Annotated in this window: 63 protein-coding genes and 1 pseudogene (2 of these 64 running past the window's edge); 37 read left to right on the forward strand and 27 right to left on the reverse strand. The window is 72.3% G+C overall.

What is annotated here, in order from left to right:
* The 4 genes in view from rpsN to ACQPYA_RS03240 are tightly spaced (at most 49 nt apart) and all read right to left on the reverse strand, a layout consistent with a single transcriptional unit that may run on beyond the window.
* Positions 1-120 carry the 5' end (the start) of a 30S ribosomal protein S14 gene (gene rpsN / locus ACQPYA_RS03225; RefSeq protein WP_433531139.1) on the reverse strand. Its footprint begins 186 nt before the window's first position, so only the first 120 of its 306 coding nucleotides appear in the window; its start codon is at positions 118-120; its stop codon lies off the left edge, out of view.
* Between the two features lies 1 nt (position 121).
* On the reverse strand, positions 122-289 hold the full coding sequence (rpmG, locus tag ACQPYA_RS03230) for a 50S ribosomal protein L33 (RefSeq protein ID WP_433531140.1): 168 nt from the start codon (positions 287-289) through the stop codon (positions 122-124).
* Positions 289-525, reverse strand: a complete 237-nt coding sequence (rpmB, locus tag ACQPYA_RS03235; RefSeq protein ID WP_433533370.1) for a 50S ribosomal protein L28 — start codon at positions 523-525, stop codon at positions 289-291. The genes rpmG and rpmB overlap by 1 nt, the downstream gene beginning before the upstream one ends.
* 49 nt (positions 526-574) lie before the next feature.
* Positions 575-727, reverse strand: a complete 153-nt coding sequence (locus ACQPYA_RS03240; RefSeq protein WP_433531141.1) for a hypothetical protein — start codon at positions 725-727, stop codon at positions 575-577.
* A gap of 93 nt (positions 728-820) precedes the next feature.
* On the opposite strand from ACQPYA_RS03240, the gene ACQPYA_RS03245 reads away from it, so the two are divergent.
* The 4 genes from ACQPYA_RS03245 (at position 821) to ACQPYA_RS03260 (ending at position 8769) form a co-directional block, all read left to right on the forward strand.
* Entirely contained in the window at positions 821-2179 is a 1359-nt protein-coding gene (locus ACQPYA_RS03245; protein ID WP_433531142.1) for a CobW family GTP-binding protein, read from the forward strand.
* Positions 2176-2439 carry a type B 50S ribosomal protein L31 gene (locus tag ACQPYA_RS03250; protein ID WP_433531143.1) on the forward strand — a complete coding sequence of 88 codons (264 nt, stop codon included), beginning with the start codon at positions 2176-2178 and terminating at the stop codon, positions 2437-2439. Before ACQPYA_RS03245 ends, ACQPYA_RS03250 begins: the two co-directional genes overlap by 4 nt.
* Positions 2440-2740: 301 nt before the next feature.
* Complete coding sequence (locus ACQPYA_RS03255) at positions 2741-5767, forward strand: hypothetical protein (RefSeq protein WP_433531144.1); 3027 nt, start codon at positions 2741-2743, stop codon at positions 5765-5767.
* 161 nt (positions 5768-5928) lie between these two features.
* The gene (locus ACQPYA_RS03260; RefSeq protein ID WP_433531145.1) at positions 5929-8769 is read left to right on the forward strand and encodes a BTAD domain-containing putative transcriptional regulator; all 2841 of its coding nucleotides are present in this window, start codon (positions 5929-5931) and stop codon (positions 8767-8769) included.
* 192 nt (positions 8770-8961) lie between these two features.
* On the opposite strand, the gene ACQPYA_RS03265 is transcribed toward ACQPYA_RS03260, so the two are convergent.
* On the reverse strand, positions 8962-9810 hold the full coding sequence (locus ACQPYA_RS03265) for an SDR family oxidoreductase (protein ID WP_433531146.1): 849 nt from the start codon (positions 9808-9810) through the stop codon (positions 8962-8964).
* A gap of 107 nt (positions 9811-9917) precedes the next feature.
* Here ACQPYA_RS03265 and ACQPYA_RS03270 point away from each other — a divergent pair, with 107 nt between their 5' ends.
* Positions 9918-10295: a winged helix-turn-helix transcriptional regulator gene (locus ACQPYA_RS03270; RefSeq protein ID WP_433531147.1), complete on the forward strand. Its 378-nt coding sequence runs from the start codon at positions 9918-9920 to the stop codon at positions 10293-10295.
* Positions 10296-10329: 34 nt separating this feature from the next.
* Here ACQPYA_RS03270 and ACQPYA_RS03275 read toward each other — a convergent pair whose 3' ends face one another.
* Together ACQPYA_RS03275 and ACQPYA_RS03280 are read right to left on the reverse strand one after the other, a co-directional pair.
* Positions 10330-10911, reverse strand: a complete 582-nt coding sequence (locus tag ACQPYA_RS03275; RefSeq protein ID WP_433531148.1) for a ClpP family protease — start codon at positions 10909-10911, stop codon at positions 10330-10332.
* A 179-nt stretch (positions 10912-11090) separates the two neighbouring features.
* Positions 11091-11684 (reverse strand): annotated as a pseudogene (locus ACQPYA_RS03280) (helix-turn-helix domain-containing protein); the annotation flags it as partial.
* A gap of 216 nt (positions 11685-11900) precedes the next feature.
* Here ACQPYA_RS03280 and ACQPYA_RS03285 point away from each other — a divergent pair.
* Complete coding sequence (locus ACQPYA_RS03285) at positions 11901-12914, forward strand: potassium channel family protein (protein ID WP_433531149.1); 1014 nt, start codon at positions 11901-11903, stop codon at positions 12912-12914.
* 3 nt (positions 12915-12917) lie between these two features.
* On the opposite strand, the gene ACQPYA_RS03290 is transcribed toward ACQPYA_RS03285, so the two are convergent.
* A complete protein-coding gene (locus ACQPYA_RS03290; protein ID WP_433531150.1) occupies positions 12918-13400 on the reverse strand; it encodes a MarR family winged helix-turn-helix transcriptional regulator in 483 nt (160 codons plus the stop codon).
* Between the two features lie 83 nt (positions 13401-13483).
* Here ACQPYA_RS03290 and ACQPYA_RS03295 point away from each other — a divergent pair, with 83 nt between their 5' ends.
* Positions 13484-14125, forward strand: a complete 642-nt coding sequence (locus ACQPYA_RS03295) for an FMN-dependent NADH-azoreductase (RefSeq protein ID WP_433531151.1) — start codon at positions 13484-13486, stop codon at positions 14123-14125.
* Between the two features lie 90 nt (positions 14126-14215).
* Here the strand turns inward: ACQPYA_RS03295 and ACQPYA_RS03300 are convergent, their stop codons facing one another.
* Complete coding sequence (locus ACQPYA_RS03300) at positions 14216-15250, reverse strand: 2-oxoacid:ferredoxin oxidoreductase subunit beta (protein WP_433531152.1); 1035 nt, start codon at positions 15248-15250, stop codon at positions 14216-14218.
* Positions 15243-17090, reverse strand: a complete 1848-nt coding sequence (locus tag ACQPYA_RS03305) for a 2-oxoacid:acceptor oxidoreductase subunit alpha (protein WP_433531153.1) — start codon at positions 17088-17090, stop codon at positions 15243-15245. The genes ACQPYA_RS03300 and ACQPYA_RS03305 overlap by 8 nt, the downstream gene beginning before the upstream one ends.
* A gap of 334 nt (positions 17091-17424) precedes the next feature.
* Here ACQPYA_RS03305 and ACQPYA_RS03310 point away from each other — a divergent pair, with 334 nt between their 5' ends.
* A complete protein-coding gene (locus tag ACQPYA_RS03310) occupies positions 17425-17802 on the forward strand; it encodes an NADH-quinone oxidoreductase subunit A (protein WP_433531154.1) in 378 nt (125 codons plus the stop codon).
* 19 nt (positions 17803-17821) lie between these two features.
* On the opposite strand, the gene folP is transcribed toward ACQPYA_RS03310, so the two are convergent.
* Positions 17822-18691 carry a dihydropteroate synthase gene (gene folP, locus ACQPYA_RS03315; protein ID WP_433531155.1) on the reverse strand — a complete coding sequence of 290 codons (870 nt, stop codon included), beginning with the start codon at positions 18689-18691 and terminating at the stop codon, positions 17822-17824.
* A gap of 144 nt (positions 18692-18835) precedes the next feature.
* Between folP and ACQPYA_RS03320 the strand changes: the two genes are divergently transcribed.
* From ACQPYA_RS03320 to ACQPYA_RS03335, 4 genes are read left to right on the forward strand one after another with little or no spacing between them, the layout of a single operon-like run.
* Entirely contained in the window at positions 18836-19432 is a 597-nt protein-coding gene (locus ACQPYA_RS03320) for a DivIVA domain-containing protein (RefSeq protein WP_433531156.1), read from the forward strand.
* Positions 19429-19926, forward strand: coding sequence for an SRPBCC family protein (locus tag ACQPYA_RS03325; protein ID WP_433531157.1), 498 nt, complete (start codon positions 19429-19431; stop codon positions 19924-19926). The genes ACQPYA_RS03320 and ACQPYA_RS03325 overlap by 4 nt, the downstream gene beginning before the upstream one ends.
* 34 nt (positions 19927-19960) lie before the next feature.
* Entirely contained in the window at positions 19961-20551 is a 591-nt protein-coding gene (locus ACQPYA_RS03330; protein WP_433531158.1) for a DNA-3-methyladenine glycosylase I, read from the forward strand.
* Positions 20552-20555: 4 nt separating this feature from the next.
* Positions 20556-21182, forward strand: coding sequence for a hypothetical protein (locus tag ACQPYA_RS03335; protein ID WP_433531159.1), 627 nt, complete (start codon positions 20556-20558; stop codon positions 21180-21182).
* A gap of 21 nt (positions 21183-21203) precedes the next feature.
* Here ACQPYA_RS03335 and ACQPYA_RS03340 read toward each other — a convergent pair whose 3' ends face one another.
* Both ACQPYA_RS03340 and ACQPYA_RS03345 read right to left on the reverse strand, forming a co-directional pair.
* Positions 21204-21989, reverse strand: a complete 786-nt coding sequence (locus ACQPYA_RS03340; RefSeq protein WP_433531160.1) for an enoyl-CoA hydratase-related protein — start codon at positions 21987-21989, stop codon at positions 21204-21206.
* Positions 21986-22810 (reverse strand): PaaX family transcriptional regulator, encoded by an 825-nt coding sequence (locus ACQPYA_RS03345; protein WP_433531161.1) that lies wholly within the window; start codon positions 22808-22810, stop codon positions 21986-21988. Before ACQPYA_RS03345 ends, ACQPYA_RS03340 begins: the two co-directional genes overlap by 4 nt.
* 191 nt (positions 22811-23001) lie before the next feature.
* Between ACQPYA_RS03345 and ACQPYA_RS03350 the strand changes: the two genes are divergently transcribed.
* Positions 23002-23169: a DUF3117 domain-containing protein gene (locus ACQPYA_RS03350; RefSeq protein ID WP_013283866.1), complete on the forward strand. Its 168-nt coding sequence runs from the start codon at positions 23002-23004 to the stop codon at positions 23167-23169.
* Between the two features lie 194 nt (positions 23170-23363).
* Positions 23364-24830 (forward strand): leucyl aminopeptidase family protein, encoded by a 1467-nt coding sequence (locus ACQPYA_RS03355; protein ID WP_433531162.1) that lies wholly within the window; start codon positions 23364-23366, stop codon positions 24828-24830.
* A 16-nt stretch (positions 24831-24846) separates the two neighbouring features.
* On the opposite strand, the gene ACQPYA_RS03360 is transcribed toward ACQPYA_RS03355, so the two are convergent.
* Entirely contained in the window at positions 24847-25419 is a 573-nt protein-coding gene (locus tag ACQPYA_RS03360; protein WP_433533371.1) for an O-methyltransferase, read from the reverse strand.
* A 297-nt stretch (positions 25420-25716) separates the two neighbouring features.
* Between ACQPYA_RS03360 and ACQPYA_RS03365 the strand changes: the two genes are divergently transcribed.
* Both ACQPYA_RS03365 and ACQPYA_RS03370 read left to right on the forward strand, forming a co-directional pair.
* A complete protein-coding gene (locus tag ACQPYA_RS03365; protein WP_433531163.1) occupies positions 25717-27039 on the forward strand; it encodes a S1C family serine protease in 1323 nt (440 codons plus the stop codon).
* Between the two features lie 67 nt (positions 27040-27106).
* Positions 27107-27523, forward strand: a complete 417-nt coding sequence (locus tag ACQPYA_RS03370; protein ID WP_433531164.1) for a preprotein translocase subunit TatB — start codon at positions 27107-27109, stop codon at positions 27521-27523.
* A 50-nt stretch (positions 27524-27573) separates the two neighbouring features.
* On the opposite strand, the gene ACQPYA_RS03375 is transcribed toward ACQPYA_RS03370, so the two are convergent.
* Genes ACQPYA_RS03375 through ACQPYA_RS03385 form a run of 3 tightly spaced genes read right to left on the reverse strand, consistent with a single transcriptional unit; the run spans position 27574 to position 30623 of the window.
* Positions 27574-28722, reverse strand: a complete 1149-nt coding sequence (locus ACQPYA_RS03375) for an Mrp/NBP35 family ATP-binding protein (RefSeq protein WP_433531165.1) — start codon at positions 28720-28722, stop codon at positions 27574-27576.
* A 10-nt stretch (positions 28723-28732) separates the two neighbouring features.
* Entirely contained in the window at positions 28733-29323 is a 591-nt protein-coding gene (locus tag ACQPYA_RS03380) for a DUF1003 domain-containing protein (RefSeq protein WP_433531166.1), read from the reverse strand.
* Positions 29316-30623, reverse strand: a complete 1308-nt coding sequence (locus ACQPYA_RS03385) for a magnesium transporter MgtE N-terminal domain-containing protein (protein WP_433531167.1) — start codon at positions 30621-30623, stop codon at positions 29316-29318. The genes ACQPYA_RS03380 and ACQPYA_RS03385 overlap by 8 nt, the downstream gene beginning before the upstream one ends.
* An 81-nt stretch (positions 30624-30704) precedes the next feature.
* Here ACQPYA_RS03385 and ACQPYA_RS03390 point away from each other — a divergent pair, with 81 nt between their 5' ends.
* Together ACQPYA_RS03390 and ACQPYA_RS03395 are read left to right on the forward strand one after the other, a co-directional pair.
* A complete protein-coding gene (locus tag ACQPYA_RS03390) occupies positions 30705-31574 on the forward strand; it encodes a PhzF family phenazine biosynthesis protein (protein WP_433531168.1) in 870 nt (289 codons plus the stop codon).
* Between the two features lie 42 nt (positions 31575-31616).
* Complete coding sequence (locus ACQPYA_RS03395) at positions 31617-32129, forward strand: hypothetical protein (protein ID WP_433531169.1); 513 nt, start codon at positions 31617-31619, stop codon at positions 32127-32129.
* Positions 32130-32153: 24 nt separating this feature from the next.
* Here the strand turns inward: ACQPYA_RS03395 and ACQPYA_RS03400 are convergent, their stop codons facing one another.
* Positions 32154-32864, reverse strand: coding sequence for an HAD family hydrolase (locus tag ACQPYA_RS03400; RefSeq protein WP_433531170.1), 711 nt, complete (start codon positions 32862-32864; stop codon positions 32154-32156).
* Positions 32865-32970: 106 nt separating this feature from the next.
* Between ACQPYA_RS03400 and ACQPYA_RS03405 the strand changes: the two genes are divergently transcribed.
* Positions 32971-33933: a DMT family transporter gene (locus ACQPYA_RS03405; RefSeq protein WP_433531171.1), complete on the forward strand. Its 963-nt coding sequence runs from the start codon at positions 32971-32973 to the stop codon at positions 33931-33933.
* 2 nt (positions 33934-33935) lie between these two features.
* Here ACQPYA_RS03405 and ACQPYA_RS03410 read toward each other — a convergent pair whose 3' ends face one another.
* On the reverse strand, positions 33936-34760 hold the full coding sequence (locus ACQPYA_RS03410; RefSeq protein WP_433531172.1) for an SDR family NAD(P)-dependent oxidoreductase: 825 nt from the start codon (positions 34758-34760) through the stop codon (positions 33936-33938).
* A gap of 134 nt (positions 34761-34894) precedes the next feature.
* On the opposite strand from ACQPYA_RS03410, the gene ACQPYA_RS03415 reads away from it, so the two are divergent.
* Entirely contained in the window at positions 34895-35851 is a 957-nt protein-coding gene (locus tag ACQPYA_RS03415) for an HpcH/HpaI aldolase/citrate lyase family protein (RefSeq protein ID WP_433531173.1), read from the forward strand.
* Positions 35852-35907: 56 nt separating this feature from the next.
* Here the strand turns inward: ACQPYA_RS03415 and ACQPYA_RS03420 are convergent, their stop codons facing one another.
* Complete coding sequence (locus tag ACQPYA_RS03420; RefSeq protein ID WP_433531174.1) at positions 35908-36432, reverse strand: DUF4190 domain-containing protein; 525 nt, start codon at positions 36430-36432, stop codon at positions 35908-35910.
* A 122-nt stretch (positions 36433-36554) separates the two neighbouring features.
* Here ACQPYA_RS03420 and ACQPYA_RS03425 point away from each other — a divergent pair, with 122 nt between their 5' ends.
* On the forward strand, positions 36555-37460 hold the full coding sequence (locus ACQPYA_RS03425; protein ID WP_433531175.1) for an SDR family NAD(P)-dependent oxidoreductase: 906 nt from the start codon (positions 36555-36557) through the stop codon (positions 37458-37460).
* Between the two features lie 13 nt (positions 37461-37473).
* On the opposite strand, the gene ACQPYA_RS03430 is transcribed toward ACQPYA_RS03425, so the two are convergent.
* Positions 37474-37974 carry a DUF4190 domain-containing protein gene (locus tag ACQPYA_RS03430; RefSeq protein WP_433531176.1) on the reverse strand — a complete coding sequence of 167 codons (501 nt, stop codon included), beginning with the start codon at positions 37972-37974 and terminating at the stop codon, positions 37474-37476.
* 205 nt (positions 37975-38179) lie between these two features.
* Here ACQPYA_RS03430 and ACQPYA_RS03435 point away from each other — a divergent pair, with 205 nt between their 5' ends.
* Complete coding sequence (locus tag ACQPYA_RS03435) at positions 38180-39376, forward strand: acyl-CoA dehydrogenase family protein (RefSeq protein WP_433531177.1); 1197 nt, start codon at positions 38180-38182, stop codon at positions 39374-39376.
* Between the two features lie 88 nt (positions 39377-39464).
* Here the strand turns inward: ACQPYA_RS03435 and ACQPYA_RS03440 are convergent, their stop codons facing one another.
* The gene (locus ACQPYA_RS03440; protein WP_433531178.1) at positions 39465-39872 is read right to left on the reverse strand and encodes a CoA-binding protein; all 408 of its coding nucleotides are present in this window, start codon (positions 39870-39872) and stop codon (positions 39465-39467) included.
* A gap of 113 nt (positions 39873-39985) precedes the next feature.
* Complete coding sequence (locus tag ACQPYA_RS03445; RefSeq protein WP_433531179.1) at positions 39986-41029, reverse strand: Rv2578c family radical SAM protein; 1044 nt, start codon at positions 41027-41029, stop codon at positions 39986-39988.
* A 77-nt stretch (positions 41030-41106) separates the two neighbouring features.
* On the opposite strand from ACQPYA_RS03445, the gene ACQPYA_RS03450 reads away from it, so the two are divergent.
* The gene (locus tag ACQPYA_RS03450) at positions 41107-41502 is read left to right on the forward strand and encodes a thiol-disulfide oxidoreductase DCC family protein (RefSeq protein ID WP_433531180.1); all 396 of its coding nucleotides are present in this window, start codon (positions 41107-41109) and stop codon (positions 41500-41502) included.
* A gap of 78 nt (positions 41503-41580) precedes the next feature.
* On the opposite strand, the gene trxA is transcribed toward ACQPYA_RS03450, so the two are convergent.
* Positions 41581-41943 (reverse strand): thioredoxin, encoded by a 363-nt coding sequence (trxA, locus tag ACQPYA_RS03455; RefSeq protein WP_433531181.1) that lies wholly within the window; start codon positions 41941-41943, stop codon positions 41581-41583.
* Positions 41944-42553: 610 nt separating this feature from the next.
* Here trxA and ACQPYA_RS03460 point away from each other — a divergent pair.
* The 11 genes from ACQPYA_RS03460 (at position 42554) to ACQPYA_RS03510 (ending at position 51227) form a co-directional block, all read left to right on the forward strand.
* Positions 42554-43069, forward strand: a complete 516-nt coding sequence (locus ACQPYA_RS03460) for a MaoC family dehydratase (RefSeq protein ID WP_433531182.1) — start codon at positions 42554-42556, stop codon at positions 43067-43069.
* Positions 43070-43317: 248 nt separating this feature from the next.
* Positions 43318-43800 (forward strand): hypothetical protein, encoded by a 483-nt coding sequence (locus ACQPYA_RS03465; RefSeq protein WP_433531183.1) that lies wholly within the window; start codon positions 43318-43320, stop codon positions 43798-43800.
* Positions 43801-43994: 194 nt separating this feature from the next.
* Positions 43995-44618, forward strand: a complete 624-nt coding sequence (locus ACQPYA_RS03470; protein ID WP_433531184.1) for a TrmH family RNA methyltransferase — start codon at positions 43995-43997, stop codon at positions 44616-44618.
* A gap of 76 nt (positions 44619-44694) precedes the next feature.
* Entirely contained in the window at positions 44695-45411 is a 717-nt protein-coding gene (locus ACQPYA_RS03475) for a DUF6758 family protein (protein WP_433531185.1), read from the forward strand.
* Positions 45412-45527: 116 nt separating this feature from the next.
* On the forward strand, positions 45528-45686 hold the full coding sequence (locus tag ACQPYA_RS03480; RefSeq protein ID WP_007455302.1) for a hypothetical protein: 159 nt from the start codon (positions 45528-45530) through the stop codon (positions 45684-45686).
* Between the two features lie 6 nt (positions 45687-45692).
* On the forward strand, positions 45693-46580 hold the full coding sequence (locus ACQPYA_RS03485; protein ID WP_433531186.1) for a PH domain-containing protein: 888 nt from the start codon (positions 45693-45695) through the stop codon (positions 46578-46580).
* 103 nt (positions 46581-46683) lie between these two features.
* Positions 46684-47442 carry a SigE family RNA polymerase sigma factor gene (locus tag ACQPYA_RS03490; protein ID WP_433531187.1) on the forward strand — a complete coding sequence of 253 codons (759 nt, stop codon included), beginning with the start codon at positions 46684-46686 and terminating at the stop codon, positions 47440-47442.
* Positions 47443-47492: 50 nt separating this feature from the next.
* Positions 47493-48707, forward strand: coding sequence for a hypothetical protein (locus tag ACQPYA_RS03495; RefSeq protein WP_433531188.1), 1215 nt, complete (start codon positions 47493-47495; stop codon positions 48705-48707).
* 24 nt (positions 48708-48731) lie between these two features.
* The gene (locus ACQPYA_RS03500; protein ID WP_433531189.1) at positions 48732-49592 is read left to right on the forward strand and encodes a PHP domain-containing protein; all 861 of its coding nucleotides are present in this window, start codon (positions 48732-48734) and stop codon (positions 49590-49592) included.
* 40 nt (positions 49593-49632) lie between these two features.
* Positions 49633-50247 (forward strand): MarC family protein, encoded by a 615-nt coding sequence (locus ACQPYA_RS03505; RefSeq protein ID WP_433531190.1) that lies wholly within the window; start codon positions 49633-49635, stop codon positions 50245-50247.
* 44 nt (positions 50248-50291) lie between these two features.
* Positions 50292-51227, forward strand: coding sequence for a RecB family exonuclease (locus ACQPYA_RS03510; RefSeq protein WP_433531191.1), 936 nt, complete (start codon positions 50292-50294; stop codon positions 51225-51227).
* Here ACQPYA_RS03510 and ACQPYA_RS03515 read toward each other — a convergent pair.
* Together ACQPYA_RS03515 and ACQPYA_RS03520 are read right to left on the reverse strand one after the other, a co-directional pair.
* Positions 51199-52074 (reverse strand): oxygenase MpaB family protein, encoded by an 876-nt coding sequence (locus ACQPYA_RS03515; RefSeq protein ID WP_433531192.1) that lies wholly within the window; start codon positions 52072-52074, stop codon positions 51199-51201. The genes ACQPYA_RS03510 and ACQPYA_RS03515 overlap by 29 nt on opposite strands.
* A gap of 69 nt (positions 52075-52143) precedes the next feature.
* Positions 52144-52572: a Fur family transcriptional regulator gene (locus ACQPYA_RS03520; protein ID WP_433531193.1), complete on the reverse strand. Its 429-nt coding sequence runs from the start codon at positions 52570-52572 to the stop codon at positions 52144-52146.
* A gap of 197 nt (positions 52573-52769) precedes the next feature.
* Between ACQPYA_RS03520 and ACQPYA_RS03525 the strand changes: the two genes are divergently transcribed.
* Positions 52770-53255 carry a DUF2231 domain-containing protein gene (locus tag ACQPYA_RS03525; RefSeq protein WP_433531194.1) on the forward strand — a complete coding sequence of 162 codons (486 nt, stop codon included), beginning with the start codon at positions 52770-52772 and terminating at the stop codon, positions 53253-53255.
* A gap of 44 nt (positions 53256-53299) precedes the next feature.
* Here ACQPYA_RS03525 and ACQPYA_RS03530 read toward each other — a convergent pair whose 3' ends face one another.
* A complete protein-coding gene (locus ACQPYA_RS03530; RefSeq protein WP_433531195.1) occupies positions 53300-53722 on the reverse strand; it encodes a hypothetical protein in 423 nt (140 codons plus the stop codon).
* 501 nt (positions 53723-54223) lie between these two features.
* Between ACQPYA_RS03530 and ACQPYA_RS03535 the strand changes: the two genes are divergently transcribed.
* The gene (locus tag ACQPYA_RS03535) at positions 54224-54397 is read left to right on the forward strand and encodes a hypothetical protein (protein ID WP_433531196.1); all 174 of its coding nucleotides are present in this window, start codon (positions 54224-54226) and stop codon (positions 54395-54397) included.
* A 61-nt stretch (positions 54398-54458) separates the two neighbouring features.
* Positions 54459-54562, forward strand: partial view of a hypothetical protein gene (locus tag ACQPYA_RS03540; RefSeq protein WP_433533727.1) — the 5' portion only. It continues 103 nt past the right edge of the window; 104 of the gene's 207 nt are visible here — the first part of the coding sequence; it begins with the start codon at positions 54459-54461; the stop codon falls past the right edge of the window.

A 54562-nucleotide genomic window follows, 5' to 3' on the forward strand; every position in this document is an offset into this window, starting at 1 on the left:
TTCTGCCGGTTCGGTGTCCGGGTGGGCGATGGTGCGCTTCAGGTCGGCGCGGCGTTCGGCGTGCCGGGCGACGAGTTCGGTCCGGCGGGCCTGTCGGTTGCTCAGGCTCTTTCGTGCCATGTCAGCGTGCCTCCCGGAACTCGACGTGCCGGCGGGCGATCGGGTCGTACTTGCGCAACGTCAGGCGGTCGGGGTCGTTGCGGCGGTTCTTGCGGGTCACGTACGTGTAGCCGGTGCCGGCGGTGCTGCGTAGGCGGATGATCGGACGAATGTCGGTCTGCCGGGCCATCAGATTTTCACTCCCTTGGTGCGCAGTTCGGCGACGACCTGCTCGATGCCCTTGCGGTCCACGGTCTTGAGGGCCTTGGCCGTCAGTGTCAGGCGGATCCACCGGCGCTCCGAGGGCAGCCAGTAGCGGTGGCTCTGCAGGTTCGGGTTCCACCGGCGACGGGTGCGCCGGTGGGAGTGGGACACGGCGTTGCCGAAGCTCGGCTTCGCGCCGGTGACGTCACAGCGTCGGGACACGGTCAACTCCTCCAGGGATGCGGCCAATCGATAACGAGAACCGTTTTCTTTATACCTGAGTCGGGTCAGGGTGGCCCGCGTGGGTCGCCGCCGCGCCCCGGCCGTACCCGAACCCGGGCGGTCGGCCGCCGCCGTCGTCGGCGGTCACCGCGTCGTCGGCGGGCAGCGGGCAGGCGGCGGCCAGCGGGCAGGCGGCGGGCACCGTGCCGGCAGCGGGCGTGCGCCCCGCTCTACCCCTTCCGTAATCACCTGCCTATAATGACAACCGTTTTCATTTAGTGTGGAGAGGACTGTGATGTCGACGTCATCTGTCGCTTCGGCCGGCCATGCCGCCGTGGAGCGGGACTCCCGCCCGTCGTTGACCGTGCTCAGCGGCTTCTGGCCCGCGGCGACATACGCCATCGCCCGCACCCTGCTCGCCGCGGACCCGGGGCTGCTGCTGGTCCGGCACGACCTTGCCGACGTGTGCAACGGCAGCGTGCACCGGGTGGTGCGCGACCGCGACGGCGTGCTGGAGGACGTGCGGATCTTCCTCGCCCATGGCTGCGTCTCCTGCACCCTGCGCGAGGACGTCCTGCCCACCCTCGCCCGACTGGTCCGCACCCGTCCCGGTCGCGACATCGTGCTGATGTTGCCCGAGGTGGTCGAGCCCGAAGCGGTCGCCGCCGCGTGCGCCCACTGCCCCGTCGACGGCGTACCGATCACCGAACTGCTGCACGTCGACTCGTACGTCACCGTGGTCGACGCCGAGCATCTGCTCGACGGGCTGGCCAGCACCGACGACCTGAAGACCCTCGGCATCCAGGCCGCCGACAACGACGAGCGGGCCCTCGCCGACGTCGTCGTCCGGCAGATCGAGTACGCCGACACTCTCGTCCTGTGGGGACAGTCTGCCGAGGGCGCCTACGACACCGACCGCCTGGCGGTCCTGCTCAACCGCATCACACCCTGGGCGACCCAGGTACGCGTCGACGGCGACCTCGTCGACGCGAACCTGCTGACCCGCCAACTGCGCGACACGCGCCGGTACCGCCCGGAGACCCCGGGCGTCCTCGTCCGAGGGCTGGAGGGGCATCTGGTCGGCGTGCACGAGCCCCAACCGGACTGCGGGATCGTCTCGGCGGTCTTCCGCGCCCGTCGCCCGTTCCACCCGCAACGGCTGCATGACGTCCTCGAAGACCTCAACGCCGAGGTCATCCGCTCCCGCGGTCACCTCTGGTTGTCCAGCCAGCCGGAAACCGTCGTCGCCTGGGACTTCGCCGGCGGCGGTCTCGCCATGGGAAGCCTCGGCCGCTGGCTCGCCGCCCTGTCCGACCGGCACTGGGACGAGGTGTCCGACCACCGCCGGCTCGCCGCCGCCATGGACTGGGACCCCTACTACGGCGACCGCCACCAGCACCTGGTCTTCATCGGCCTCGACCTCGACCCGGCCAGCCTGCACCGCACCCTGACCGCCTGCCTGCTCACCGACGCCGAACTCGCCGACGGCGAACAGGCATGGCGCGGCCACCCCGACCCGTTCGCCGACTGCTTCCCGCTTGCCGCCCTGGACACCGAAATCGTCCGAGACGACCAATCCACCGGAGACGACCAAATCACCCGAGACGATCAGACCACCGGAGACGACGAACCCAGTCAAGGAGAATCCGTATGAAGCCCGGCATCCACCCCACCTACCGGCCCGTCGTCTACCGCGACCGCGCCGCCGACTTCGCCTTCCTCACCCGCTCCACCGCCACCAGTGAGCAGACCGTCCGGTGGACCGACGGCAACACCTACCCGGTCATCGACGTCCAGATCTCCTCGGCCAGTCACCCCTTCTGGACCGGCCGGCAGCGCCTGCTCGACACCGAGGGCCGGGTCGAGAAGTTCCACGCCAAGTACGCCCGGCACCGGCGTCCGCAGGCATCCTGACCACGCCGCGCATCGGGTGAGCGGCGCACGCCGCAGCGGGGCGGGGTCAGGTGGGCCCGCGACGGTCGCTCCGCCGGACCCCCAGCCCCGTTCCCATTCACTTCCAAACGTCTTCCCAACGACATCGCGCAGGCTCTGGCGACGGCCGAGTGGCCGATGACGATGGGGGAAGAGAGTGCAGAGCCAAGAGAAAGCCGCCGGTGGCGCGGTGGCAACCAGGGGGGATCGACCGGTCGGTCCGTGCCGGGGCCGACCGAGCCGCTGGCGGTGGAGTCACAGCCTGCGGACACTGACCGCGCTCGTGACGATGGTGGGGATGCTGGCGTCCGGTGTCGTGGTCGCGCCGCCCGCCTCCGCCAATGACAACGGACCGGTGACGGTCGACGACGCGAGCCTGCGTCGGGCCCTGTTCACCATGCACATGCGGGCCCGGATCAACGGCTCGGACGGCTTCAAGGACCTGATGCTCAGCGCGGAGATGGTCGGCTACCGCCAACTGCATCCGCAGGCCACCCGGCAGCAGCTCATCGAGCATTCCGTGGTGATGCGGAACTGGTACAACAGCAAGCTGACCGCCGACGACCTGGAGCGTCCGGCGTACCAGTTCGTGCTCAAGCTGCTGGAGCTGAGCGCGATGGCGCCCGGCGGGGCCATCGCCGCGCCGATCATGAAGGAGCTGATGGAGTCGACCGTCGGCTCCCAGCTGCGCAACTACGGCTCGATGGTGGACCAGATCACCGCCGCTCAGTTCCAGTACTCCTGGTTCCAGCAGGCATACGAGGGGCAGAACTGGATCTGGCACGCGGTGGCGAACCTCTCGCTCGCCGACGGCAACTTCCGCGAGGCGTGGAACGCCACGTTCGGGGTGCAGTACAACGTGGACGCCGCGGCCACGATCGACAGCCTGGCCGCCGACCCCTACATCGCGACCTGGCTGAACGTCAACGCGATCCTGGAGCACCAGCAGAACAACCAGCAGTGGCTGGCCGACACGATGGCGCAGCTCAACGAGCTGCTGACCGCGATCGGTGGCCGCGTCGACGGCTACAACGAGGTGCTGCGCGCGTTGGTGGAGCGATTCCCGCTGACCAACGACGGTCCGACGCCCACCGCCCAGGACCACCGGGCCGCGGTGCAGCGGGCCAACGACGCGCAGGAGTGGATCAACGGGGCGGCCAGCGCGGTGGAGGTGCTCGCCCTGCTCGCCGGCTTCGTCGACGCGCGGGCCGGTAAGACGGTCGCCGGGGTGGGCCGGGCGGCCGTGCAGATCGCCACGGCCATCAACCAGTACCTGCCGACCGTCGCGGGGCTCGGCCTCGGTGCGGCGCTGACCTCGATGAGCACCCTGGCCCTGACCGGCAACGTGCTGGGCGCCATCTCGGCGCTGCTGCCGGTCTTCGCCGGTGGTCCCAGCCCGGACGAGCAGATCCTCGAACAACTGCGGGTGCTGCGGCAGGAGGTGGCGGAGCTGCGCACCACCATGAACGACCGCTTCGACCGGATCGAACGTGGACTGAGCACGATCTACACCGACATGTTGGACCAGTTCGGTGTCGTGATCGCGTTGCAGAACGCCACCAACGCCCAGCTGATCCAGATCAACGAGCGGCTCGCCAAGCTGACCGAGCGGGTCGACATGTGGGGCAACGCCATCTTCGCCAACCAGAAGACGGCCGCGGTCAGCGAGATCAAGCGGCGGATCAACCAGGCGGTCGGGTACGAGGCCCGCACCGGGCGGCCCCTGCCGTACGCCGATGTCAGCGTCAACTACAGCGACACCGCCCAGGATCTGATGTTCGACGCGACGGATGTGGCTCGGGACACCCGGTTCATCGCGCCGTTCGGCGCGGCCGACCCGGATCACGCGCTGGGTACGTTCGGCACCTACGGTTCCATCGGCTACCTGCACGACTACGGCAAGCGCAACGGTCTCGGCTCGGGCAGTAACGCGGTGCACAACCCGGTCGACGCGGAGGCGTGGCTGCTGGCGGCCACCGGATACCAGATGCTGCTGGCGCAGAACCCGCAGCACGCCGCGGCCACCGAAACCGACCAGCACGCCAAGGTGATCGCGGCCGGCGATCAGATCCAGGACGCGGTGCGGGACCTCAGCAAGGCGAAGGAGGACCCGGAGGGGCACTACGGCCACCTGAACGATCTGATGCGCAACGCCATCATGCAGTACCGGTTCACCGCGTTGGACATGGCGAACCGGGCCGCCGCCATCCGGGACGAGATCCGCGGCGCGGGCAAGCACAACCCGTTCGCCGGACCGAACCAGGCGGTGCCGGACGGTCAGAAGCCGACCGCCGACCCGGCGACCGTGCCGTCGTGCAATTCGGGCGGGGTGGCGTTGAGCCGCCCCAGCCAGGGGCCCGGCGAGGTCAAGTACGCCGACCTGCCGCAGGCGCTCTGGGTGGCCCAGTACGGCCGGGCGGACTCGACCATCCAGCTCTGCCACGAGTCGGGCTGGACCAACGTGGACATCCGCCGCTCCGGGAGGTGGGAGATCACCACGGCGGACCTCCAGTTCACCATCCGGGTACGGCAGAAGTGGGACGGCAACTGGCGGGTCGTGCGGGAGTGGACGCGGGTCTTCCCGCTCGGCGAGGTCTGCCGGGTGCACGACGACGGCCAGCCCGGTGCCTGCCGCCAGGCGTCGCAGGACATCGCCAAGTGGGACTCCACCTACAGGGCGCTGTTCCAGCAGTCCGCCAGCAAGGTGGACAACACCGAGGAGGCCCGGGTGCGGTCGACCAACTGGCTCCACCAGCAGGCCGCGGACTACTACACCCGGGTCACCCGGGAACTGGCGAACCCCAACCCGACCCGGCCGGAGGAGACCCTGCACGTCCTGAACCAGCGGCTCGCCACCCAGGCGAGGCTGCTGACGGCGTACGTCAAGCTGGGGTTCGGCACCGCGACCGCGCAGGACGAGTTGATCAGCAGCAACCTGGTGGGCCTGTTCCGTACCCCGTCCGACCTGGACGGCCTGAACATGATCACCGACGCCTACCAGCATGGGCGGTCCAACTACTGCGCCGACTGGGCCTTCCCCTGCCGGTTGAGGCCGGAGAGCGAGATCAAGACCTCGCCGTTGACCGGTGAGAGCCGGCTCGGCTGCACCTTGCAGACCACCCTGGACCCCATCGCGTACTGCCTGGAGTACCTCACCTACCAGCGCACCGACGTGATGCGGAACCGGCTGGTGTTCTGGTCGCAGAAGCTGGCCAACAAGGAGTACAAGGAGGGACTGCCGGCAGTCGACCTGGTGTTGCAGGCCATCCGTACCGCCCAGGCGGCAGCCACCGGAACCTCGATCGAGTGAGTGGGTAGACAGGTGCCCGGCGGGGAGTCCGCCGGGCACCTGTCGCGTGCCGGACTGGCCGAAGCCCCGGTGCTCTGATTCGATCTTTGTTCGATCACTGGGAGCGCAGCGGGGGCGTGGCGCCAGCGGCGAGCGCCTGCCGGGTGGGGAGAACCGTGCACGTGCAGTTCCGGGTCCTTGGACCGTTGGCCGCGGAGGTCGGCAGCGAGGAGGTCGATCTTGGTGGGCCTCGTCAACGAGCGGTTCTCGCCGCTCTGCTCGCCGCCCGCCCCAGCAGCGTCTCCTCCGAACGGCTCATGGAACAGGTCTGGAGCGACACCGAGCCACCCTCCATGGCCACCCTCTTCGGGTACGTGGCCTCGCTGCGCCGGGCGTTGGAACCGGACCGGGCGGCCCGCACGGCGCCGCAGTTGCTGGTACGGGAGGGCCCCGGGTACGCGCTGCGGGTCCCGGCCGAGGCCGTGGACGCGGAACGCTTCACCCGCCTGGTGACCGTGGGCGGCCGGCACCTGGATCGGGGCGACCCACACGCCGCCCTGGGCCACCTCGACCAGGGGCTCGGGCTCTGGCGTGGGGCGGCGTACGCCGACTTCCTCGACGCGCCGTTCGCCGCCTCGACGGTGGCCCGGCTGGACTCGTTGCACACGGCGGCGCGGGAGCTGCGCCTGGCCGCCCTGCTCGCGGTCGGTGACTTCGCCACGGCGATCGGCGAGTTGCAGGCGCTGGTCATCGAGTACCCGTTGCGCGAGCGCGGTTGGGAACTGCTGGCCGTCGCCCTCTACCAGACCGGCCGGCAGGGCGATGCGCTGGCCGTGCTGCGTGAGGCACGGGACCGGCTCGCCGCCGAGCTGGGCGCGGATCCCGGGCCGGGTCTGCTTCGGATACAGGAGGCCATCCTGCGACAGGACGAGTCACTGTGGGTCTCCGTCGCCCGCGCTCCGGCGCTCACCGCCGCTGCCGGTCGAGCGCCGTCAAGCCGTAACCTGCCCGCCGCCATCTCCTCCTTCGTCGGCCGCGACGCCGAACGGGCCCGCCTGAACGCCCTCCTCGCCGAGCACCGCCTGGTTACCGTGACCGGCCCCGGCGGAGTGGGCAAGACCCGGCTGGCCATGGAGAGCCTGTGCGAGCGCGCCGACCCGGACGGCCCGTGGCTGGTGGAGCTGGCCGGGGTGCGCGACGGCACGCTGTTGGCGCGTACCGTCGCCGACGCCCTGGGCCTGCCGGAGCCGGCGGGGCTGCCCGAGTTGGCCCGGCTCGTCGGCGAGCGGCGCACGCTGATCGTGCTGGACAACGCCGAGCACCTGGTGGACGCGGTCGCCGACCTGGCCACCGCGCTGCTCGCCGCCGGACCGGCGGTACAGATCCTCGTCACCACCCGACAGTCGCTGGGCATCGCCGGCGAAGCCTTGCTGGAGTTGACGTCGTTGCCGCCGGAGGACGCGGTGGCCCTGCTGACCGCCCGGCGGGCGGCGGTGTTGCCGGGCGACGCGCTGACCGAGGCGGACCGGCCGGTCGCCCGGCAACTCTGCCGGGAACTGGACGGCCTGCCGCTCGCCATCGAGCTGGCCGCCGCGCAGTGCCGGGCGCTCTCCCTGCGGGAGATCCTGGACCAGTTGGACGACCGCTTCGCGCTGCTCGGCAGCGGTCGAGCCGGCGGGCATCGGCACGCCACGCTGGAGCGGACCATCGAGTGGAGTCACCACCTGCTCACCCCGCCCGAACAGCAGTTGTTCCGCCGGCTCAGCGTCTTCGACGGCGGCTTCGACCTGGACGCCGCCCAGCAGGTGGGGACGGGGCCCGAGCTGCCCCGCATCCTGCCGGCGCTGCTCAGCCTGGTGCGCAAGTCGCTGGTCTCGGTCGACGCCATGCACACTCCGCGGCGCTACCGGATGCTGGACTCCATCCGGCACTACGCCGCCGGTCTGCTCTCCGAGGCCGAGCGGGCGGCCCTCCGGCTCCGGCACCGGGCCTGGCTGCTCGGGCTGGTGGAGGCCGCCGAGCCACGGCTGCTCACCGCCGACGGCGCCCACTGGATGCAGCGGCTACGGCTGGAGCGGGACAACATCGCGGCCGGCCTGGAGTCGGCCCTGGAGACCGGGGACGTCCTCGGCGCGGCCCGGATCTGTGCCGCGCTGGCCTGGTTCTGGTTCCGGACCGGGCAGATCACCGACGGCCTCCGATGGGGACGTGCCGCGGAGTCTGCCCTGCTCAAGGAGGTCGCGGCCGACACGGCGCATGGGGAGGAACTGCTCCTGGTACGGGCCCGGCTGCTCCTCGCGATCGGTGGGGTCACGTACCTGACCGGGGACCATGCCGGGGCCTCGGAGGTGTTCCGTACCGCGGCCGGACTCGGCGAACGGGTCGGTGCCCGGGACGTCCGGGCGACCGCGGTCAACTACCTGGCGTCAATGATCATGATGGCCGGGGACCTGGCCGGCGCGCAGGCCGTGGCCGACCAGGCGGTGGCGCTGGCCGAGGCCGTCGGACACCCCGGCGTCCGGGCAGAGGCCCTGACCGTACGGGGGCAGATCAGCCGGATCGCCGGCGACCTGGAACGGGCACACCGGGAGTTGACCGAGGCGAACCGGCTGGCTCGGGAGTGCGGCCACTGGTGGGCCGTGCTCTCCTCGGGTTGGGCCGGGGGAAAGGTCAGCCTGGACCGGGGCCAGCCGGAGCAGGCACTGCGTACGCTCCGCGCCCTGGTGCTGGAGACCGACCCGGGCAACGACCGGGCGAGTTGGCTGGCGCTGGTGCATTCCCTCGCCGGGGTGCTGGCGCGGACGGGAGAGGCCGCATCGGGTGCGGTGCTGCTCGGCGCGGTGGCGGCGCTCGGTGCCACGATCGGCTACTTTCCGGAGCGCATGGACCCGCTCGACGCGCCGGCCAGCGCCCGCGCCGTGCGGGAGGCACTGGACGAGGAGACGTGCCGGGCGGCGACGGCACGGGGACGACAGTTGGACTGGGCAGAGCTGGTGGCGGTCCTGTCGTCCCTGCCGCAGTGAGCCGAGCAACTCCGATCGCCGGCCGGGTTCGCGGCCCGCTTCGGTTGACCGGTCGCTTGTTATCGATAACATTCGATCGATGCTGGCCTGCGCCGGAACCTAGCGCGATGGCCGTTCCGAGCCGATGTCGTCACGGTTCCTTCCCGCCCGCCGCCCCGGCACGTGTGCCGGGGCGGCGGGGCCGGTCGGTGATCAGAGTGCGGCGCGGATCGCCTCGGCGAGGGTGAGCGGGGCCCGGCCGATCAGCGTGGCCAGGTCGTCGCGCTCGACGTGGAGCTCGCCCTGGGCGGCGCCCCGGTCGCCGTCGGCAAGCACCTCCGCGTACCCCTGCGGCAGGCCGGCGTCGACCAGGACCTCGACGTACTTCTCCACCGGCAGGTCGGTGTAGCCGACCTCGCGCCCGCTCTGCCGGGACACCTCGGCGGCCAGCTCGCCGAGGGCGAACGCCGCGCCGCCCAGCTCGTACACCCGGTTGGCGTGGCCGTCGCCGGTCAGCACCGCGGCGGCGGCCTCGGCGAAGTCCGCGCGGGCGGCGGCGCTGATCCGCCCGTCACCCGCCGCGCCGAAAACCCCGTGTTCGAGGTACGTCGGCAGCTGCGGAAGATAGTTCTCCAGGTACCAGCTGTTGCGCAGGAAGACGTGTGGCAGCCCCGAGGCGACGATCTCCTGCTCGGTGGCCCGGTGTTCGGCGGCCAGGATGAGGCTGGAGGTGTCGGCCTTCGGGATGCTGGTGTAGACGACCAGCCCGACGCCGGCCTCCTTGGCCGCGGCGATCACGTTCTGGTGCTGTGCCACACGGCGGCCGACCTCGCTGCCGGAGACGAACATCAGCTTCTCGGCTCCGGCAAACGCCGCGCGCAGCGACTCGGGCTCGTCGTAGTCGGCCCGCCGGACGATCACCCCGCGGCCGGCCAGGTCGGCGAGCCGGCTGGTGTCCCGGCCCAGCGCCACGATCTCCGTGGCCGGCACGCCCCGGTCCAGCAGCGAGGTGACGATGAGTCGGCCGAGGTGCCCGGTGGCACCGGTGACGACGATGGACATGGGTCCTGCTCCCTCCAGGGATGACTGCCTGACGCTGAGGTCAACGGGGAACATCGGGCCAACACTTCCCGTTGGAGAGTAGGCACCTTCAGGTGCGTGACTTACTGATGGAGAGTAAAGACGTGGAGCCGAACCTGTACGACCGGAAATGCGGCAGCCGGCAGGTGCTCGACCGGATCGGCGACCGGTGGAGCGTCCTGGTGGTGCTGACCCTCGCCGGGGCGCCCAAGCGGTACAGCGAACTGGCCCGGCGGATCGACGGGGTGAGCCAGAAGATGCTCACCCAGACCCTGCGCGGCCTGGAACGGGACGGCCTGATCACCCGGACGGTGCACGCCACCGTGCCGCCCCGGGTCGACTACGCCCTCACCGACCTCGGCCGCAGCCTGCTGACGCTGCTGGCCGGCCTGGAAGCCTGGGCCACCGAGCATCTCGCCGAGGTCGAGGCCGCCCGCGCCCGCTACGACACCCACTCCCCACGCTGACCCCGTTACCCGCGCCGAGCTTGTGACCCCTCGATCAGGGGAGTTGGGCGGCGGTGGTCAGGACCTGGTCGATCAGGCCGTAGGTCTGGGCCTCCTCGGCGGTGAACCAGCGGTCGCGGTCCCAGTCCTGCTGGATCTCGGCGAGGGTGCGCCCGCTGTGCCGGGCGATCAACTCCTGCATGGTGCGCTTCACGTGCAGCATGTTCTCCGCCTGGATGGTGATGTCGGAGGCGGTGCCGCCCATCCCGCCGGAGGGCTGGTGCATCAGGATCCGGGTGTGCGGCAGCGCGTACCGCTTGCCGGCCGTGCCCGCGGTGAGCAGGAACTGCCCCATCGAGCCGGCCAGACCGAGCGCCAGGGTCGCCACGTCGTTGCGGACGAAGTGCATGGTGTCGTAGACCGCCATCCCCGCGCTCACCGAGCCGCCCGGAGAGTTGATGTAGAGCTGGATGTCCCGCTCCGCGTCCTCGGCGGCGAGCAGCAGGATCTGGCCACAGATCCGGTTGGCCGCCTCGTCGGTCACCTCGCTGCCGAGGTAGACGATCCGTTCCCGCAGCAGCCGCTCGAAGACCTGGTCGCCGAAGGTCCGCTGCCCGTCGTCCAACATCGTGATCATTGTGTCCGCCCTCCGCGCGCCGGTGGGCGGCGTCAGGTCGCCCGGGAGCCGGCCCGTTCAGCGTGCGCCGGGCGGGCGGGCGTCCTCCAGCGGTTCTGCGCCCGGCAGATCCGCCCACGGCAGAACCGGCGCGGGGCATGCCCCGACCGGCCGCCATGGGACCGGGCGAGCGTATGGGCACGGCGGGCGGCCCGCACCCGTGCCCTGGCCCGCCGCGAAGGGTCGCGGCGCGGTGACGAGCCTTGGGCGGGGCCGTCGACGGGAGCGCTCGGGTCGGCGAACACGACGACCCGGAGCCCGCCGGTCAGGCTGCCGCCCAGCCCGGTGGTGAGGGGTCCGCCGGTCAGCCTGTGTCCGCTGGTCAGCCCCGGCCCGCCGGTGGGAGCGGGGCCGCCGAGCCACCCGTTCGCCGTCGACGTGGTGACGGCGCCGAATCCGAGGCGGGCGACGGGATGGCTGGATCCGTCCGTACCGCGGCCGACGGGGGCGATCCGCACGGCCGGGACGTAGCTGCCCTGGGGTGTGGCCGGCGCCCGCCGCTCGACTCGCCGCAGCTCGTCGCGGACCTCTTCAAGCAGGTCGGAGAGGTAGAGACCGAGCGCACGGCAGATCGCCGCGAGCACCTCCGAGGAAGCCTCCTTGCGTCCGCGTTCGACCTCGGAGAGGTAGGGCACCGAGACGCCGGCGGCGCGGGCCACCTCGCGCAGCGTGCGGCCCTGGCGTTGGCGTTCCCGGCGCAGTACCGCGCCGATCACCCGTCGCAGCAACGACATGCGGGGCCTCACTCTCGCCGGTCCTGCGGGACCTCCCCATCATGCCCGTCGAGTGTCCCGAGCGCAGTGCCCGACCGGTGGCCACTGGCGTCTCTGCGCCCATCCGCAGCGGCGGCACCGCCACCGGCGCTCTTTCGCCACCACCTCGGGGTGCGGTTCCCTGCTCAGCAGCTATGTTGTGGGCGTGCACGCGACGGCGGCGGGGAAGGCCCCGCGGTGATCCATTTTCCGGCGCAGCGGCGGGGACCCCTCAGCGCGCTGAGCCTGCGGCTGGCCGCCGCGATCGGGCTGGTGTTCGCCACCGTGGCCGTGGTCTACATCGACCGGCACGGCTACCGCGATATCAACGGCGACGGTCTCAGCCTGCTCGACTGCTTCTACTACACGGTCGTCACCCTCTCCACCACCGGCTACGGCGACATCGCCCCGGTCAGCGAGAGCGCCCGGCTGGTCAACGTCCTGTTGATCACTCCGGCCCGGGTGCTGTTCCTGATCATCCTGGTCGGCACCACACTGGAGGTCCTGACCGAGCAGTACCGGACCGGCCGTCGCCTGCACCGGTGGGAGAGAAAATTGAAGGACCACGTGATCATCTGCGGCTACGGCACCAAGGGTCGCAGCGCGGTTTCCGCCCTGCTGGAGAACGGGCTCGACAAGTCCCGGATCGTGGTGGTGGAGCGCAGCGGGCCGGCGTTGCGCCAGGCCACCTCGAACGGGCTGGTCGCCATCGAGGGTTCGGCGACCCGCTCCTCGGTGCTCGACCAGGCGCATGTGCGTACCGCCAAAGCGGTGATCATCGCGACCGACAGCGACGACGCGTCGGTGCTGGTGGCGCTGACCGTACGGCAGTTGACCGCCGGGCAGGTCCGGATCATCGCCGCGGCCCGGGAGGCGGAGAACGCCCCGCTGCTCAAGCAGAGCGGGGCGCACCACGTGATCGTCTCCTCGGCGACCGCCGGCCGGCTGCTGGGCCTGTCGACCTCTGCCCCGCCGCTGATCGACGTGGTGGAGGATCTGCTCACCCCGGGCCAGGGCATGGCGCTGGCCATGCGCTCCGCGGAGCGTCACGAGGTCGGCAGGTCGCCCCGGGAGTTGGAGACGCTGGTCATCGCGCTGGTCCGGCGGGGCAAGGTGGTCACCCTGGCGGACCGGGCGGGCGCGGTCGTCGAGACCGGCGACATGCTGGTGCACGTCCGTGACGACCGCCCCGCGGCCAACACCCTGCCGTGATGGTCAGCAGAGGGCGTCGCGGTCTTCGCTGACCGCCTCGGTGCAGGTGGCCGGCGCTCCGCTGCTCGCCCGCCGGAGCAGCTCGTAGAGGGTGTCGCGCTCGGCGGGATCCAGCGCGCCGAGCACCTCGTCCTCGACGCCGGCCAGCGCGCATTCGGCCTCGTTGAGGCGTTTTCCGCCGGTTTCGGTCAGGCTCACCACGTGCCGCCGGCGGTCCTCGGGTGAGCGTCGGCGCTCCACCAGGCCGGCGGCTTCGAGATCGTTGAGCAACCCCACGACGTTCGTGCCGTCGATTTGCAGGCTGCTGGCGAGCCCCTGCTGGCTGATGCCTTCCGCTTCCCGGAGCACGGTGAGGGCGACGAGGTGCCGGGGCCGCAGCCCGAGCGGCGCCAGCACCGACTCCGACCGGAGCCGCATCCGCCGGGCCAGGTAGTCGAGCAGCGCCCCGGAGCGGCGCTCCGTCTGGTCGACCGGCCCGGCAGGCATGTGACCCAGTTTACCCGCGCGGCGAAATGTTGGCCTGCTATAAATGGTTGGCGCTACACAAACGATCTGTGGAGGGTTATCCAATGCCGCACCTGTTGCACATCGACACGAGCATCCGCGGGGAACAGTCGGTCAGCCGGCGGCTCACCGCCCGTGCCGCAGCCGCGTGGCGTGCCGCCCACCCGGAGGGCACGATCACCTACCGCAACTTCGGCAAGCAGCCACTGCCGCACCTCGACGAGGTGGGGGGCCTGGCGCGGATGACGCCGGCCGAGCAGCACAGCCCGGAGCAGCGCCGATCCTGGGAGCTGACCGAGCAACTGGTGGCCGAGGTGAAGCAGGCTGACACGGTGCTGCTGGGGCTGCCGCTCTACAACTACGGCGCACCGAGCAGCGTGAAGACCTGGGTGGACCTGCTCATCGCGCCCGGCCTGTCGTACGACCCGGCGACCGGTGCCGGGCTGCTGGGCGACCGCGAGTTCATCGTGCTGGCGTCCCGTGGCGGTGGCTACGGCTCGGGCACCCCGCGCGAGGGCTGGGACCACGCCGAGCCCTGGCTGCCGCACGGCCTCTCGATGACCGGTCTGACGCCGCGCTTCATCGCCGCCGAGCTGACGCTCGCCCCGACCGTGCCCGCCATGGCCGAGCTGGTGCCGCTGCACCAGGAGAGCCTCGCCGCCGCCGAGCGGGCCATCGACGAGCTCTGGGTGCCGGCGACGGTCTGACCGCCACCACCCGTCGGGCTACCACGCAGCGGGCGGGCCGTCCCGAGAAAGGGACGGCCCGCCCGCTGCGTCTGTCGGCGCAGTCGCCGGTCAGCCGATGGTCCAGGTGTCACCGCTGGCCAGCAGGCCGGCGAGCTGCTGCTCCGGGGTCTCGGTGACCTTTGCCTTCGCCTCGGCCAGCTGCTCCTGCACCACGCTGTCGTACGAGGGCCGACGCACCGAACGGAACACACCGATCGGGGTGTTGCGCAGGTCGAACCCGGGCAGCCGGGAGAGCGCGAACGCGTACGCGGGGTCGGCGACCGTGGCGTCGTGCACGACGATCTCCTCGGCCGGGGTGGAGGCGGTCTCGCGTACCTCCAGGCCGAAGCCACGCGGCGGGTGCACGACGCAGAACTGGCCGTCGGCGCCGAACGTGATCGGCTGGCCGTGCTCCAGCCGGATCAGGTGGTCGTCCCGGGTGCCCGGCTCCTTGAGCTGCTCGAACGCCCCGTCGTTGAAGATGTTGCAGTTCTGGTAGATCTCCACGAAGGCGGAACCCTCGTGCTCGGCCGCGGCGCGCAGCACCGACTGGAGATGCTTGCGGTCGGAGTCGATGGTCCGGCCGACGAAGGTGGCCTCCGCGCCGAGCGCCAGCGAGATCGGGTTGAACGGCGCGTCCGCCGAGCCGACCGGCGTCGACTTCGTGATCTTGCCGACCTCGGAGGTGGGGGAGTACTGGCCCTTGGTCAGGCCGTAGATCCGGTTGTTGAAGAGCAGGATCTTGAGGTTGACGTTGCGGCGCAGCGCGTGGATCAGGTGGTTGCCGCCGATGGAGAGCGCGTCGCCGTCGCCGGTGACCACCCACACCGACAGGTCGGGGCGGGAGACCGACAGGCCGGTGGCGATCGCCGGGGCGCGGCCGTGGATCGAGTGCATCCCGTAGGTGTTCATGTAGTACGGGAAGCGCGAGGAGCAGCCGATGCCCGAGACGAAGACGATGTTCTCCCGGGGGATGTTCAGCTCCGGCATGAACTGCTGGACGGCGGCCAGGATCGCGTAGTCACCGCAGCCGGGGCACCAGCGCACCTCCTGGTCGGACTTGAAGTCCTTGGTGGTGAGCTTGAGAGCGATCGGCTCAGACATTCTTCAGCACCTCTTCCAGCATCGTCTCCAGCTCGGCGGCGGTGAACGGCAGGCCGCGGACCTGGTTGTAGCCGATCGCGTCGACCAGGTGGCGGGCCCGGATCACGTGGGCGAGCTGGCCGAGGTTCATCTCGGGGATGACCACCCGGTCGTAGGAGCGGAGCACCGCGCCCAGGTTGGCCGGCATCGGCGCGAGGTGCCGCAGGTGTGCCTGCGCGACCGGCATCCCACGCTGGCGTAGCGCGCGGCAGGCCGCACCGATCGGCCCGTACGTCGAGCCCCAACCGAGCACCAGCACCCGGGCGTCGCCGTCCGGGTCCTCCACCTCGACGTCCGGCACCGGGATCGCCTCGATCCGGGCCGCCCGGGTACGCACCATGAAGTCGTGGTTTGCCGGGTCGTACGAGATGTCGCCGGTCTTGTCGGCCTTCTCCAGCCCGCCGATGCGGTGCTCAAGCCCGGCGGTGCCCGGGATGGCCCAGGGCCGGGCCAGGGTCTGCGGGTCGCGCAGGTACGGCAGGAAGGTGGTGCCGTCCTCGCCGTTCGGTGCGGTGGCGAACTCGACCCGCAGGTCCGGCAGGGACTCCACGTCGGGCAGCAGCCACGGCTCGGAGCCGTTGGCGACGTAGTTGTCCGACAGCAGGATCACCGGCGTGCGGTAGGTCAGCGCGATCCGCGCCGCCTCCAGGGCGGCGTGGAAGCAGTCGGACGGCGACTTCGGCGCGATCACCGCCACCGGCGCCTCGCCGTGCCGGCCGAAGAGGGCCATGTTCAGGTCGGCCTGCTCGGTCTTGGTCGGCAGGCCGGTGGAGGGCCCGGCCCGTTGCACGTCGACGATGACCAGCGGCAGCTCCAGCGCCACCGCGAGGGAGATCGTCTCGCCCTTGAGCGCCACGCCCGGCCCACTGGTGGTGGTCACCCCGAGCGCGCCGCCGTACGACGCGCCCAGCGCCGCGCCGATCGCGGCGATCTCGTCCTCGGCCTGCATGGTGGTGACACCGAACCGCTTGTGCTTGCTCAGCTCGTGCAGGATGTCCGAGGCCGGGGTGATCGGGTACGCGCCGAGGAAGACCGGCAGCCCGGAGCGGACCCCGGCGGCGACGATGCCGAGCGACAGCGCGGCGTTGCCGGTGATGTTGCGGTAGGTGCCGGTCGGCATCTTCGCCGGCTTGACCTCGTAGCGGACGGCGAAGTCCTCGGTGGTCTCGCCGAAGTTCCAGCCGGCCTTGAAGGCGGCCACGTTCGCCGCGACCAGCTCGGGCCGCTTGGCGAACTTGCGCTCCAGGAACCGCAGCGTCGAGGTGTACGGCCGGGAGTACATCCAGCTGAGCAGGCCGAGGGCGAACATGTTCTTGGCCCGCTCGGCATCCTTCTTGGACACGTCGAGCCCGGCCAGCGCGCCGATCGTCATCGAGGTCAGCGCCACCGGGTGCACCGCGTACCCGGCGAGGGTGTCGTCGTCGAGCGGGCTGCTCGCGTAGCCGACCTTGGCCAGGTTGCGCTTGGTGAACTCGTCGGTGTTGACGATGATGTCGGCACCGCGGGGCAGGTCGGTGAGGTTGGCCTTGAGCGCCGCCGGGTTCATCGCCACCAGCACGTTCGGCGCGTCGCCGGGGGTGAGGATGTCGTAGTCGGCGAAGTGCACCTGGAAGCTCGACACGCCCGGCAGGGTGCCGGCGGGAGCCCGGATCTCGGCCGGAAAGTTGGGCAACGTGGAGATGTCGTTGCCCAACTGCGCGGTCTCCGAGGTGAACCGGTCACCGGTCAGCTGCATGCCGTCGCCGGAGTCGCCGGCGAACCGGATGACCACCCGGTCCAGTTGACGGATCTGCTTGCTCACGGCCGCACCTCACTTCGCTGCGCGCTGCGGCGCGGCCGGCTGAACTGGATGGTGACCCCGCCTTGCCCGGCCACGAGACCTCCTCGACGCGCCGCTGTACCGGCCGTGGTGTGAACGCCGGTCCGCTTGTCATTCCTCACCCGAGAGCCTACGTCGAAACAGGCTCGCGCCTTCCCCGGAGGTCCGTCGACTGGGAATGGAATGTGGGGGTTTATGCAGCCTCTTGCGATGTTTCGTCCGGCACGCCGTAATCCAGATCACCGCTCACCTTCTGACCGAGGTCGGGAGCCCGACAGAGCGCGGCGGACCGGCGGGGACGGTAGGCTGACCGACCGTGACCGGTTACCTGGGCTCGTACGCGACGCTCGGGCTGCTGCTGCTCGCCAGCGTCCTCTTCCTCGTGGTCGCCTTCTCGGCCAACCGGCTGCTGCGTCCCGCCCGTCCGGCCGCCCCGCCCGGCAAGCTCGCCAACTACGAGTGCGGCCTCGACCCGGTCGGCGGCGACTGGGCGCAGATGCAGATCCGCTACTACGTCTACGCCTATCTCTACGTGCTCTTCGCGGTCGAGGCGGTGTTTCTCTTCCCGTGGGCGGTGGTCTTCGACCGGCCCGGCTTCGGGCTGGTCACCGTGATCGAGATGGCGATCTTCGTGGCCGTCCTCGCCCTCGGGCTGCTCTACGCCTGGCGCCGCAACATCCTCCGCTGGACCTGACCCGTCGACCGGAGGAGGGTCAGGCGAGACCGCGGCGGGTGAGGGCGGGCGGTCGGTGCCCCTGGATCGAGGCGACCATGTCCAGGACCCGACGGGTCTGGCGTACCTGATGCGCCCGGAAGACCCGGGCCCCCAGCCACGCGGAGACCGCCGTCGCGGCCAGCGTCCCCTCCAGCCGTTCGGCGACCGGCAGGTCCAGCGTCTCGCCGATGAAGTCCTTGTTCGACAGCGCGACCAGCAGCGGCCAGCCGGTGGCCGCCAACTCCCCGAGTCGACGGGTGATCTCCAGCGAGTGACGGGTGTTCTTGCCGAAGTCGTGCGCCGGGTCGATGAGGATCCCGTCGGCGCGTACGCCCAACGACACCGCGCGCTCGGCGAGCCCGGTCACCGTCGTCACGACGTCGGCCACCACGTCGTCGAAGGCGGCCCGGTGCGGCCGGGTCCGCGGGCTGAGCCCACCGGCGTGCGAGCAGACCAGCCCGGCCCCGGTCTGCGCGGCGACCCGGGCCAGCGCCGGATCCGCCCCCGACCAGGTGTCGTTGAGCAGGTCCGCGCCGGCCGCCACCGCCTCCACCGCGACCTCGGCACGCCAGGTGTCGATCGAGATGACCAACTCCGGGAAGGCGGCCCGGACCGCGGCGATGGTGCCGACCGTGCGGCGGATCTCCTCGGCGACGTCGACCTCCGCGCCCGGCCCGGCCTTCACCCCGCCGATGTCGACGATCCCCGCGCCCTCGTCCACCGCGCGCTCCACCGCTCGCAGGGCACTGTCGGCGGCAAAAGTCGCGCCCCGGTCGAAGAACGAGTCCGGGGTGCGGTTGACGATCGCCATCACCACCGGCTCGTCGGGGCCGAACGTCCGTGCACCGAGCCGCAGCACCCCGGCCACGCCACCTCCCTCAGAGACCGTCGGCCGCCGGGAGCACGCCGCCGGCCACCGGTGACGCTATCCGGTCGCAGGTCGCGGGCCACCGTCCGGTACGCCGCGCCGGGTGGGGTCGCCCCGCTCCCGTCGACGTGCCACGATCAGTACATGGGTCAGCTTCTGCTCCTGCTGGTCGTGGCGGTGACCGTCGCGGCGGTGGTGTTCGGCGTGACGGTGCTGGTCACGGGCCGGGATCCCGGTCTGGGGCCGGTCGAGGCGGACGGCCGGGCGGTGCCCCTGCCCGGTGACCGGCCGCTGCGCGAGTCGGACGTGGGCGAGGTGCGCTTCGACACCGCGGCGCGCGGGTACCGGATGGCCCAGGTCGACCAGGCGCTGCGCCGGGCGGCGTACGACATCGGCTACAAGACGGAGCTGATCGGCGTGCTGGAGGCCGAGGTGGCCGCGTTGCGGGAGGGGCGGACGGCCGACGCCGAGGCCCTGCGGAAGGCCCGCGAGCAGTCCTCCGGCCCGGCACCCGCCGTGGACGCCTCCGGCCCGGCCCCCGAATCGGAGGCCGGCCGGGCCGAGGAGGGCACGCCCGCCGAGGACGCCGGCACCGCTGCGGCCGAGGAGGTCAGCGTCGCGCAGGCCGAGAGCGCCGGGCCCGAGACCACCGACGAGGTGCGCGGTGCCGGGGAGCCGGTCGCCGCCGGGGCACCGGAGGGGGAGCCGCGCAGTTCCGTGGTCCGCTCGGAGTCGGCGTGAGCGACCCGGACGCCCCGGACGACCTTCGCGAGGTCGCCCAGCGGGGTGCCGGTGAGGTCACCGCCACGGTGATCGTCAACGCGCCCGCGGAGAAGGTCTTCGCGGCACTGCTCGCCTGGGAACGGCAGTCCGAGTGGATCCCGTTCACCACCGTGCGGGTGGTCGAGGGCGACGGCGGCGAGGGCAGCCTGATCGAGTCGGTCACCACGCTCGGTCCGGCCGTGCTGCGGGACCGGATGCGGGTGGTCCGGGTGGACGCGCCGTACGAGATCGGTGTGGTGCACTGCGGCACGCTGCTGCGCGGCCCGGGCGTGCTGCGCTGCACCCAGCTGGAGAGCGGACGCACCCAGGTGGTCTGGCACGAGTGGTTCCACCTGCCGGGCGGGCCGGCCGGTCGGGTGGCCTGGCCGGTGCTCTGGCCCGGCTCGAAGCTCAGCCTCACCCAGGCGCTGCGGCGCTTCGCCCGCCAGGTCGAACAGGGCCGTCTGCCCTGACACCGTGTCGGAGGGCTCGCCTAACCTGGACGGCGTGACTGAGCTGGTGATCGGCGCCGACGGGCGGGCCCGCTGCGGCTGGGGGGCGAGCACCCCCGACTACGCGGTCTATCACGACACCGAGTGGGGCCGCCCGCTGCACGGCGACGACGCGCTCTACGAGCGGATGACGCTGGAGGCGTTCCAGTCCGGGCTGTCCTGGCTGACCATCCTGCGCAAGCGGCCGGCGTTCCGGCTGGCCTTCGACGACTTCCAGATCGCCACCGTGGCCGGTTACGGCGAGGCCGAGGTGGGCCGGCTGCTCGCCGACGCGGGCATCGTCCGCAACCGCGCGAAGATCGAGGCGGCGATCGCCAACGCCCGCGCCGCGCTGGAGCTGCCGGAAGGGCTGTCCGCGCTGCTCTGGTCCTTCGCGCCGGCACCCGGGCGCGGCCGGCCGGCCAGCCATGCGGCGGTGCCGGCGCTGACCGACGCCTCCACGGCGATGGCCAGGGCGCTCAAGAGGCGTGGCTTCCGGTTCGTCGGCCCGACCACGGCATATGCCCTGATGCAGGCCACCGGGATGGTCGACGATCACGTAGTGGGCTGCCACGTCGTGACGCCCGGAACGGGCGTGATGGGATGAGGACATGACGACCGACACCGCACATCGGGTGCCCGGAGCGAGCCACCCGGACGGCACTGGCACCTGGGCGGTGCTCCTGCCCGCCGGCCGGTACGACGCCGAGCGGCTCGTGCATCACGACACGCTGGAGTTGACCGGGCTGGACGACGCCGCCCTGCCCCGCCCCGGTGACCAGGTCGCGGTGCTGGCCGACGAGCCGCCCCGGCTGGTCGCGGTGGGCCGGGTGGCCGCGCCGACGGGCCGGCGCCCGGAGGATCCGGACGATCCACAGTCCGACCGGGGCCCCGACGCGCTCGTGGTGGCGTACACCCGGCGGGCCTTCGACGAGCCGGTGCCGGCCGACGTGCTGACCCTCGACGGGCCGGTGACCGCGCTGGATCCGGGGGCGTTCCGCGCGCTGGTCGACCGGCTCGGCCCGCCCCCGCAGCGCCAGCCCTGGCTGGTCAGCCTGGATCTGCCGATCGAGGCCGACTCTCCGGCGGAGGCGGTCCGGCTGTTCTGGGCGTACGTGCAGGAGTTGGGCCCGCAGGAGCTGCCCGCCTTCGTCTCGCCCTCCGGCGACGAGCTGGCCATGCAGGCGTTCGTGCTCGGCGTCGAGGCGAACCAGGATCCGGAGGAGGACGACGACTGACCGCGGCCGTCACCGGCCGGCTCAGCGGCCCTCGAAGACCGGCTTCTGCTTGTTGACGAACGCCATCGTGGCCGCCCGGTGGTCGGTGGTGCCGCCGCAGGTCGCCTGCGCCGCTGCCTCGGCGGCCAGCGCGTCGGCCAGGGTGCCGGCGGCGGCGAGCTGGCGCTTGATCGCCCCGTACGCCACGGTCGGGCCGGCGGCGAGCCGGGCGGCGAGTTCCTGGGCGGTCGGCAGCACGCTGTCGTCGTCGTCCGTCATCCGGTTGAGCAGGCCCAGCCGGCACGCCTCTTCGGCGCGGACCGGCTCAGCGAGCATCAGCAGCTCGACGGCCTTGGCGTGGCCGACCAGCCGGGGCAGCGTCCAGGATGCGCCGGTGTCGGCGGCGAGCCCGACCTTGGCGAACGCCATCAGGAAGCTGGTCGACGGCCCGCCGATGCGGATGTCGGCCAGGAAGGCGAGCGAGGCGCCGGCGCCGGCGGCCATCCCGCGGACCGCGGCCACCACCGGCTTGGGCAGGCTGGCCAGCCGGCTGGCGATCGGGTTGTAGTGCTCCTGGACGGTGTCCAGCGGATTCCCGGCGCCCGCCTGGAGGGCGTTGACGTGCTCGCGCAGGTCCTGACCGGCGCTGAACGACCCGCCGGCTCCGGCGAGCACCACCGCCCGGCAGGACCGGTCGGCCGCCAGCTCGGCGAGGGTGTCCCGGAGCGCCTCCTTGAGCGCCACGTCGAGCGCGTTCATCGCCGCCGGGCGGTTCAGCGTGAGGGTGGCGACGGCATCGGTGCGGTCGACGAGCAGCGGCTCGGTCACGTCTGGCGACCCTTCTGTTGGGCTGTCCGGTTACCACCGTCGAGGCACTGCTCGACGTACCGGTCGGCGGCCGGCCGGAGCCGGGCCGCGTGCCGGTCGAAGAAGCCGGCCGCGGCGATACCGGGCCAACGTTCGGGGAGCAGCGCCGGGGGCAGCTGCGGATCCCGGAAGAGGAACGTACGCCACGCGTGCACCAGCCGGAACCGGGCAGCGTACGCGTCCTCGTCGCCGCTGCGCACGGTGATCCCGGAGAGCAGCGGTCGCTGGTCGGCGACGAACTGCTCGTACGCCCGGCCGATCTCGGCCAGGTCCCAGGCCCGGCGGACCAGGCCCATCGCGCCCGGGGTGCCGGCGGCGTGCGCGGCGCTGAACCGCTCGAAGCGTACGCCTGCCTCGCTGAGCAGCAGGTCGACGTCCTCGGCCGGGCGGGTGGCCACCCAGGTCTGCTCGTCGAGCGTGCCGTAGCCGAGGAAGCGCAGGTTGGCGGCGAGCCGCTGGCGATCCCGGCGCGCGCTCGGCGCGTCCAGCACCAGCAGGTCGAACCGCCCGTCCCAGCTGACCCGACCGGTCCGGTAGATCCGGGAGGCGGCCTCGTCCAACCGGCGGGCCGCCTTCGGTGTGATCGAATATCCCGGTCCGGAGGAGAGTTTGACGGGTTCCAGCCAGCCCTGGCGGACCATCCGGGAGACCGCCGTCCGGACGGCCGGCGCGGCGACCCCGAGCGGTGACAACAGCCTGACCAGGGCAGCAACCGGTGCCCGACCACCCCGGGGTCGGAGGTGGTCGCCGTACAGGTCGAAGAGCGCCGACCGTGCCTGCATGACCGCACATTGTGACAGGCCATCTCGGGATAAGCTAGATGCTGTTACATCAATGCTGCTTCGGTTTGGGTCCGGCGGTGTTCATCAGGGAAAATCGTTGGTCGACACTCCCGCGCAACTTGCGGGTGGGTCATGGCGAAGTGGCTGTGGGGCAACCCACCGACCCTGGTGTAGGTCTGAGGGGAGACAACATGGCGGCGATGAAGCCGCGGACGGGCGACGGTCCGCTGGAAGTCACCAAGGAGGGCCGGGGCATCGTCATGCGGGTCCCGCTGGAGGGCGGTGGCCGGCTCGTCGTCGAGATGACTCCCGACGAGGCAACGGCGCTCGGTGACGCGCTGAAGGCGGCCGCCGGCTGAGCAAGGCCGGTTCGTCGGCGCTCGCCGCCGCGGACGGTTCGTCGGGGCGGGTCTGCGCAGGCGCGCCCCTGCCCTGAGCCACCGGCTCCGCCGGTGGCTCAGGGCCTTCATACCATTTTCCGGGGCATCCGCCCCGGGCGCACAGCTCGCGGGGCGGTCCGCCTCGCGATCTTCCCCAGGAGGTACGGCCCCGCGTGCTCGCCATCCGTCTGACCGCCGAGCCGGACCGGCTCGACACCGTCGCCCTGCCCGTCCGACCGGGCGCCGCCGACGGCGCGCCGGCCGAACCGGTTCCGACCGCGGTGGCGTTGCCCGCCGGGGTCGCCGACGAGGCCGCCGCGCTGGCCCCGATCGCGCGGTTCGAGGGCCGGGCGGGCGAGGTCCATGCGCAGCTGCGACCGGGGCGTACCCCGGCCCGGTTACTGCTGCTCTGCGTCGGCGAGGGCGGCGAGGCGGCCTGGCGGAAGGCCGGTGCGGCGCTGGTCCGGGCAGCCCGCGATGAGACGCATGTCACACTCGCCTTGCCGGTCGGCGTGCCGTCGGCGGCGGTACGCGGCCTCGTCGAGGGACTGCTGCTGGGCTCCTACCGGTACCGGCTCGGCGCCGACGCCGACGCGCCCACGCTGACCGGCGTCGACCTGGCGGTCTCCGACCCCGAGACGTACGAGCCGGCGGTGGATCTGGCGCGGACCACCGCCCGGATGACCCGCCTGGCCCGTGACCTCACCAACACCCCCTCCTCGGTCAAGAACCCGCAGTGGTTCGCCGAGCAGATCGCCGAGGCCGCCGCGGAGCTGCCCGGACTCCGGCTCCGGGTCCGCGAGCCGGAGCAGTTGGCCGCCGAGGGATTCGGCGGGATCCTCGCCGTCGGCGGTGGCTCGGCCAGCGGCCCGCGTCTGGTCGAGCTGGACTGGCACCCGGCCGACGCCGGCACCCACGTGGTGCTGGTCGGCAAGGGCATCACCTTCGACACCGGCGGCATCTCGATCAAGCCGGTGCCGGCGATGAAGCTGATGCGCAAGGACATGGCCGGGGCGGCGGCCGTCGTCGCGGCGACCCTCGGCGCGGCGGCGCTGCGGCTGCCGGTCCGGATCACCACGCTCGCCCCGCTGGCCGAGAACATGGTCAGCGGCGGCGCGTTCCGGCCGGGCGACATCATCCGGCACTACGGCGGGCTGACCAGCGAGACGACGAACTCCGACGCCGAGGGGCGGCTGGTGCTCGCCGACGCGCTGGCCTACGCCGTGCAGGAACTCAAGCCCGACCTGCTGCTCGACCTGGCCACCCTGACCGGGGCGAACGCGGTCGCGCTCGGCACCCGTACCGGCGCCCTCTACAGCGACGACGACCAGCTCGCCACGGACCTGCTGGCCGCCATCCGGGAGGCCGGCGAGGCCGCCTGGCGGATGCCGCTGCCCGCCGACTACGTCGAGCACCTCGGCAGCGACCTGGCCGACCTGCACAGCGCCCCGACCCAGGGCGCCGGTTCCGTGCTGGCCGCGCTCTACCTGCGGGAGTTCACCGGCGAGCTGCGCGAACGGTGGCTGCATATCGACATGTCCGCGCCCTCCTGGTGCGAGCGCGACGACGCGGAGCTGACCCGGGGGGCGACCGGTTGGGGCGTACGCGGGCTGCTGCGCTGGCTGGCCACGCTCTCCTGATCGGGCCGCTGCCGGATCAGCATCTGATCGCGGCGAGCAGCCCGTGCCCGACCGGCAGCAGCGCCGGGATCCAGTGCTCCGACTCGCGGATGGCCTTGACCGTCTCGCGTACCGTCACCGTCTCCGCGTCGCGCGCCGCCGGGTCGCCGATCCGGCCCCCGGCGAATGCGCCGTTGAGCACCAGCACCCCTCCGGGGCGCAGCAGCCGCAGCGCGGCGTCCACGCAGGCGGTGAAGCCGGTCGCCTCGGCGTCGACGAAGACCAGGTCGTACGCGCCGTCCGCGAGCCGGGGCAGGACGTCCAACGCCCGGCCGGTGATGATCCGCGTGCGGCCCGCGACGAAGCCGGCCTCGGCGAAGATGCGTCGGGCCATCCGCTGGTGCTCCACCTCGACGTCGATGGTGGTGAGCACCCCGTCGGCGCGCATGCCGCGCAGCAGCCAGACGCCGCTGACCCCGGTGCCGGTGCCGATCTCGACCACGGCGCGGGCGTTGCCGGCGGCGGCGAGCAGGCGCAACGCGGCGCCGGCTCCCGGGGTGACCGCGTCGAGACCGACCTCACGGGCGAGGCTGCGCGCGGTCCGCAGCACGAGGTCCTCCGTGACGTACGACTCGGCGAAGTGCAGTGCCGGGTTCGTCGAACTTCCGGAACCGGCGACCGTGGCGATGGGACACCTCCGGGCGGCGAGCATGAAGCGCAGGGCGGGTGGGCACTGTGACTCTAGAGGCGGCCCGCCACGAGCGCAGCCGGGCGTCCACCCGCAGTCACAACCGCTGACCCCGCGCGGCGCATCCGTGCAATCCTGGAAGCGGTATCCGGTCGACCGCACCGGGGCGGCGCTCGATCGCGGATCGTGGATGCCAGGGGATGGACTGGGAGGCACCGAGTGACCGACGGCTGGGACTGGCGCCAGCCCGGCGCGAGCGGCGTACCGGCGGGGCCGCCGGGGCCCGGACAGTCGCCGGCGGGCTCGCCGGCGACACCGGGGCAGGGCGGCCCCGCGCCCGCTTCGCCGTGGTGGTCCGACGCGCTCGCCGATCCGTGGCGTGATCCGAACGCTCCGGCGGCGGTGGTGATACCGGCGGGGCCGATCCCGGGCACCGAACCGGAACCGGTCACCGATCCGGACGCGCCCGGCCGGCCGAAACTGCACCAGATGATGCTCATCCCGCTGGTCGCCGCGTTGCTCGCCGGCACCCTCGGCGGCGCACTCGGGTACGCCTTCGCGGTCCGTGGCGGCGCGGCCGGGACGGCGCTCGGCGCTGCGCCCGGGGCCGTCCCCACGCTCGCCCAGCGCCCGCCGGATTCGCTGGCCGGGGTCGCCGGGCGCGTCCTGCCCAGCGTGGTCACCGTCCGGGTGGCGGGGCTGGGCGGCACCAGCGAAGGCTCCGGCTTCATCGTCAGCGCCGAGGGGCACGTGATCACGAACGACCACGTGGTCGCCGGCGGCACCGGAAAGGCGTCGGTGATCTTCAACGACGGCAGTTCGGCCCCGGCGACGCTGGTGGGCCAGGACCCGGAGTCCGACATCGCTGTGATCAAGGTCTCCCGCACCGGGCTGCGGCCGATCGAGTTCGGCGACTCCGACGCGCTCGCGGTGGGCGATCCGGTGCTGGCCATCGGCTCGCCGCTGTCCCTGGCGAACACGGTCACCGCGGGCATCGTCAGCGCCCTGGACCGGACGATGCAGGCCGGCGAGCCGGGCGGGCCGACGCGCTACTACGCGGCGATCCAGACCGACGCCGCGGTCAACCACGGCAATTCGGGTGGGCCGCTGGTCGACGCGGCGGGCCGGGTGATCGGGGTCAACTCCACGATCAAGTCACTGGTCGCCGACGGCCAGGAGGCCGGCAACATCGGCCTTGCTTTCGCCATCCCGATCAACCAGGCCAAACGGATAACCCAGGACATCATCGGCACCGGGAAGGCCCGCCGGACGGTGATCGGCGCCCAGGTCGGCGGGCCCGGCTCGGGCACCGGTGGCTCCGGGGTACGCCTCGGGGCGGTCGAGCCGACCGGCCCGGCGGCTGGCGCGGGGCTCCGGGCCGGTGACGTGATCCTGAAGCTCAACGGCCGCCCGATGACCGAGCCGACCGACCTGATCGCCCTGGTCCGCAAGTACGCCCCCGGCTCGGTGGTGACCGTCGAGTACCGCCGGGGCAGCACCCAGCAGAACGCCTCGGTGACCCTCGCCGCGGACGCGAAGTGAATTCCCACCCCTTCTGGCCCGCCCCTGACGTGCGTACTCTTGCTGCGGTAGCTGCGAGGAGGCCGAGGTGTTCGAGAACCTGAACGTGTGGGAGGTCGGCGCGCTGCTGCTGCTGGCGCTGCTGATCTTCGGCGACCGGCTGCCTGCGGTGATCGGCGACGGGCTCCGCATGGTGCGCAACCTGCGCACCATGGCCCGAAACGCCACCACCGACCTGAGCAAGGAGCTGGGCACCGACATCCAGCTGGAGGATCTGCACCCCAAGGCGTTCATCCGCAAGCACCTGCTCAGCGAGGAGGACGAGCAGGCGATCCGGAAGCCGTTGCAGGGGGTCTACGACGACCTGCGCGCGGACGTCACCAACGTGCACAAGGACCTCAAGGAGGTGGCGACGGCGGTGGACCCCCGTACGCCCGGATCCTCCTCGGCCGGCGGCTCGATCGCCCCGGCCCCGCGCGCCGGCAACTACGACGAGGTCACCTGAGCGGCTGTCGGGAAACCGAGCCCCGGGGTTTTGGCGGCCTCCGACGCCGGTCAGCGGCCGGCCGGCTTGAGGCCCAACGGCTTGCCGAGCAGCGACTCGCGGCGCAGCGCGAGCCGGTCGGCGACCTGGCCCAGGGCCTTCGCCGCCGGGGAGTCCGGTGCGGCGAGCACGATCGGGTTCCCCTCGTCGCCCGCCTCCCGGACCCGGGTGTCGAGCGGCACCTGACCCAGCAGCGGCACCTGGGCGCCGATGGTCCGGGTCAGCGATTCGGCGACGGTCTGGCCACCGCCGGCCCCGAAGATCTCCATCCGGGAGCCGTCCGGCAGCTCCAGCCAGGACATGTTCTCGATCACGCCGACCACCCGCTGGTGGGTCTGCAGGGCGATCGCGCCGGCCCGTTCGGCCACCTCGGCGGCGGCGGCCTGCGGCGTGGTGACCACCAGGATCTCGGCATTGGGCAGCAGCTGGGCCAGGGAGATGGCCACGTCACCGGTGCCCGGGGGCAGGTCGAGCAGGAGCACGTCGAGGTCGCCCCAGTAGACGTCGGCGAGGAACTGCTGCAACGCGCGGTGCAGCATCGGGCCCCGCCACACCACGGCGGCGTTGCCGGCGGTGAACATGCCGATCGAGATGACCTTCACGCCGTGCGACTGCGGCGGCATGATCATGTCTTCCACCCGGGTGGGCCGGCCGTCCGCGCCGAGCATCCGGGGCACGGAGTGTCCGTAGATGTCGGCGTCCACCACGCCGACCGAGAGGCCCCGGGCGGCCAGCGCCGCGGCCAGGTTCACCGTCACGCTGGACTTGCCCACGCCGCCCTTCCCGCTGGCCACCGCGTACACCCGGGTGCGGGAGCCGGGCTGGGCGAACGGGATGACCGGCTCCTCGCTCGCGCCGCCGCCACGCAGCTTCGCCTGGAGTCCCTGGCGCTGCTCGGGGCTCATCACGCCGAACTCGATCTCGACGCCGGTGATGCCGTGCACCGCGCCCACGGCGGCGGTGATGTCCGCCCGCAGCTTGTCCTTCAACGGGCAGCCGGCCACGGTGAGCAGCAGCTCGACCCGGACCACACCATCCTCGCCGACCTCGGCGGAGCGGACCATGCCGAGTTCGGTGATCGGCCGGCGGATCTCCGGGTCGTTGACGGTGGCCAGGGCGGCCTGGACTGCGTCGTTGACGGTGCTGACGGGAGCTGACATGCCCGTAATGCTACGTCGGGCGGTCGCTGTCAACCTCGTCGCGGGGCTCGTGCAGCCCGTCACCGTCACCCGACCGGGCAGCCGATTCCTCTCGCTGCCGGCGCTCCAGCCGCTGCCGCCGCTGCGCCACCTCGTCCAGCTCCTCGGCCAGCCGGGACAGCTCGGAGCGGACGAAGTCCCGGGTCGCCACCTCGCCCAGCGCGATCCGCAGCGCGGCGATCTCCCGGGCCAGGTACTCCGTGTCGGCCTTCTGCATGGTCGCCCGCCGTCGGTCCTCGTCGAGCGCCACCCGGTCACGGTCCGCCTGGCGGTTCTGCGCGAGCAGGATCAGCGGTGCCGCGTACGACGCCTGGATGGAGAGGATCAGGGTGAGGAAGGTGAAGGTGTACGGGTCGAAGCGCAGCTCCGCCGGCACGAGCGTGTTCCAGGCGAACCAGGCGCTGATGACCAGGGTCATGTAGACGATGAAGTTCGCCGTGCCCATGCCGCGGGCGATCCCCTCGGCCCACCGCCCGAAGGTCTCCTGGTCGACCCGGGGCAGCTTCAGCCCCCGGGGCTCCCGTGGCTGGTCCAGCCGCTCGCCCCGTCGCTGATCAGTCATGCGTTCTCTCCGTCGGCGCGTCGGGGGCCGGCGGGCTGGTCGCCGGGTCCGGGGCGGTGCTCACCGAGTCGCGGTCCCGCCAGTCCCGGGGCAGCGAGTGGTCCAGCACGTCGTCGACGGTGACCGCGCCCACCAGCCGGTTGTTCCGGTCGATCACCGGCATGGCCACCAGGTCGTAGGTGGCCATCCGGCGGGTGATCTCCGGTAGCGGGGTGGTCGGGTGCAGCGGGTCGATGTCGTTGACCACCACCCCACCGAGCAGGTCGGCCGGCGGCTCGCGGAGCAGCCGCTGGAAGTGCACCATGCCCAGGTAGCGGCCGGTGGGCGTGGCCATCGGCGCGCGGGCCACGAAGACCTGCGCGGCCACCGCCGGGGAGAGCTGCGGCTCGCGGATCCGGGCCAGCGCCTCCGCCACGGTGGCGTCCGGCGGCAGGATGACCGGTTCGGAGGTCATCACGCTGCCGGCGGTGCCCGGCGTGTACTTCAGCAACTGCCGGACCGGGTCGGCCTCGTCCGGCTCCATCAGGTCGAGCAGCACGTCCTGTTCCGGCGGGGGTAGCTCGCCGAGCAGGTCGGCGGCGTCGTCCGGGTCCATCTCCTCCAGGATGTCGGCGGCCCGTTCGCGGCCCAGCGCGGTGAGGATCTCGACCTGATCGTGTTCGGGCAGCTCGCTGAGCACGTCGGCGAGGCGCTCGTCGTCCAGGGCCGCGGCGACCTCGTTGCGCCGGGCGTCGGGGAGGTCCTGCAGGGCATTGGCCAGGTCGGCCGGGCGCATGTCCTCCAGTACGGCCAGCAGGTGGGCGGTGCCCCGGGTGTCGGCGACGCCGCTGAGCCCGCGTACCTTGTCCCACTCGACCTGGTGCAGGTTGCCCCGGCGGGCCAGCCGGCCGGTCTGTTCGCGTACCGCCAACCGGCGCAGCGACCACTCGCCGTTGCGGCTGCACTCCATCGCCACGTCCACCACCGACGCCGCCCGGCCGTCCGGCTCGACCTGCACCCGGCGGTCCAGCAGCTCCTGGAGCACCAGCAGCTCGTTGGGGCGCTTCTCGAACCGGCGCAGGTTCAGCGTGCCGCTGCCCAGCACGATCGCGTCGGCGTCGATCGAGGTGATCCGGTTGATGGAGAGGAAGATCCGCCGACGCATCGGCATCTCGGCGACCAGGCCCACCACCTCGGGCGGCCGTTGGCTCGGTCGTACTCGGGCCACCGCGTCGCGTACCCGGCCGACCTGGTCGCCGTTGGGGTCGAATACGGCGACTCCGGCAAGTCGGGCGATGTACACCCGGGTCGGCGTGCTCACGGGCACCAGCCTAGGGCGTCAGTCGAAGTCCCGGCCCGCGGTGACCTCGGCACCCGCCCTGAGGGCCTACTGTTTATCACCATGTCGACCTTGGCTTACGAGATCGTGGACGTCTTCACCGACCGTCCCTACGCGGGGAACCCGCTCGCGGTGGTGTTCGGCGCCGAAGGGCTGGCCACCCAGCAGATGCAGGCGCTGGCCCGGGAGTTCAACCTCTCGGAGACGGTCTTCGTGCTGCCCGCCACGCAGGTCGGCGCAACCTACCGGGCGCGGATCTTCACCCCGGTCGAGGAGTTGCCGTTCGCCGGGCATCCCAGCGTCGGCGCGGCGGTGACCGCCAGCCGGCGGGGCCTGTTCGAGGTGGGACAGGTCACCCAGGAGTGCGGGGCCGGGGTGCTGCCGATCGAGGTGACCGCCGGGGGCGCCACGCTCACCGGGGGCAGCCCCACCCTCGGGCCGGAACTGGACCCGGAACCGCTGCTGGAGATGGCCGCGCTGGAGGCCGGCGACCACCTCGGCCCGGCGCCCCGGGTGGCCGGCTGCGGACTGGAGTTTCCGTTCCTGCCGGTACGCCCGGACGCCCTGGCCCGAGCCCAGGTGGACGCGGTGGCGGCACGGCGGTACGGGATCGAGCACGTGAGCGTCTTCTCCTGGAACGCCGCCACGCAAACCGCACACGCCCGGGTATTCGTCCCCGGCCTCGGCGTACCCGAGGACCCGGCGACCGGATCCGCCGCGCTCGGGCTGGGGGTGTGGCTGGTGGCCAGCGGCCTGCTGCCCGGTGAGGGACGATCGTCGTACACCGTCGAGCAGGGTGCCGAGATGGGGCGGCCGTCGTCGCTGGCCTGCACGGTGACCGCGGCCGGCGGTACGGCGGTGGGCGCCACCGTCGCCGGCCAGGTGATGCCGGTGGCGCGGGGCGAGATCGTGGTACCGCCCTTCGTCGGCTGACCGTCGCGCAGCCGACCGGGCCGGATACGAGAGGATGCGGTGGTGACCGAGGCAGCGGAGCCCAACAGCACTCCACTGGTCGACGAGGCGATGAAGAAGGCCGCGGTGGCCTGGGTCTCGGTGGCCGGTGGCCGGTCGCTGGCCCTGTGGTGCGTACCCCTGGAGGGTGCGCTCTTCGTGGTCAGCGGCCCCGGGGAGCAGGCCGCGCCGGGGCTGGCCGAGGCCGACGAAGCGCAGGTGACGCTCCGCGGTGACCACGGCGGCCGGATCGTCACCTGGCCGGCGCGGGTGACCCGGGTGGTCCCGGGCACCGACGAATGGGACACGCTGGCCCCACTGGTGGGTGCCAAGCGGCTGAACGCCCCCGGCCCGACCGCCGACCTGGTCGCCCGCTGGGCCGCCGACGGATGCGCGCTGGTCCGACTGGCCGCCGCCGCGAAGGCGGTGCAGGGCGCGGAGCTGCCCACCGGCTCGCTCGCCGAGCCGCCCCGGCCGGCACCGGTGGTCCGGGCGACCCGCAAGCCGTTCCGGTTGCACCGCGTGCGGCGTCGCTGACGCCCTCCACGGTGTGCCCGCGCCTCACGACGGCACGGGCACCGGTTCCGTCGCTTCCTCGACCACGTCGAGCACCTCGCCGAGCGTGCCCAACGCTCGACCGGCCCATCCGGCGTCGACGTTGAAGACCAGATGGTCGACCAGGTCGGGCGCGGCCAGCCGGACGGCGCTCATTCCGGCGCGCTGCGCCCCGGTCAGCTCCTGGCTGCCGCCGTCGCCCACGTAGAGGCAGTCGTCGGGATGCAGGCCCAGCCGCGCGCAGGCGGCGAGGTAGAGCGCGGTGTCCGGCTTGCAGCAGCCCAGCTGGATGGAGAAGATCCGGACGTCGAGCAGCGAGTCGACGGCCAGCTCCGGCAGGAACGCCGGCAGCTCGTGCGTACAGTCGCTGATCAGGCCGGTACGCATGCCCCGCGTCCGCAGCGCCCGCAGCGTCGGCACCGCGTCGTCCCGGAGCCGGGTGTCCGCGCGTACCGCCCGGTGCCGGGAGGCCACCGCCGCCCGCAGGGCGTCCTCCTGCGGGCGTACGCCCGCCTGCTCGCACACCCACCGCAGGGTGGACTCGGCGCTGCCGAAGCGCCCGCTGGCCCGTTCGTAGAAGCTACGGTCGAGCACCTCGACGAAGGTGTCCGGCGGGCAGCCGAGCAGCTCGGCGGTGGTGCGGTGACCGGCGCCACGCTGAACCGGACGGGTCAGCGTGCCGAAGAAGTCGAACAGCACCGCCTGAAACCTGGGCATGGGAAAGCGCCTCCGGCGCGAGGTGAGAGGCCCCGACGGGACGCGCATGATCGTAACCGAATGCTGACGGACCGTGCTGCCCGGCGTCGTGTGAGGATTGCGTCTCGTGCCACCAGAACCCCGTCGTCCGTCGCCGCACCTGCTGACCACCGGCGCGCTGGCCCTCGCCGTCGTCGCGGTGTCCTCGTCGGCACCGCTGATCGCCTTCGCCGCGGCACCCGCGCTGGCCGTGGCGTTCTGGCGCAACCTGCTCTCGGTGACCGTGCTGGGCCCGTTCACGCTGGCCCGGCGGCGGGCCGAACTCCGTTCGCTGGTCACCGGCGCCGGCCGGCGGGAGGGCCTGTTCTGCGTGCTCTCCGGCGTGGCCCTGGCGGCGCACTTCGCCACCTGGATGCCGAGCGCGAAGCTCACCTCGGTGGCCGCCGCGACGGCGCTGGTCGCCACCCAGCCGGTCTGGCAGGGACTGATCGCCCGGACCCAGGGCCGGCGGCTGCCGCTGGGCGTCTGGGCCGGCATCGGCGTCGCGGTGGTCGGTGCGGTGCTGGCGACCGGCGCCGACTTCACCGTCTCCGGGACGGCCTTCGCCGGCGACCTGCTGGCGATCGCCGGGGGCATCTTCGTGGCGGTGTACACCGCGCTGGGCGAGCGCGCCCGGGTCACGGTCAGCACCGCCACCTACACCACGATCTGCTACGGGGTGTGCGCCCTGATCCTGCTGGTCGTCTGCCTGGTCGCCCGGGTGCCGCTGGGCGGCTACGACACCGGGACCTGGCTGGCCGTGCTGGCCCTGGTCGGCGGCGCCCAACTGCTCGGCCACTCGATGTTCAACTACGCGCTGCGGCGGGTCTCGGCCACCACGGTCAGCGTGCTGATCCTGCTGGAGGCCCCCGGAGCGGCGCTGCTCGGCTGGGCGTGGCTGGGCCAACTGCCGGACCCGATGACCCTGCCCGGCCTGGCCCTGCTGCTGGCCGGCGTGGCCGTGGTGGTGCTCTCCAGCGCCCGGACGGCCCGGCGTGCGGCCCGGATCGCCACCGCCGTTCCGGCGGACCCGACACCGCTACCCGACTGAGGTCAGGCCGGGATGCCGACCGCGGCGGCGCTGGCCGTCCAGAGCCGGGCCGCGAGCTGCGGGTCGGCCGCCTTGGGCCACGGCCGGCGTGGCCGGCAGTCGAAGTAGTAGCCGCCGTCGACCAGCCGGGACCGGTCCTGGTTGGCCAGCCACACCAGCGTCTGCGCGCCCTTGACCGGGCCGCGTAGCGGCAGCAGGCGCATGCCCGCGGCGACCAGCCGGCTCTCGTTGCCGAACCGGGTCCGCACCACGCCGGGATGGAAGGAGTACGAGTCGACAGCCGGCCACCGCCGCGCCGCCTCCGCGGCGAAGAGGATGTTCGCCTGCTTGCTGGTGCCGTACGCGGACATCGGGCGGTAGCGGCGCAGGAACGCGTTGAAGTCGTCCGGGTCCAGCGCGCCGCTGCGATGCGCGCCCGAGGCGGTCACCACCATCCGGCGGATCCGGTCGGCGAGCAGGTTGCTCAGCAGGAACGGGGCCAGGTGGTTGGCCTGGATGGAGAGCTCGAAGCCGTCGACCGTGGTGACCGACTGGAGCACGATCGCGCCCGCGTTGTTGGCCAGCACGTCGATCCGGTCATACCCCGCGCGCAGGTCGTCGGCGAGCCGCCGTACGTCGTCGAGCACCGCGAAGTCGGCGCGGAACACCTCGGGCCGCTCGCCGGACGCCTCGCGTACCTCGTCGGCGGCGGTCCGCAGCCGGGACGGGTCGCGGCCGACCAGCACCACCTGGTCGCCACGACGCGCAAGGTCGGTCGCGGCGGCCAGTCCGATACCGGAGCTGGCTCCCGTCACCACCACCAGCCGACGGTCAGTGAGATCTTCCACAGGTCCATTCACCCCGGTCACGGCACGAGGTTACCGTGGCGTCACAAACGCCTTTGGATTCGTTAAGAGCGCCCTATCGCCGGTCGCTCTGAGTCGGGTGGCGGTGGGCCGCCGCACCGGAAGGAGCGCAGTCGATGGCCGTTGTTGGGCGCCCCCGCCGGTCCTGCCTGGCCGTGCCCGGATCTAGCGTCAAGATGCTCGGCAAGGCCCAGGGCCTGCCGGCCGACCAGGTCTTCCTCGACCTGGAGGACGCGGTCGCGCCACTGGCCAAGCCGGACGCCCGGAAGAACATCGTGGCCGCGCTCAACGAAGGCGACTGGGCGGGCAAGACCCGGGTGGTCCGGGTCAACGACCTGACCACGCCGTGGACCTATCGGGACGTCATCGATGTGGTCGAGGGCGCCGGCGCCAACCTCGACTGCGTGATGCTGCCCAAGGTGCAGAACGCGGCCCAGGTGCAGTGGCTGGACCTGACCCTCACCCAGCTGGAAAAGACCCTCGGCCTTGAGGTGGGCCGGATCGGCATCGAGGCGCAGATCGAGAACGCGGCCGGTCTGGTCAACGTCGACGCCATCGCCGCCGCCTCGCCCCGGGTCGAGACGATCATCTTCGGTCCGGCCGACTTCATGGCCTCGATCAACATGAAGTCGCTGGTGGTCGGCGCGCTCATCCCGGACTACCCGGGCGACCCGTACCACTACATCCTGATGCGGCTCCTGATGGCCGCCCGGATGTACGACAAGCAGGCCATCGATGGCCCGTTCCTGCAGATCCGGGACGTGGACGCCTTCCGCGAGGTGGCGAAGCGTTCGGCCGCGCTCGGCTTCGACGGCAAGTGGGTGCTGCACCCCGGGCAGATCGACGCCGCCAACGAGGTCTACTCGCCGGCCCAGGCCGACTACGACCACGCCGAGTTGATCCTCGACGCATACCAGCACTCGACCTCGGAGGCGGGCGGCCGGCTGGGCGCGGTCATGCTCGGCGACGAGATGATCGACGAGGCGTCCCGCAAGATGGCGCTGGTGATCGCGGCCAAGGGCCGGGCCGCCGGCATGGCGCGTACGTCGACCTTCGTGCCGCCCGCCGGGTAGCCCAATCGCCTTCCGGCATGCCTGCCCCGACCTCGGTCGCGGCAGGCATGCCGTGTTCAGACGGTGGTGGACGAGTCCAGGATCGCGAAGGCGATCAAGAGGATCCAGCCGACGATCAGCACCGCCATCAGGGCGGTGAGGATCCAGCCGACGATGATGGCCGCCTTTGCCAGCCCCTCGCCGCCCTCGCCCCGCTCCCGGATCTGGCGCATGGCCACGTGCCCCATGATCGCGCCGATCGGCGCGGTGATGCACGAGCCGATCCCGATCAGGGAGAGCACCAGAGCGACGATGGCCAGCGAGTTCGTCTGCTGCGGATAGCCGTATGCGGGCGGCGGGTAGCCGTACCCCGGCTGGGGCGGGTAGCCGGCCTGCGGGTACGGCGCGGCGGCCAGCGGCACACCCGGGGCCGACGTGGTGGCGGCGTACGGGTCGGCTGGTTGGCCCGGGTCGTACCCGGTGGGCTGGGGCGGGACGGCCGGCTGGGCGCTCACCGGCAGGGTCGGGTCGGCTGGCGGCGTGGAGGGCTGACCGGTCGACGCGGGGTCGGGCCAGCCGCCGGCCGGCGGGGGCTGTGTCATCGGGCTCTCTCTCCGTCGCGATGCTGGGGTGCAGTCAGGGTAGTCACCGCCGGGCAACCCGCGACGCGCCCGGCACCGGGTGCGGCGTTGCCCGGCGCGACGGCAGAGGGCAGGATCTCGGCATGGGGATTGACGCGCGCGCAGCGGACCGGTCCGGCAATCGACCGAGACGGGACGTCAGCCGGCCGGGTGTGGCCCGACGCCCCCGCGCCGTCGCGGCGCCGGGGGCCGACGACCAGGACCTACCGGCCGCGCTGCCCGAGCCGGTGACGATGCGGCTGGACGGCAAGGTCGCCCTGGTGACCGGTGCGGGCAGCCCGGACGGCATCGGGTACGCCACCGCCCGCAGGCTGACCGACCTGGGTGCCCGGGTGGCGATCGTCTCGACCACCCGACGCATCCACGAGCGGGCCGGCGAGCTCGGGGTGACCGGCTTCGTCGCCGACCTCACCGACGAGTCGGAGGTCGGCGCGCTGGCCGACGCCGTCGCCGAGCAACTCGGTGACGTCGAGGTGCTGGTCAACAACGCCGGCCTGGCCAGCCGGGCGAGCCCGGAGGTGCTGCGCCCGGTGGCCCAGCTCAGCTTCGAGGAGTGGCGTGGCGAGATCGACCGGAACCTGACCACGGCGTTCCTGTGCAGCCGGGCGTTCATCGGCGGGATGGCCGAGCGGGGTTGGGGGCGGATCGTGAATCTGGCGGCCACCGCCGGCCCGGTCAACGCGCTGCCCACCGAGGCGGCGTACGCGGCGGCCAAGGCCGGCGTGGTCGGGCTGACCCGGGCGCTGGCCATGGAGATGATCGCCGACGGGGTCACGGTCAACGCGGTGGCCCCGGGCACCATCTACACCGCCGCCTCCACCATGGCCGAGATCAAGCAGGGCCTGGGCACGCCGGTGGGGCGTCCCGGCACCCCGGACGAGGTGGCCGCGGCGATCACCTTCCTCTGTTCGCCGGCCGCGTCGTACATCACCGGCCAGATGCTGGTGGTCGACGGCGGCAACAGCGTGCGTGAGGCCCAGTTCCGCTGAGCCGTCCTCAGTCTCAGGCGTACCGACTGTCCGAGCCGGCCCAGAGCACCAGGGCGAGCCAGCCACAGCAGGCCACCAGGTAGATGCCGGTGAAGACGTAGCTGAGGATCAGGCCCCAGGTGGCGAGCTGGTCGCCCTCCTCGCCGCTGGTGCGCAGTTGGCGTTTGGCCAGGTGGCCGAGGGCGATGCCGGCGGGAGCGAAGACGAACGCGAAGACCAGCGACAGGATGGCGAGCACGTTGGTGCCACCACCACGCCCCTGCGGGGACGGCGGACCGTACTGCCCGTAGGGCACCTGCGGGGTGTACGGCGGCTGCTGCCCCCACTGCTGGCCGTGCGGCGGCTGCCCCGGGTGTTCGTACGCCGGCTGCCCGTACGCCGGCTGTTCGCCGTGCGGCTGCCCGTACGGCTGGCCGTACTGCGGGGTGCCCGGCGGCTGGCGCGGCGGTGGTTGGCCACCCGGCGGCGGTTCGTAGGGCGACGGCGGCTGGTCCGGCTCTGGCGGTTGGCTCACAGCTCTCCTCCGTCGGCGCAGCACGGCATCCCGTCCAGGTCGCCCCGCTGGTGGATGACGCCCTCATTGCGGGACGCTACCCGCAGCGGTGAACCTTTTCACAGCGGTTGTGTGGACTGGTCACCTTGGCCGTGCCGGCCCCCCGACCGATACTGATCGAGCGTTTAGTTACCTCTGAGTAAGCGCTGACTCCCCGGAGGCTGAGATGGCCCGACTCGCGCAGACGCCCGGCCTGACCGACGAGCAGCGGTCGATCCTGGAGACCGTCCGGGAGTTCGCCGACAAGGAGATCATTCCGCACGCTCAGCGCCTGGAGCACGCCGACGAGTACCCGACCGACATCCTCGACGGGATGAAGGAGATGGGGCTGTTCGGCCTCACCATCGCCGAGGAGTACGGCGGTCTCGGCGAGTCCCTGCTGACCTACGCCCTGGTCGTGGAGGAACTGTCCCGGGGCTGGATGTCGATCTCCGGGATCGTCAACACGCACTTCATCGTGGCGTACCTCATCTCCCAGCACGGCTCCGCCGAGCAGCGGGCGCGGCTGCTGCCGAAGATGGCCACCGGCGAGGTACGCGGGGCCTTCTCGATGTCAGAACCGGAGTGCGGCTCCGACGTCTCGGCGATCAAGTCGAAGGCGGTCCGGGACGGGGACACCTTCGTGATCAACGGCCAGAAGATGTGGCTGACCAACGGCGCGTACTCGTCGGTGGTGGCCACCCTGGTCAGGACCGACACCGGTGCCGACTCGGTCTACGGCAACATGAGCACCTTCCTGCTGGAGAAGGAGCCGGGCTTCGGCGAGACCGCACCCGGCCTGACCATCCCCGGCCGGATCGACAAGATGGGCTACAAGGGCGTCGAGACCACCGAGATGGTGCTCGACGGCGTCACCGTCGCAGAGACCGCCGTGCTCGGCGGGGCCGACCAGGTGGGCCGCGGCTTCTACCAGATGATGGACGGCATCGAGGTCGGCCGGGTCAACGTGGCGGCCCGGGCCTGCGGCATCTCCCTCCGCGCCTTCGAGTTGGCCGTCGGGTACGCCCAGCAGCGCAGGACCTTCGGCCAGCCGCTCGCGAAGCACCAGGCCATCGCCTTCAAGCTCGCCGAGATGGGCACGAAGATCGAGGCGGCGCACGCCCTGATGGTCAACGCCGCCCGGCTCAAGGACGCCGGCCAGCGCAACGACGTCGAGGCGGGGATGGCCAAGCTGCTCGCCTCCGAGTACTGCGCCGAGGTGGTCCAGGAGGCGTTCCGCATCCACGGCGGCTACGGCTACTCCAAGGAGTACGAGATCGAGCGGCTGATGCGGGAGGCCCCGTTCCTGCTCATCGGCGAGGGCACCTCGGAGATCCAGAAAACCATCATCTCCCGCGGCCTCCTCCGCAACTACACCTTGTAAGGAAGGGCCCCCTATTAACGCCTCCGGTAGAGCAGGGGCCCCCTCTTAACAGCCGGGCCCGGCGAAGCCCGGCCGGGCCCGGCTCGGCTCAGCCCAGCCGGGTCAGGTTGGCGGCGGCGCGCTCGACGATGAGGCAGCGGTTCTCGACGTAGTCGATGCCGGCCGCCTGCGCGATCTGGCGGGCCCGCGGGGAGACGATGCCCAACTGCAACCAGACCGCCGGGGCACCGATCGCCACCGCCTCGCGCGCCACCTCGGCGGCCTCCTCGGCCGGCCGGAACACGTCGACCAGGTCGACCGGATGCGGGATGTCGGCCAGGGACCGGTACACGGGTTCACCGAAGAGTTCGTCGGCGATCGGGTTGACCGGGATTATCCGCCAGCCGTACCGCTGCATCTCGGCCGGCACGCGATGCGCGGCCTTGCCCGGATCGCGCGACGCGCCCACGACGGCGATCACGGCGGAGTCGGCGAGGATCTGCTCGGCGGGGCGCACCCGCCGACTCTAGCCGCGCCGCAGATCCCCGGCTTGGTCAGGACGCCCGGCCTACACCGATCCGGTGCCGCAGCGCCCGACCTGGGAACCGGTCGGCCGGGCGAGCGGGCGGGTCAGAGCAGGCTGAGCTGCTCGGGTGCCGGCACCGATGGCGGCGGCAGCTGACGGTGGTCGCCGCGCTCGGGCCGGGGCAGGCCGTGGCGGCGGGCGGCGATGCGTACCCGTGCGGTCAGTTCCCGCTGGTACGACTGTGGCGCGTAGGCGCCCGACCGGTACAGCTCGCGGTAGCGGGGGAGCAGGTGGGGGTGCTGCCCGGCGAGCCAGCGGGCGTACCACTCGCGGGCGCCGGAGCGCAGGTGCAGGGGCAGTGGTGTCACGCTGGTCGCCCCGGCGTCGGCGATCGCCGCCACGGTGGCCTCGATGGACTCGTCGGAGTCGCCGAGGCCGGGCAGGATCGGCGCCATCAGCACCCCGACCTCGAAGCCGGCGTCGGCGAACTGGCGTACCGCCTCCAGCCGCCGGCGTGGGCTCGGCGTGCCCGGCTCGACCGACCGCCACAGCCGCTCGTCGAGGAGGCCCACCGAGAACGACACGCCGACCCGGGTGACCTGGGCCGCCTGCCGCAGCAGCGGCAGGTCGCGCAGGATCAGCGTGCCCTTGGTGAGGATCGAGAACGGGTTGGCGAAGTCGCGCAGCGCCTCGATGATCGGTGGCATGAGCCGGTAACGCCCCTCGGCCCGCTGGTAGCAGTCGACGTTGGTGCCCATCGCGATGTGCGCGCCCCGCCAGCGCGGCGCGGCCAGCTCGCGTCGCACCAGCTCACCGGCGTTGACCTTGACAATCACCTGCCGGTCGAAGTCCGCGCCCGCGTCGAGATCCAGATAGGTGTGGGTGTTACGGGCAAAGCAGTAGACGCAGGCGTGGCTGCATCCCCGGTATGGGTTGACCGTCCACTCGAAGGGCACGCGGGACGCCCCGGACACCTTGTTGAGGATCGACTTTGCGCGTACCTCGTAGAAGGTCATCCCGGCGAAGCCGGGGGTGTCGAAGGTGCGTACGACCGCGCCGGGCAGCGCCAGCGGCAGGGGTGGTGTCGCTGGCGCTGCCCGGCCGGGAGCATCCCCCACCGGGGGAGCGGCGAGGTTGTCCCAGCGCATGGGCATAATTCGAACACATGTACGAGCCCGGTGCAAGTGGTGCACATGAAGGGGTCGTTCAGAGGCAGGATGGAGGCATGGAGATGCCGACCCTGGTCTACGACGGGGACTGCGCGTTCTGCACCCGCTGCGCGGAGTTCATTGCCCGCCGGATCCCGACCGACGCCCGGGTGGTGCCCTGGCAGTTCGCCGACCTCGATCGGCTCGGGCTGACCGAGGCCGAGTGCGAGGAGGCGGTGCAGTGGGTGGGGCTCGACGGCAGCCGCGCCGCCGGCCCGGACGCCGTCGCCGCGCTCCTTATCAGCAGCAGCGGCGTCGGCTGGCGGCTCGCCGGGGTCGGGCTGCGGCTTGCTCCGGTACGCGCCCTGGCCTGGCCCGTGTACCGCTGGGTGGCTCGAAACCGGCACCGCCTGCCCGGCGGTACGGCCGCCTGTGCGCTGCCTCGGGAGGCGCGGGAGCGCCCCCACGGGTAGCCGGCAACGCCGATGGAGCCGGAGACGCCGATGGCCGGACCCGATCCGTGGGCCCGGCCATCGGCGTCCTGTGGCGGCTCAGTGCTTGTGCTCGGCGAGCTTCTTGCGTACGTCGTCCATGTCGAGGCCGCGCACCTGCTCGATGAGGTTCTCCAGGGCCGACTCCGGCAGCGCGCCCGGCTGGGCGAAGACGATCACGCCGTCGCGAATGGCCATGATCGTGGGGATGGACCGGATGTCGAACTTGGCGGCGATGTCCTGCTGGGCCTCGGTGTCCACCTTGCCGAAGGTGATGTCGGAGTGCTTCTCCGAGGAGCGCTCGTAGACCGGGGAGAACCGCTTGCAGGGGCCACACCACTCGGCCCAGAAGTCAACCAGCACGATGCCGTCGCTCTCGGTCACCTGGTCGAAGTTAGCCGTGGTCAGCTCGACGGTTGCCATCTGAATCTCTCCGATCACGCGGAACAGCTACGTCTGGTGGAACCCGGGTGGACCCCATCGCATTCCCACCGCGATGCCACCGAAACTCCGGGGCGGAGTCCGCTGGGGGACTTTGTCCGCATCGATCACTGTCGGTCCGGCGGGTCGTCGGCAGATCGCAAATGCACGTCGCATTTGCGTAACCAGGCGTGATGGGAGCGTTTCCAGGGTGATCGATCCCCGATCGCGCTACGGGTTGGTAACTTCGATGTTGACTAGCGCCGATTCGACCTGCGGAGATCGCTTTTGGGGCGATGATCGGTCACACTGAGTGACGTAACAAAAAGATAAATGTGACCTCGGTCTCTGTGCAGCCGGACGGGTGTCCGGCAGAATCTTGAGACATCAGAGCGTGGGCGGCGGGTGCCGGGGAGGGCCCCGCCGCTCATTGCGTCCGGCCCCGGTCGGCGGTTCGGATCCGCCGGGTCGCGCCCGCCCTGGCCGGCCGTTTTCTGGCGCTGGCCTCCGGTCGCTGTGACATTTCGACGCGGCCTACGCCCCTCGGATCGCCTTAACCGTCGATAAGGCATGCTGTGCCGAACTCCATCGCCGTCCGTCGAAGGGGGCCAGGATGCAGTTCGGGCGTTACTACGAGGAGTTCGAGGTCGGCGCGATCTACCGGCACTGGCCGGGCAAGACGGTCACCGAGTACGACGACCATCTCTTCTGCCTGCTCACCATGAACCACCATCCGCTGCACATGGACGCGCACTACGCCGGGACGGCGAGCCAGTTCAAGCGCAACGTGGTGGTCGGCAACTACATCTACTCGCTCCTGCTGGGCATGTCGGTGCCGGACGTCAGCGGCAAGGCGATCGCCAACCTGGAGATCGAGTCGCTGCGGCATGTCGCCCCCACCTTCCACGGCGACACCATCTACGGCGAGACCACGGTGCTGGACAAGCGCGAGTCCTCCTCGAAGCCCGACCGGGGGGTGGTCGCCGTGGAGACTCGCGGCTACAACCAGGATGGCACCCTGGTCTGCGTCTTCCGGCGCAAGGTGATGGTCCCCAAGCGGGAGTACGCGGCGGCGTCCCTGCCGGAGGGCGTCGACCCGGAGCGGCCCAGCTTTCCCGAGCCGCGCTGAGAGACTGTCGGACCGTACCTCGGTAGCGGGTTCGTGGCGGACCGCGTCCGACCGCCGCCCGGACGCATATGCTGACGCCGGAGGTCCCGCCATGAGCGAGCGTCAGCGAGCGAATCGTCGACTCGGTGCGGTGGTGCCTCATGGCGGCGCGGAGCGTAGCGGAGTGCCGGCATGAGCGAGCGTCAGCGAGCGAATCATCGGTGCGGTGTGGTGTCTCGTGGCGGTGCGGAGCGTAGCGGAGTGCCGGCATGAGTGAGCGTCAGCGAGTGAATCGTCGGCGCAGCACTGTTGGGCCGTACTCCGGGGCCGAGTGGGAGCTGCTCGCCGGCCTGCCGGGCCGGGTGATCGTGACCGCAGTCCAGCCCGGCCCGGGGCGACCGCACCGGGGCGTGGCCGCCGGCCTCGCCGGGCTGGACGCGGTGGCCGCCGGCCGAGCCTTCGACAGCGATCTGGTCCGGGCCGTGGTGGCCGCGATCTACGCCCGGCACGACGGGACCCCGTCACCGGCGCAACTCACCGATCTGGTGGACGTGCTCGCCGCCTGCCGGGCCGCGGTGCGGGTGCTCGACCGCCGCGCCGATCCGGCCGACTCGGCGGCGTACCGGCAATGGGTGCAGTCGGTCGCGGCCCGGGTCTGCCGGACGGTGCCGGCGATGGTGCCGGGCGGCGCGCTGGCTCCTGCCGACCGCCGGTTCCTCGACCGGCTCGGCGGCGCGCTCGGCCTCCGCTAGACGGGCGCGTTCACGCCTCCGCGCGGCAGCGCCTCACGACGCCTCCGCGCGGCAGCGCGTCTCACGCCTCCGCGCGGCAGCGCGTTCAGCTTTCGCGAGGCAGCGTGCTCGCGTCTACGCTGGGCGGCGCGGCGCGCTCGGCCTTCGCCACTCGTCGGCGCGGTGGGGCGAGCTGGGGCGTACCCTGCCTGACCGTGACCGATGAGCAGCTCGACGTCGGCGTGGGACCCTGGCCCGGGGATCCGCCGGACGACCCCCGCTACGACCCGGAACTGCTCGCCGAAGGTGATCGGCGCAACGTGGTCGACCGGTACCGGTACTGGCGGCGCGAGGCGGTCGTGGCCGACCTGGACCGGCGGCGGCACGACTTCCATGTGGCGATCGAGAACTGGCAGCACGACTTCAACATCGGCACGGTGGTACGCAACGCCAACGCCTTCCTCGCGGCCGAGGTGCATATCGTCGGGCGGCGCCGGTGGAACCGCCGTGGTGCCATGGTGACCGACCGCTACCAGCACGTACGGCACCACGACACGATCGAGCAGTTCGCCGGTTGGGCGGCGGAACACGCGCTGCCGCTGGTCGGGATCGACAACCTGCCCGGCTCCCGCCCGCTGGAGACGACAACGCTGCCCCGGCGCTGCGTCCTGCTGTTCGGCCAGGAGGGGCCGGGCCTCTCGGACGCCGCGCGGGCGGCCTGCGACCAGCTTTACTCGATCGCCCAGTACGGCTCGACCCGGTCCGTCAACGCGGGCGTGGCGAGCGGGATCGCCATGCACGCGTGGATCCGGGCCTACGGCGGGCCGGCGCCGGACTGATCCGGGGGCGATCTGAGCTGGTCTCGGGCTTGTCCCCGGTATGAGCAATGGTGCCGCTCCGCTTGACGGTTGGCCGATGCGGGGTGACCGTGGGGTGGTGACTGTTGCGGTGAGTTGTCCCAGGTGCGGCGGGTGGGTGCGACCGCCGGACCTGATGCACGCCGAGTCGCGCTGCACCGACTGCGGGCCGGTCGCACCGCTGCACGTGCCGGAGCACATCAGCGCCGAGATCGTGGCCAGCGTGGTGGACCGTATCCAGGCCGCCGGGCAGTCGCAGCGGCCGGCGGTGCCACTCTGGTGCCCGTGGCCGCTGCCGCCGGGGTGGACCACGACGGGCGTGGCGTGGGCCGGCGACGACCGGCTCGGGGTACGCGCCACGGCGGTGGCCTGCGCCGGCCCCGAGCCGCTCGGTGGCGGCCCGGCCGATCTGGTCTTCGTGGCCGAGGAACCGGGCGTGGGCCTGGGCGCGCGCTACGCCGGGGTGCCGGGCCCGGACGCGGGACCGGAACTGGCCGAGGCGCTCACCGACCCGGGGCCCGGGCATCCCGGGCATGTCGGGCGGGCCGGGATCAGGGTGGCCGGCCACCCAACTCCAATGTGGTTGGTGAATTCGCTGACAGATCGAAGCGCGTACGCCGGCGAGGCTCGGGGAATGTGGCTGTATGCGATAGCCTGGCCGGCGAGCGCGGGGCATCTGCTCGCAGAGGACGTGGTGCTCCACGACCTGGTCGAGTGGACGCCGTCCGAGCTCGTGTACGGCGCACCATCTTCGTACCTGCACGGGAAGGCTTGACAAGTCTCCCGGAATGTCGGAGAACGGACGCAGATATTCACGGTAAGACACCACGCTGATACTCTGGGTGCCGCTGCGGTAATGGGACCCGGCGCCGCGCGAGAGGATGGCCCGCCATGGTCAAGAAGGTCCTCACCTGGGCCGGAATCGCATTCTTGATCTTCTTCGTCGCCTACCGGCCAAACTCTGCGGCGGACGTGTTCAAGTCGCTGGGTGGCGGCATCATGGACATCGCCCAGGGCTTCGGCGACTTCTTCACGAGCCTGGTCGCTTAGCCTCCGATGGGAAGCCCCTCCGGCCCACCCTTCGATCCCGACGACCCGGACCGGGAACGCCGGGACCGTGACACCGAGCCGATTCCCCGGATCGACCCCGACGACGGTCCGGGCTACGGCTCCGGGGCCCGTCTCTCCGACGGCCCCGCCTTCTCCGACGACGCCGGCTACGGTGACGGGCCGTACGGTGACGGGCCGTACGGCGACGAGGGTCGGTCGGGGCGGGCCTGGGTGCGCGATCCCGAAGGCGGCTATCAGCCGCCGCAGATCTCCGAGGAGGAACTGGCCGGGCTGCGGGCCGACGCCAGCGGCATGACGCCCCGGCGGGTCCTGCCGCTGGAGGACGAGCCCAGCTCGCTGGTCGCCCGCTACCTCTTCCCCACCGAGCGCTACCGGGGCGAGTGGAAGCGGCACTGGATCCACCTCGTCACGCCGATCATCATCGGCGTCGCGGCCACCTTCGTGCTCGGCTACCTCTCCGGCTTTCTCGCCGGCCAGAACGTCGGCGCGCTCACCACGGTCGCGGTCCTGCTCTGGTTCGCGGTGATGGGCTGGGTGGCCTGGCGGGTCGCCGACTGGTGGTACGACCGGTTCATCCTGACCAACAAACGGGTCATGGTGGTCAACGGCATCATCACCCGGCGGGTCGCGATGATGCCCCTGGTCCGGGTCACCGACATGAAGTACGAACAGTCGCCGGCCGGCCGCGCCCTCAACTACGGCACCTTCGTGCTGGAGTCGGCCGGTCAGGAGCAGGCGCTCCGCGAGGTCAAGAACCTGCCCAACCCCAACGAGCTCTACCTGCGCGTCGTCGAGGAGATGTACGAGCCGCAGGCGGTCGAAGCGCGGCTGGGCAAGGAGCAGGACGAGGCCAAGGCCGACGACGGGGCCTGAAACTTTTCGACCGAACATCGGAGCCATTGCGCACCCTTTCGCCCTCGACCCGCTGGCCCCGCCATGGCAGGCTGCCGGGCAGGTCTCCGAACGGAGGTGGCGCGTGGCCAGCAGCGATCCGCTGGAAGAGGAGTTCCGTGACTTCGTCACGGCCCGTTCCGGGGCCCTGCTGCGGACCGCGTATTTGCTCACCGGCGACTGGGGCACGGCAGAGGACCTGCTCCAGACCGCGCTTACCAAGACGTACCTGGCCTGGAAGCGGCTCGGCGGGATCGAGGCGATCGAGCCGTACGCCCGTCGTGTCATGGTCAACACCTCGACCAGCTGGTGGCGGCGCCGCTGGCACGGCGAGCGGCCGACCGAGGTGCTGCCCGAGCGTGCCGCCGCCGACGAGATCGAGCAGCAGCTGGACCGGGACGTGCTCTGGCGGCACCTGCGGGCGCTGCCCGCCCGGCAGCGCGCGGTGCTGGTGCTGCGCTACTACGAGGACATGTCGGAGGCACAGACCGCCGTCCTCCTTGAGATCTCGCCCGGCACGGTCAAGAGTCAGACCTCCCGCGCCCTGAACACCCTGCGCCGGCGGCTCACCGCGGACGAGGCGTTCGCGCTGACCGGCGCGGCGGCCGTCGCCCCCGAGCAGCCGGCGACCCGGCCTGGCCGGCGGACGGCCCCTGGCGCGCCGACCGTCGCCCGGCGGGGACCGGCCCCCACCGGACAGGCCAGCGGTGCGCCGGCCGCCAGCCGGCCGGGACCGGCCGGCGGTGCGCCGCAGGACGGGCGAGTCGGGTCGACCGCCCCGCTCGATCAGCCGCCAGCGGCCGTTCCGAAGCCGGACGCGGCCCTGGTGGGAGAGCATCGGTGAGCGCTGTCTCCAGAGGTCGTGACAACCCGAGCGCGCCTCCGAATCGTTCTTTGAACGTGCCGCAAGACGAGCTGGAACGCGCCGTCCGGGAGGCGTTCTCCCGGCAGGCGGCGATGTCCCGTGCACCCGCCCACGATCCGGCGCATGCGGCGATCCGCCACGCGAACCGCATCCAGCGTCGCCGGGCCCTGGCCGGGATGAGTCTCGCCGCGGTGGTGATCGTGGTGGTCAGCGCGGGGGCGATGCACCTGGGCGACGACCAGCCACCGACCGGGAGCACGGTGGTGATCGGCGAGCCGGATCCGGTGCCGGACGGGTCCCGGACGGCCGTCCCGCCACCAACCGGACCGGACACCGAGGCCGCACTCGCCGAGGTCGACCTGGTGCTGGGCGAGACGATCGCCACCGCGCAGGGCCGGCGGGTGAACGTCAGCGGCGCCGGCGGGGTGGAGCGCGCGCACCGCCTCGCCGATGGCCGCGGCTGGCTGGCCGTCGGGGCACCCACGCTGAGCGGGCGCATGCTCTGGGCGGTGACGCCGACCGGCACGGCGCAGGTGCTGCTGGCCGGTGCCGACGAGATCGTCCTCGACCGGCAGGGCCAGCAGGTCGCCTGGAAGCAGGGCACCGTGCTGGCCAGTTCCAGGATCGTGAACGGCGAGCTGACCGGCACCGTACGCGCCGAGGCGCCGACCGAGGCCGTACCGCTGCGCTACGTCGACAATGCCGTGCTGGTGCGGCTCGCGCCCGACCGTCCCGGGCACGTGCTGTGGCGGGTGCGGCCCGGCCCGCTTGACACCGGCACCGACCGGGCCAGCACGCACGTCTTCGGCCCGCTGCTCGACGGGCGGCTGGTCGGCGAGGTCACCACCGGCACGTCGCAGCGCCCCTGCCTGACCCTGCTCGACCCGGCGCAGGGCCTCGTCCCGGCCCAGCCGGACTGCGGGCCGGAGCTGCGCGGTGACGGGCTGGGCGCGGTGTCGCCGGACGGGCGCTGGCTGCTGGCCAACGGGCGGTCCGGAGGGCAGGAGTCGGCGCTGCTGGTCGACCTGACGCAGCTCGGCCCGTCCGCCGAGGTCCGCCCGGCCGGGCCGCAGATGACCGGCAGCGTCGCCTGGTTCACGTCGGACAGGGCGTACTACGCCGACATCACCGGTGGCCTGGTCCGGGTCGACGTCGACCGGGTACGCGCCAGCCGGCCCGCCGCCCCCGTCGCGCTTCCCGGTCTCCTCGCCGGGCAGCGCCCGGTGGTGGTCACCGGTGGTTGACCGGGTGCCCGGTAGCGTCGGGACGTGACCCTCCGGATCGACCTGCACACCCACTCCAAGGCCAGCGACGGCACACTCGGCCCGGCCGAGCTGGTCCGCGCCGCCGCCGGGGCCGGGCTGGACGTGGTGGCCATCACCGACCACGACACCACCGCCGGCTGGGAGCCGGCCCTGCGGGCACTGCCGCCCGGGCTGCGCCTGGTCCGCGGGGCGGAACTCTCCTGTCGCTGGTACGGCGAGCAGCCGCCGCTGCCACTGCACCTGCTGGCGTACCTCTTCGATCCGGACCATCCGGAACTGGTCACCGAGCTGGCCCGGGTGCGCGCCGCCCGGGCGGCGCGCGGCGAGCGGATCGTGACCCTGCTGCGCGCCGACGGTGTCGACGTGAGCTGGCCGGAGATCCTGGCCGGCGCGGGCGGCGGGACGGTCGGCCGGCCGCACATCGCGCAGGCGCTGATCCGGGCCGGCCTGGTCGCCACCACCGCCGAGGCGTTCGGGCCGGACTGGCTGGGGGAGCGGTACCGGCTGCCCAAGGAGGACATCGACGTGTTCCGGGCGGTCCGGCTGATCCGGGCGGCCGGCGGCGTGCCGGTGTTCGCCCATCCCCGGGCCACCCGGCGGGGCCGGATCGCGCCCGACACGCTGATCGCCGAGCTGGCGGCGGCCGGCCTGGCCGGTCTGGAGGCCGACCACGAGGACCACTCGCCCGCCGAACAGGCGCACGTCCGTGGGCTCGCCGCCGAGTTGGGCCTGCTGGTGACCGGCTCGTCGGACTTCCACGGCACCCACAAGACGGTCCGGCTGGGCGCCTTCACCACCGCACCCGAGGCGTACGAGCGGATCGTCGCCGCCTCGTCCGGGGTGACCGAGGTCGCTTCGGGATGACCTGAGTTTCGGCCCCGTCGGGCCCGGCTACGGTGACCGGGTGGATCTCAAGCTCTTCGGCGAGGTCTTCGTGACCCTGCTGGTGATCACCGACCCGCCGGGCATGATGCCCATCTTCCTTGCGCTGACCGGCCCGCTGGCCGCCCGGGAGCGCAACCGGGCCGCCTGGCAGGCGGTCGCGCTGGCGCTCGGCGTGATCGTGGTCTTCGCGGTGGCCGGTCAGACGCTCCTCGCCTACCTGCACGTCGACCTGCCGGCGTTGCAGGCGGCCGGCGGGCTGCTGCTGATCCTGGTCGCGCTGGAACTGCTGACCGGCAAGACCGACGACCCGACCAAACAGGCCACCGCCAACATCGCCCTGGTGCCGCTGGGGACGCCGCTGCTGGCCGGGCCGGGCGCGATCGTGGCCACCATGCTCTTCGTCCAGCAGGCCGACGGCGCGGCGGACTACACCGCCATCGCCGCCGCGATCGTCGCGGTGATGCTGGCGGTCTGGATCGTGCTGCGGTTCTCCGGCGGAATCGTCAAGGTCCTGCGTCCCGGCGGGATCGAGGTGCTGACCAGGATCGCCGGCCTGCTGCTGGCCGCGATCGCCGTGCAGCTCATCGCGGACGCGATCTTCGCCTTCGTGGCCGGCTTCACCGGAGCCGGCTGACCGGGCCGGCGGGACTGTCGGGGGTGGATGGCAGGATCGTGGACGTGCGACGAGCCTCCTCATCCGGACGACCCGCTGCCGGTGGGCGCGCGCCCCGGCAGCGCGACGCGCAGCCCGAGCAGCTCGGCTTCGAGGGCATGCCCGAGCGGCTCTTCGTCTGCACACCGAGCAAGCTGGGTGCGTACGCCGACTGTCCCCGGCGCTACCGCTACTCCTACGTCGACCGTCCAGCGCCGCAGAAGGGCCCGCCGTGGGCGCACAACTCGCTCGGCGCCAGCGTGCACACCGCCCTGAAGAACTGGTATGCCCTGCCCGCCGACCGGCGTCGCCCGGAGGTGCTGTCCACCCTGCTCAAGGGCGTCTGGGTACGCGACGGTTACCGCGACGACGAGCAGGAACGCGACGCCTACCGGCGGGCCCTGGGTTGGCTTGAGACCTATCTGGGCGGGCTCGACCCGGCCGACGAACCGGTCGGGGTCGAGCGGGTGGTGGCGGTGAAGACCGGGGTGCTGGCGTTCAACGGCCGCGCCGACCGGATCGACTCCCGACCGGGTGCGCAGGGCCCGGAGCTGGTCATCGTCGACTACAAGACCGGCCGCACCGGGATGGACACCGACGACGCGCGAGGCTCGCAGGCGTTGGCGCTCTACGCGTACGCGGCCGAGCGGGTGTTCCGCCGGCCATGTCGCCGGGTCGAGCTGCATCATCTGCCCAGCGGCACGGTTGCCGCGCACGAGCACACGGTCGAGTCGCTGACCCGGCAGGTGACCCGCGCCGAGGAGACCGCGCGCGACATCATGGCCGCCGAGCGTACGGTGGCCGACGGCGGTGACCCGGACGGCGCCTTCCCGACCACTCCCAGCCCGCGCTGCGGCTGGTGCGACTACCGGCGCACCTGCCCGGCCGGTGCCGCAGTGCCGGGCAAGGAGCCATGGGCCGCCGTCGAGCGGCTCACCGGGCCGCCGGCCGAGCGGGGCTGACGGCGGTGCGCCCAGCGGCGCGTTCCTCGGCCGCGCGCCGCATCGGCCCCTCCCGCCAGTCACGAGGCAACGCGGTCAGGGCGAGCCGCAGCGCGCGTACCGTCACGTCCGCCGAGAGGTCGGTGGTGGGCAGACCGAGCCCGCCGTAGCGTCGCCGCGCCCAGGCCGGCAGCAGCGCGAACGCGGTGCCGGCGATGCCCAGGTACGCCCACCTGGGCGGGCCGAGGTTGAGCCCGACCCGGGCGGGCAGGCTCAGCTGCCACGGCAGCGGCGGGACGGTCAGGAACAGGGCGGTCTCGGCGGCCTCGCGGGTCATCCGCAGTTCGGGGCGGATCTGCCGGTAGTACTCGGCGACCTCGGCGGCGGTGCCGGGGACCGTCTCCGGGGCCAGCCCGACCAGGGCGGCGGCGCGGCGCTGCTCGGTGTAGTAGCCGTCCACCTCGTCCGCGTCCAGCGGCACGCCGGCCCGGCGCGCGGTGTCGAGGAACGACTCCACCTCGGTCACGTGCACCCAGCGCAGCAGCTCGGGCTCGTCGATCCGGAACCGTTCTCCGGTGGCCGGGTCGACCGCCGTCATCCGGCCGTGCCGCCGGCGCAACCGCCGGCCGGCCTCCTCCGCCTCGGCGGTGGTGCCGTAGACGGTGGTCCCCACGTAGTTGGCGGTGCGGACCAGGCGGCCCCAGGCGTCCCGGCGGTAGTTGCTGTTCTGCGCCACCCCGGCCATCGCCCGCGGGTGCAGCGCCTGGAGGTAGAGCGAACGCAGGCCGGCGACGAAGAGGATCGGCTCCGCGTGCAGTTTCCAGGTGACCGAACCGGGGCCGAACAGGCCGACGTCAACGGAGTCCACCAGCCAAGCGTGCCACGCTCCGGTCGGTGCCGGCGTCCACGCAGCGGCCGGGCCGGCGGGTCTGGGCGATCATTCGTCGGCGGATCGGCGGGCCTGGCAGGCGGGGCAGAGCCCCCAGAAGGTCACTTCCGCCTCGTCGACCTGGAAGCCGTGCGCGGTGTCCGGGTCGAGGCAGGGGGCGCTGCCGACGGCGCAGTCGATGTCGGCGATCTCGCCGCAGCCCCGGCACACCACGTGGTGATGGTTGTCGCCGACCCGGGCCTCGTAGCGGGCGGGGCTGCCGGCCGGCTCGATCCGTCGGGACAGCCCGGCGCGGGAGAGCGCGCCCAGCACGTCGTAGACGGCCTGGGTGGAGACCGAGTCGAGGCGCTCCCGCACCCGCCGGGTGATTTCGTCGACCTCCAGGTGGCCGCCGTCGGCCAGGACGTCGAGCACGGCGAGGCGCGGCCGGGTGACCCGTAGGCCCCTCGACCGGAGCAGCTCCTCGCCACCGGGCATGCGTCAATGACAGCACGGCCACCCCGGCACGACAACCACCAGCGGTAACCGGTGGCCCCGGCCACCGGCCAGGTCGATCAGGTGGCAGCTCGGTGAACCGGGCCCATGGATTACCCGTGTGAACCAGCAGAGTCCTGGGCGGGGGAACCGGCGCGCCGTACGCTGGCATCCCGCGATCAACTATGCCGGAGGTGCCGATGTTCGAGAAGGTACTGGGCCTACCCGCACACGTGCTGGTCGTGCACGCGGTCGTGGTCTTCGTCCCGCTGCTGGCGCTGCTCGCCTTCGCGTACATCGTGCTGCCGCGGTTCCGGTCCCGGCTGGACTGGGCGGTGGCGATCCTGGCGGTGCTCGCGCCGATCACGGCCTTCGTCGGTGTGCGTTCCGGTGAGGCGCTCCAGCAGCGGCAGATCGCGCGGGGCTTCTCCGGGGAGATCCTGGACAAGATCAATCAACACGCCGAGTACGGCGAGCTCCTGTTCCGGTTCACACTCGGGCTCGCCGTGGCGGCCATCCTGCTGCTGGTGGCGACCCGCCGGCGCCCTCGGGCCCGGAAGGTGCCCCGCTGGGTGCCCCCGGTGCTGTCGGTCGTGGTGGTGGGCCTGGGTGTGGCCGCCCTCGTCTACGTCTGGCTCACCGGTCACTCGGGTTCCGAGATGGTCTGGGGCAACACCTTCGACTAAGGCCCGGTGCCCAGCCGGGGTGTCCTGACCGGGTGCGCGTCGGGTCAGAACAGCGCCCGGGTGCAGAGCAGGCAGACCAGGATCAGCAGCACCGCGGCGGCGACCGCCCCGACGCCCCAGGTCACCCGCTGCGCCCGCTGTTCCTGCGCGTCCAGCGTGGCCATGTCCTGCGCCGGCAGCCGCCGGGGCGGTGCCGGTCGTAGGTGCACCGGCGGGCGCCAGCCGGGGGGCGGTGCGGTGGTCGGTGGCGGTCCGCCATAGCCCGCCGTACCGCTCGGTGGGGATGTGCTGGCCGGACCGGATGTGTTGGTCGGAGCAGGCGTGCTGGCCGGACCGGGAGCGCCCAGCGGTCGCCCGATGGTCCCCGCCGGGTGCTGGTCCGTCGGGTTGTCGGGCGTGGACCCGTCGCCGGAGTCGGGCCGGCGCCACGGCTCGTCGGAGGCCGGGTCGGGTCGGGGCGTCGTCACGCCGTCCGACGCTACCAACCACCCTGCCGCCGTGCGGTCAGGCCGCGCCGCCCCCACTGCGCGCGCCCGGCTCGCGCCCGCCGAAGGGGCGAGTTCGGCGGTGAACCCGGTTGGCGGCAGCACCCGAGCCTCTCGGGCCTCGGGCCTCGGGCCTCGGGCCTCGGGCCTCGGGCCTCGGGCCTCGGGCCTCGGGCCTCGGGCCTCGGGCCTCGGGCCTCGGGCCTCGGGCCTGGCCAAGATCGATCCTCGCCGCCGTGAGGCACCATTCCGCATCAGCTTGATTTCACCCTGAAATCAATATTTCACCCTGAAATCAGCCGCCCGAGGCAACCAATGTCCTCCCGGCGGCACGAGTCCCCCGGGCGGCACGAGTCCTCCGGGCAGGCCTGAGTTCTTCCGGCACGGCACGAGCCGGATCGCCGCAGCCTCGACACGCACCAGGACTGGGTGCTCTCGCCGGACGGCGGCCACCGGACGGCGGCTGCGTTAACCTTGCCGCTCGTGACGATCCAGGATCCGGGCGGCCGGGGCGACGACGATCGCGCGGTCGACCTCAGCGACGACTTCGTGGTGCTGCCCGAACAGACCGCCGACGACACCGACCGGGGCTGGGGAGAGCGGGCCGGCGGCAACGACGACTGGCTGCTCGCCGAGCGTCCCCCGCACTGGGACTGAGCGCCGCCTGGCACGGCAGCGGCCCGCCTGCGTCGAGGCCGTCCGGGCGGCGGCTCAGGAGGTGCTGGCCGCGGCCGGCGACTTGCTCGTGCCGCCGCTGGCGGAACCGCTCGACGAGGTTCCCGCGGAACCGGACGACGACGTGCTCGACGGGGAGTTCGAGGT

The sequence above is a fragment of the Micromonospora sp. CA-263727 genome, assembly GCF_050942455.1.
In the GTDB taxonomy this organism is placed as follows: Bacteria; Actinomycetota; Actinomycetes; order Mycobacteriales; family Micromonosporaceae; genus Micromonospora.

Bases quoted from the DNA above. Each gene is read 5' to 3' on its own strand.
- ACQPYA_RS03465 (WP_433531183.1), top strand. From the start codon at position 43,318: ATGAGTGAGCGTCAGCGAGTGAATCGTCGGCGCAGCACTGTTGGGCCG.
- ACQPYA_RS03375 (WP_433531165.1), bottom strand. From the start codon at position 28,722: ATGTCAGCTCCCGTCAGCACCGTCAACGACGCAGTCCAGGCCGCCCTG.
- ACQPYA_RS03525 (WP_433531194.1), top strand. From the start codon at position 52,770: ATGTTCGAGAAGGTACTGGGCCTACCCGCACACGTGCTGGTCGTGCAC.
- ACQPYA_RS03380 (WP_433531166.1), bottom strand. From the start codon at position 29,323: ATGACTGATCAGCGACGGGGCGAGCGGCTGGACCAGCCACGGGAGCCC.
- ACQPYA_RS03295 (WP_433531151.1), top strand. From the start codon at position 13,484: ATGCCGCACCTGTTGCACATCGACACGAGCATCCGCGGGGAACAGTCG.
- ACQPYA_RS03300 (WP_433531152.1), bottom strand. From the start codon at position 15,250: ATGTCTGAGCCGATCGCTCTCAAGCTCACCACCAAGGACTTCAAGTCC.
- ACQPYA_RS03415 (WP_433531173.1), top strand. From the start codon at position 34,895: ATGGCCGTTGTTGGGCGCCCCCGCCGGTCCTGCCTGGCCGTGCCCGGA.
- ACQPYA_RS03250 (WP_433531143.1), top strand. From the start codon at position 2,176: ATGAAGCCCGGCATCCACCCCACCTACCGGCCCGTCGTCTACCGCGAC.
- ACQPYA_RS03345 (WP_433531161.1), bottom strand. From the start codon at position 22,810: ATGCAGGCACGGTCGGCGCTCTTCGACCTGTACGGCGACCACCTCCGA.
- ACQPYA_RS03335 (WP_433531159.1), top strand. From the start codon at position 20,556: ATGACGACCGACACCGCACATCGGGTGCCCGGAGCGAGCCACCCGGAC.
- ACQPYA_RS03420 (WP_433531174.1), bottom strand. From the start codon at position 36,432: ATGACACAGCCCCCGCCGGCCGGCGGCTGGCCCGACCCCGCGTCGACC.
- ACQPYA_RS03290 (WP_433531150.1), bottom strand. From the start codon at position 13,400: ATGCCTGCCGGGCCGGTCGACCAGACGGAGCGCCGCTCCGGGGCGCTG.
- rpmG (WP_433531140.1), bottom strand. From the start codon at position 289: ATGGCCCGGCAGACCGACATTCGTCCGATCATCCGCCTACGCAGCACC.
- ACQPYA_RS03460 (WP_433531182.1), top strand. From the start codon at position 42,554: ATGCAGTTCGGGCGTTACTACGAGGAGTTCGAGGTCGGCGCGATCTAC.
- ACQPYA_RS03475 (WP_433531185.1), top strand. From the start codon at position 44,695: ATGCGGGGTGACCGTGGGGTGGTGACTGTTGCGGTGAGTTGTCCCAGG.
- ACQPYA_RS03445 (WP_433531179.1), bottom strand. From the start codon at position 41,029: ATGCGCTGGGACAACCTCGCCGCTCCCCCGGTGGGGGATGCTCCCGGC.
- ACQPYA_RS03390 (WP_433531168.1), top strand. From the start codon at position 30,705: ATGTCGACCTTGGCTTACGAGATCGTGGACGTCTTCACCGACCGTCCC.
- ACQPYA_RS03450 (WP_433531180.1), top strand. From the start codon at position 41,107: ATGGAGATGCCGACCCTGGTCTACGACGGGGACTGCGCGTTCTGCACC.
- ACQPYA_RS03270 (WP_433531147.1), top strand. From the start codon at position 9,918: ATGGAGAGTAAAGACGTGGAGCCGAACCTGTACGACCGGAAATGCGGC.
- ACQPYA_RS03485 (WP_433531186.1), top strand. From the start codon at position 45,693: ATGGGAAGCCCCTCCGGCCCACCCTTCGATCCCGACGACCCGGACCGG.
- ACQPYA_RS03435 (WP_433531177.1), top strand. From the start codon at position 38,180: ATGGCCCGACTCGCGCAGACGCCCGGCCTGACCGACGAGCAGCGGTCG.
- ACQPYA_RS03480 (WP_007455302.1), top strand. From the start codon at position 45,528: ATGGTCAAGAAGGTCCTCACCTGGGCCGGAATCGCATTCTTGATCTTC.
- ACQPYA_RS03520 (WP_433531193.1), bottom strand. From the start codon at position 52,572: ATGCCCGGTGGCGAGGAGCTGCTCCGGTCGAGGGGCCTACGGGTCACC.
- ACQPYA_RS03425 (WP_433531175.1), top strand. From the start codon at position 36,555: ATGGGGATTGACGCGCGCGCAGCGGACCGGTCCGGCAATCGACCGAGA.
- trxA (WP_433531181.1), bottom strand. From the start codon at position 41,943: ATGGCAACCGTCGAGCTGACCACGGCTAACTTCGACCAGGTGACCGAG.
- ACQPYA_RS03350 (WP_013283866.1), top strand. From the start codon at position 23,002: ATGGCGGCGATGAAGCCGCGGACGGGCGACGGTCCGCTGGAAGTCACC.
- ACQPYA_RS03275 (WP_433531148.1), bottom strand. From the start codon at position 10,911: ATGATCACGATGTTGGACGACGGGCAGCGGACCTTCGGCGACCAGGTC.
- ACQPYA_RS03265 (WP_433531146.1), bottom strand. From the start codon at position 9,810: ATGTCCATCGTCGTCACCGGTGCCACCGGGCACCTCGGCCGACTCATC.
- ACQPYA_RS03320 (WP_433531156.1), top strand. From the start codon at position 18,836: ATGGGTCAGCTTCTGCTCCTGCTGGTCGTGGCGGTGACCGTCGCGGCG.
- ACQPYA_RS03245 (WP_433531142.1), top strand. From the start codon at position 821: ATGTCGACGTCATCTGTCGCTTCGGCCGGCCATGCCGCCGTGGAGCGG.
- ACQPYA_RS03400 (WP_433531170.1), bottom strand. From the start codon at position 32,864: ATGCCCAGGTTTCAGGCGGTGCTGTTCGACTTCTTCGGCACGCTGACC.